This window comes from Janthinobacterium psychrotolerans, assembly GCF_001677885.1.
GTDB classification, from domain to species: domain Bacteria; phylum Pseudomonadota; class Gammaproteobacteria; order Burkholderiales; family Burkholderiaceae_D; genus Janthinobacterium; species Janthinobacterium psychrotolerans.
In genome coordinates this window covers 285,490-342,406 of the sequence record NZ_LOCQ01000060.1, presented here as the reverse complement: position 1 = coordinate 342,406, position 56,917 = coordinate 285,490, and the positions used below count along the sequence as shown (strand labels likewise).

54 protein-coding genes and 1 tRNA gene (2 of these 55 running past the window's edge) are annotated in these 56,917 nt (G+C 62.7%); 12 read left to right on the top strand and 43 right to left on the bottom strand.

Translation table 11 applies throughout. The features are described 5' to 3' along the window. A protein-coding gene (locus tag ASR47_RS21715; RefSeq protein ID WP_150127913.1) for a sulfurtransferase crosses the window boundary here: on the top strand, window positions 1-281 show its 3' end. Its footprint begins 610 nt before the window's first position; 281 of the gene's 891 nt are visible here — the last part of the coding sequence; its start codon lies beyond the left edge, outside the window; it ends in the stop codon at window positions 279-281. A gap of 11 nt (window positions 282-292) precedes the next feature. Here the strand turns inward: ASR47_RS21715 and ASR47_RS21710 are convergent, their stop codons facing one another. The 18 genes from ASR47_RS21710 to ASR47_RS21625 all read right to left on the bottom strand — a co-directional run bounded on the left by ASR47_RS21710 (window position 293) and on the right by ASR47_RS21625 (window position 23,346). Further along, window positions 293-2,227 carry a glycosyltransferase family 2 protein gene (locus ASR47_RS21710; protein WP_065309860.1) on the bottom strand — a complete coding sequence of 645 codons (1,935 nt, stop codon included), beginning with the start codon at window positions 2,225-2,227 and terminating at the stop codon, window positions 293-295. Window positions 2,228-2,258: 31 nt separating this feature from the next. Then, window positions 2,259-2,660 carry a GtrA family protein gene (locus ASR47_RS21705; RefSeq protein ID WP_065309859.1) on the bottom strand — a complete coding sequence of 134 codons (402 nt, stop codon included), beginning with the start codon at window positions 2,658-2,660 and terminating at the stop codon, window positions 2,259-2,261. Continuing rightward, window positions 2,657-3,943, bottom strand: a complete 1,287-nt coding sequence (locus tag ASR47_RS21700) for an NAD(P)/FAD-dependent oxidoreductase (protein ID WP_065309858.1) — start codon at window positions 3,941-3,943, stop codon at window positions 2,657-2,659. Before ASR47_RS21700 ends, ASR47_RS21705 begins: the two co-directional genes overlap by 4 nt. 62 nt (window positions 3,944-4,005) lie before the next feature. Next, the gene (locus ASR47_RS21695) at window positions 4,006-6,117 is read right to left on the bottom strand and encodes a hypothetical protein (RefSeq protein ID WP_065309857.1); all 2,112 of its coding nucleotides are present in this window, start codon (window positions 6,115-6,117) and stop codon (window positions 4,006-4,008) included. Further along, the gene (locus ASR47_RS21690; RefSeq protein WP_065309856.1) at window positions 6,117-7,064 is read right to left on the bottom strand and encodes an NAD-dependent epimerase/dehydratase family protein; all 948 of its coding nucleotides are present in this window, start codon (window positions 7,062-7,064) and stop codon (window positions 6,117-6,119) included. The genes ASR47_RS21695 and ASR47_RS21690 overlap by 1 nt, the downstream gene beginning before the upstream one ends. A gap of 41 nt (window positions 7,065-7,105) precedes the next feature. Continuing rightward, the gene (locus tag ASR47_RS21685; RefSeq protein WP_065309855.1) at window positions 7,106-7,861 is read right to left on the bottom strand and encodes an SDR family NAD(P)-dependent oxidoreductase; all 756 of its coding nucleotides are present in this window, start codon (window positions 7,859-7,861) and stop codon (window positions 7,106-7,108) included. A gap of 75 nt (window positions 7,862-7,936) precedes the next feature. After that, entirely contained in the window at window positions 7,937-9,235 is a 1,299-nt protein-coding gene (locus ASR47_RS21680; RefSeq protein ID WP_065309974.1) for an FAD-binding oxidoreductase, read from the bottom strand. Then, window positions 9,229-10,662: a UbiA family prenyltransferase gene (locus ASR47_RS21675; RefSeq protein WP_065309975.1), complete on the bottom strand. Its 1,434-nt coding sequence runs from the start codon at window positions 10,660-10,662 to the stop codon at window positions 9,229-9,231. The genes ASR47_RS21680 and ASR47_RS21675 overlap by 7 nt, the downstream gene beginning before the upstream one ends. Window positions 10,663-10,794: 132 nt before the next feature. After that, a complete protein-coding gene (locus ASR47_RS28400; RefSeq protein WP_065309973.1) occupies window positions 10,795-12,666 on the bottom strand; it encodes a glycosyltransferase family 2 protein in 1,872 nt (623 codons plus the stop codon). A 1,450-nt stretch (window positions 12,667-14,116) separates the two neighbouring features. After that, complete coding sequence (locus tag ASR47_RS21665) at window positions 14,117-15,454, bottom strand: ABC transporter ATP-binding protein (RefSeq protein ID WP_065309854.1); 1,338 nt, start codon at window positions 15,452-15,454, stop codon at window positions 14,117-14,119. Then, window positions 15,444-16,286 carry an ABC transporter permease gene (locus tag ASR47_RS21660; RefSeq protein WP_425402755.1) on the bottom strand — a complete coding sequence of 281 codons (843 nt, stop codon included), beginning with the start codon at window positions 16,284-16,286 and terminating at the stop codon, window positions 15,444-15,446. The genes ASR47_RS21665 and ASR47_RS21660 overlap by 11 nt, the downstream gene beginning before the upstream one ends. 8 nt (window positions 16,287-16,294) lie before the next feature. Continuing rightward, window positions 16,295-16,840, bottom strand: coding sequence for a dTDP-4-dehydrorhamnose 3,5-epimerase (rfbC, locus tag ASR47_RS21655; protein ID WP_065309853.1), 546 nt, complete (start codon window positions 16,838-16,840; stop codon window positions 16,295-16,297). Further along, a complete protein-coding gene (gene rfbA / locus ASR47_RS21650; RefSeq protein WP_217270611.1) occupies window positions 16,837-17,727 on the bottom strand; it encodes a glucose-1-phosphate thymidylyltransferase RfbA in 891 nt (296 codons plus the stop codon). The genes rfbC and rfbA overlap by 4 nt, the downstream gene beginning before the upstream one ends. After that, window positions 17,727-18,623, bottom strand: coding sequence for a dTDP-4-dehydrorhamnose reductase (gene rfbD, locus ASR47_RS21645; RefSeq protein WP_065309852.1), 897 nt, complete (start codon window positions 18,621-18,623; stop codon window positions 17,727-17,729). The genes rfbA and rfbD overlap by 1 nt, the downstream gene beginning before the upstream one ends. Then, window positions 18,620-19,687, bottom strand: coding sequence for a dTDP-glucose 4,6-dehydratase (gene rfbB, locus ASR47_RS21640; RefSeq protein ID WP_065309851.1), 1,068 nt, complete (start codon window positions 19,685-19,687; stop codon window positions 18,620-18,622). Before rfbB ends, rfbD begins: the two co-directional genes overlap by 4 nt. Window positions 19,688-19,867: 180 nt before the next feature. Then, window positions 19,868-20,650, bottom strand: coding sequence for a glycosyltransferase (locus ASR47_RS21635; RefSeq protein ID WP_065309850.1), 783 nt, complete (start codon window positions 20,648-20,650; stop codon window positions 19,868-19,870). A 90-nt stretch (window positions 20,651-20,740) separates the two neighbouring features. Continuing rightward, the gene (locus ASR47_RS21630) at window positions 20,741-21,655 is read right to left on the bottom strand and encodes a glycosyltransferase family 2 protein (protein ID WP_082989083.1); all 915 of its coding nucleotides are present in this window, start codon (window positions 21,653-21,655) and stop codon (window positions 20,741-20,743) included. A 116-nt stretch (window positions 21,656-21,771) separates the two neighbouring features. Continuing rightward, window positions 21,772-23,346: a DEAD/DEAH box helicase gene (locus ASR47_RS21625; RefSeq protein WP_171899010.1), complete on the bottom strand. Its 1,575-nt coding sequence runs from the start codon at window positions 23,344-23,346 to the stop codon at window positions 21,772-21,774. A 348-nt stretch (window positions 23,347-23,694) separates the two neighbouring features. On the opposite strand from ASR47_RS21625, the gene ASR47_RS26665 reads away from it, so the two are divergent. The 6 genes from ASR47_RS26665 (at window position 23,695) to ASR47_RS21600 (ending at window position 28,371) form a co-directional block, all read left to right on the top strand. Then, entirely contained in the window at window positions 23,695-23,895 is a 201-nt protein-coding gene (locus tag ASR47_RS26665; protein ID WP_082989082.1) for an oxidoreductase-like domain-containing protein, read from the top strand. Between the two features lie 372 nt (window positions 23,896-24,267). After that, window positions 24,268-24,987 (top strand): Crp/Fnr family transcriptional regulator, encoded by a 720-nt coding sequence (locus ASR47_RS21620; RefSeq protein WP_082989101.1) that lies wholly within the window; start codon window positions 24,268-24,270, stop codon window positions 24,985-24,987. Between the two features lie 100 nt (window positions 24,988-25,087). Then, entirely contained in the window at window positions 25,088-25,579 is a 492-nt protein-coding gene (locus tag ASR47_RS21615; protein WP_065309847.1) for a DUF4265 domain-containing protein, read from the top strand. A 52-nt stretch (window positions 25,580-25,631) separates the two neighbouring features. Beyond that, window positions 25,632-26,339, top strand: a complete 708-nt coding sequence (locus ASR47_RS21610; protein WP_065309846.1) for a YjjG family noncanonical pyrimidine nucleotidase — start codon at window positions 25,632-25,634, stop codon at window positions 26,337-26,339. A 172-nt stretch (window positions 26,340-26,511) separates the two neighbouring features. After that, window positions 26,512-27,954: an ATPase domain-containing protein gene (locus tag ASR47_RS21605; RefSeq protein WP_065309845.1), complete on the top strand. Its 1,443-nt coding sequence runs from the start codon at window positions 26,512-26,514 to the stop codon at window positions 27,952-27,954. Window positions 27,955-27,963: 9 nt separating this feature from the next. Beyond that, the gene (locus tag ASR47_RS21600; protein WP_245714440.1) at window positions 27,964-28,371 is read left to right on the top strand and encodes a response regulator; all 408 of its coding nucleotides are present in this window, start codon (window positions 27,964-27,966) and stop codon (window positions 28,369-28,371) included. Window positions 28,372-28,390: 19 nt separating this feature from the next. Here the strand turns inward: ASR47_RS21600 and ASR47_RS21595 are convergent, their stop codons facing one another. The 4 genes from ASR47_RS21595 to ASR47_RS21580 form a co-directional block, all read right to left on the bottom strand. Then, window positions 28,391-28,726 (bottom strand): FKBP-type peptidyl-prolyl cis-trans isomerase, encoded by a 336-nt coding sequence (locus tag ASR47_RS21595; protein WP_065309844.1) that lies wholly within the window; start codon window positions 28,724-28,726, stop codon window positions 28,391-28,393. Between the two features lie 22 nt (window positions 28,727-28,748). Beyond that, on the bottom strand, window positions 28,749-29,132 hold the full coding sequence (locus tag ASR47_RS21590; RefSeq protein ID WP_065309843.1) for a type II toxin-antitoxin system VapC family toxin: 384 nt from the start codon (window positions 29,130-29,132) through the stop codon (window positions 28,749-28,751). Continuing rightward, the gene (locus tag ASR47_RS21585; RefSeq protein WP_065309842.1) at window positions 29,132-29,332 is read right to left on the bottom strand and encodes a type II toxin-antitoxin system VapB family antitoxin; all 201 of its coding nucleotides are present in this window, start codon (window positions 29,330-29,332) and stop codon (window positions 29,132-29,134) included. Before ASR47_RS21585 ends, ASR47_RS21590 begins: the two co-directional genes overlap by 1 nt. 337 nt (window positions 29,333-29,669) lie before the next feature. After that, on the bottom strand, window positions 29,670-30,005 hold the full coding sequence (locus ASR47_RS21580) for a DUF3396 domain-containing protein (protein ID WP_150127912.1): 336 nt from the start codon (window positions 30,003-30,005) through the stop codon (window positions 29,670-29,672). A gap of 246 nt (window positions 30,006-30,251) precedes the next feature. On the opposite strand from ASR47_RS21580, the gene ASR47_RS21575 reads away from it, so the two are divergent. Further along, entirely contained in the window at window positions 30,252-30,761 is a 510-nt protein-coding gene (locus ASR47_RS21575) for a hypothetical protein (RefSeq protein WP_150127911.1), read from the top strand. Window positions 30,762-30,916: 155 nt separating this feature from the next. Here ASR47_RS21575 and ASR47_RS21570 read toward each other — a convergent pair. From ASR47_RS21570 to ybiB, 7 genes are all read right to left on the bottom strand, one after another. Further along, window positions 30,917-30,995 (bottom strand) — tRNA-Ile (locus ASR47_RS21570). Between the two features lie 108 nt (window positions 30,996-31,103). Then, on the bottom strand, window positions 31,104-33,308 hold the full coding sequence (rpoD, locus tag ASR47_RS21565) for an RNA polymerase sigma factor RpoD (RefSeq protein ID WP_425402754.1): 2,205 nt from the start codon (window positions 33,306-33,308) through the stop codon (window positions 31,104-31,106). Window positions 33,309-33,655: 347 nt separating this feature from the next. Continuing rightward, window positions 33,656-35,452: a DNA primase gene (dnaG, locus tag ASR47_RS21560; protein WP_065309838.1), complete on the bottom strand. Its 1,797-nt coding sequence runs from the start codon at window positions 35,450-35,452 to the stop codon at window positions 33,656-33,658. A 127-nt stretch (window positions 35,453-35,579) separates the two neighbouring features. Further along, window positions 35,580-36,032, bottom strand: a complete 453-nt coding sequence (locus ASR47_RS21555) for a GatB/YqeY domain-containing protein (RefSeq protein WP_065309837.1) — start codon at window positions 36,030-36,032, stop codon at window positions 35,580-35,582. Between the two features lie 181 nt (window positions 36,033-36,213). Continuing rightward, window positions 36,214-36,426, bottom strand: coding sequence for a 30S ribosomal protein S21 (rpsU, locus tag ASR47_RS21550; RefSeq protein ID WP_008451879.1), 213 nt, complete (start codon window positions 36,424-36,426; stop codon window positions 36,214-36,216). Window positions 36,427-36,618: 192 nt separating this feature from the next. Continuing rightward, on the bottom strand, window positions 36,619-37,833 hold the full coding sequence (locus ASR47_RS21545) for a BaiN/RdsA family NAD(P)/FAD-dependent oxidoreductase (protein WP_065309836.1): 1,215 nt from the start codon (window positions 37,831-37,833) through the stop codon (window positions 36,619-36,621). Window positions 37,834-37,924: 91 nt separating this feature from the next. Beyond that, window positions 37,925-38,914 (bottom strand): DNA-binding protein YbiB, encoded by a 990-nt coding sequence (ybiB, locus tag ASR47_RS21540; protein ID WP_065309835.1) that lies wholly within the window; start codon window positions 38,912-38,914, stop codon window positions 37,925-37,927. A 156-nt stretch (window positions 38,915-39,070) separates the two neighbouring features. Between ybiB and ASR47_RS21535 the strand changes: the two genes are divergently transcribed. Beyond that, a complete protein-coding gene (locus ASR47_RS21535; protein WP_065309834.1) occupies window positions 39,071-39,745 on the top strand; it encodes a hypothetical protein in 675 nt (224 codons plus the stop codon). A gap of 90 nt (window positions 39,746-39,835) precedes the next feature. Further along, the gene (locus tag ASR47_RS21530) at window positions 39,836-40,897 is read left to right on the top strand and encodes a 3-deoxy-7-phosphoheptulonate synthase (RefSeq protein WP_065309833.1); all 1,062 of its coding nucleotides are present in this window, start codon (window positions 39,836-39,838) and stop codon (window positions 40,895-40,897) included. A gap of 120 nt (window positions 40,898-41,017) precedes the next feature. Here ASR47_RS21530 and ASR47_RS21525 read toward each other — a convergent pair whose 3' ends face one another. Continuing rightward, window positions 41,018-41,425 carry a nitrite reductase (NAD(P)H) small subunit gene (locus ASR47_RS21525; RefSeq protein ID WP_065309968.1) on the bottom strand — a complete coding sequence of 136 codons (408 nt, stop codon included), beginning with the start codon at window positions 41,423-41,425 and terminating at the stop codon, window positions 41,018-41,020. A 210-nt stretch (window positions 41,426-41,635) separates the two neighbouring features. Here ASR47_RS21525 and tsaD point away from each other — a divergent pair, with 210 nt between their 5' ends. Then, complete coding sequence (gene tsaD, locus ASR47_RS21520) at window positions 41,636-42,676, top strand: tRNA (adenosine(37)-N6)-threonylcarbamoyltransferase complex transferase subunit TsaD (protein WP_065309832.1); 1,041 nt, start codon at window positions 41,636-41,638, stop codon at window positions 42,674-42,676. 15 nt (window positions 42,677-42,691) lie between these two features. Here the strand turns inward: tsaD and eutC are convergent, their stop codons facing one another. Continuing rightward, a complete protein-coding gene (gene eutC / locus ASR47_RS21515; protein WP_065309831.1) occupies window positions 42,692-43,471 on the bottom strand; it encodes an ethanolamine ammonia-lyase subunit EutC in 780 nt (259 codons plus the stop codon). A gap of 63 nt (window positions 43,472-43,534) precedes the next feature. Between eutC and ASR47_RS21510 the strand changes: the two genes are divergently transcribed. Then, entirely contained in the window at window positions 43,535-44,467 is a 933-nt protein-coding gene (locus ASR47_RS21510; protein ID WP_065309830.1) for a hypothetical protein, read from the top strand. Here the strand turns inward: ASR47_RS21510 and ASR47_RS21505 are convergent. The 12 genes from ASR47_RS21505 to ASR47_RS21450 all read right to left on the bottom strand — a co-directional run. Continuing rightward, on the bottom strand, window positions 44,464-45,696 hold the full coding sequence (locus tag ASR47_RS21505; protein WP_245714439.1) for an ATP-grasp domain-containing protein: 1,233 nt from the start codon (window positions 45,694-45,696) through the stop codon (window positions 44,464-44,466). The genes ASR47_RS21510 and ASR47_RS21505 overlap by 4 nt on opposite strands. A gap of 15 nt (window positions 45,697-45,711) precedes the next feature. Next, window positions 45,712-47,163 (bottom strand): pyridoxal phosphate-dependent decarboxylase family protein, encoded by a 1,452-nt coding sequence (locus ASR47_RS21500; protein ID WP_065309829.1) that lies wholly within the window; start codon window positions 47,161-47,163, stop codon window positions 45,712-45,714. A 69-nt stretch (window positions 47,164-47,232) separates the two neighbouring features. Then, a complete protein-coding gene (locus ASR47_RS21495; RefSeq protein WP_065309828.1) occupies window positions 47,233-48,621 on the bottom strand; it encodes an ethanolamine ammonia-lyase subunit EutB in 1,389 nt (462 codons plus the stop codon). A gap of 42 nt (window positions 48,622-48,663) precedes the next feature. Further along, window positions 48,664-50,127 carry a TIGR01777 family oxidoreductase gene (locus ASR47_RS21490; RefSeq protein ID WP_065309827.1) on the bottom strand — a complete coding sequence of 488 codons (1,464 nt, stop codon included), beginning with the start codon at window positions 50,125-50,127 and terminating at the stop codon, window positions 48,664-48,666. Next, on the bottom strand, window positions 50,124-50,768 hold the full coding sequence (locus ASR47_RS21485) for a DUF4166 domain-containing protein (protein WP_065309826.1): 645 nt from the start codon (window positions 50,766-50,768) through the stop codon (window positions 50,124-50,126). Before ASR47_RS21485 ends, ASR47_RS21490 begins: the two co-directional genes overlap by 4 nt. Further along, window positions 50,765-51,334 carry a GbsR/MarR family transcriptional regulator gene (locus ASR47_RS21480; RefSeq protein ID WP_065309825.1) on the bottom strand — a complete coding sequence of 190 codons (570 nt, stop codon included), beginning with the start codon at window positions 51,332-51,334 and terminating at the stop codon, window positions 50,765-50,767. The genes ASR47_RS21485 and ASR47_RS21480 overlap by 4 nt, the downstream gene beginning before the upstream one ends. An 80-nt stretch (window positions 51,335-51,414) precedes the next feature. Beyond that, complete coding sequence (locus tag ASR47_RS21475) at window positions 51,415-52,530, bottom strand: acyl-CoA desaturase (protein ID WP_065309824.1); 1,116 nt, start codon at window positions 52,528-52,530, stop codon at window positions 51,415-51,417. Next, window positions 52,527-53,645 (bottom strand): sterol desaturase family protein, encoded by a 1,119-nt coding sequence (locus ASR47_RS21470; RefSeq protein ID WP_065309823.1) that lies wholly within the window; start codon window positions 53,643-53,645, stop codon window positions 52,527-52,529. Before ASR47_RS21470 ends, ASR47_RS21475 begins: the two co-directional genes overlap by 4 nt. Beyond that, window positions 53,642-54,277: a phosphatase PAP2 family protein gene (locus ASR47_RS21465; RefSeq protein WP_065309822.1), complete on the bottom strand. Its 636-nt coding sequence runs from the start codon at window positions 54,275-54,277 to the stop codon at window positions 53,642-53,644. The genes ASR47_RS21470 and ASR47_RS21465 overlap by 4 nt, the downstream gene beginning before the upstream one ends. Before the next feature lie 2 nt (window positions 54,278-54,279). Beyond that, window positions 54,280-55,569, bottom strand: a complete 1,290-nt coding sequence (locus ASR47_RS21460) for a F390 synthetase-related protein (RefSeq protein ID WP_065309821.1) — start codon at window positions 55,567-55,569, stop codon at window positions 54,280-54,282. Beyond that, complete coding sequence (locus ASR47_RS21455; protein WP_065309820.1) at window positions 55,566-56,408, bottom strand: MBL fold metallo-hydrolase; 843 nt, start codon at window positions 56,406-56,408, stop codon at window positions 55,566-55,568. Before ASR47_RS21455 ends, ASR47_RS21460 begins: the two co-directional genes overlap by 4 nt. Next, window positions 56,401-56,917, bottom strand: the 3' portion of a protein-coding gene (locus tag ASR47_RS21450) for an NAD-dependent epimerase/dehydratase family protein (protein WP_065309819.1). It continues 521 nt past the right edge of the window; only the last 517 of its 1,038 coding nucleotides appear in the window; its start codon lies beyond the right edge, outside the window; it ends in the stop codon at window positions 56,401-56,403. The genes ASR47_RS21455 and ASR47_RS21450 overlap by 8 nt, the downstream gene beginning before the upstream one ends.

The window sequence follows — 56,917 nt, the reverse complement described above, 5'->3', positions numbered from 1 at the left end:
GCATCCGCTGCGAAAAAGCCGCCATCCACATGAAGGAAATCGGCTACGACAGCGTGTACCAGTTAGACGGCGGCATTTTGAAGTATTTCGAGGAGGTGGGCGGCGAGCACTACACGGGCGACTGCTTCGTGTTCGACTACCGCACTGCCCTCAACCCGAAGCTCGAACCGACCGAAACGGTGCAGTGTTTCGTGTGCCGCGCCGTCGTCACGCCGCGCCAGCAACTGGCGCCCGAGTATGTGTACGAGGTGTCTTGCCCGCATTGCCACGGCAAGGCCTGAGTCTGTCGGCCTCAGCGCGGCGGCCAGGCGTACGAGAAATCCTCGTCGTAGGCCGTCAGGTTGGGATTGTAGGCGGGATCGTTTTGCAGTTGCGCGCCCCAGCGCTGCTGCATAAAAGCAATTTCCGCTGAAAAACGCGCCAGCTTTTCGGGCGCATGGTCGTCGCCGCGCGTCGCCGATTCGTGATGGACCATCTCGGCGTAGGGGGTCCAGACATTGCGGTAGCCGGCGGCGCGTACCTTCAGGCAGAAATCGATATCATTGAAGGCGACGGCCAATTGCTCCTCCATGCCGCCCACCTGCTCGAACACGTCACGCCGCACGACCAGGCAAGCGGCGGTGACGGCGCTGAACGACTGGTGCAGCAGCGCACGGCCAAAATAGCCGGCATGGCCGCGCTGCACATGGCGGTGCGCATGGCTGGCCACGCCGCCCACGCCCAGGATGCAGCCGGCATGCTGCAGCCGCCCGTCGGGATACCACAGGCGCGCGCCGACGCAGCCGATCTCGTCGCGGATGGCAAATGAGACCATTTCCTCGAGCCAGTCCGGCGTGAGGATTTCAATATCGTTATTCATCAGGCACAAGATGCTGCCGCGCGCCATTGCTGCCGCGCGATTGTTCAGCGCGGAAAAATTGAACGGCCTGTCGTCGCGAAGCACCCGCACACGTTCTGGCGGCAGGCGCGCAAACAGCTGCCGCGTCGCCTCTTCGGTACTGCCGTTATCGACGATGATCACCTCGAAACTGGCGTAGCTGCTGCGCGCAAACAGGGAGTCGAGGCACATGCCCAGCAAATCGGCGCGGTCGCGCGTGGGGATCAGGATGCTGACCAGCGGCAATGGTGACGGCCGCGTAAAGCGCACCCGGTTCATGCTCGGCACTTCCGGCGCCGCCAGCACCTCGGCCGCGACACCCTTGCGCGCCAGATGTTCCCTGACCGCCCGGCGTCCGGCTTCGGCGGCATAATTCTTTTCACCGGCGTCCAGCGCCGTGCTGCCGCTGATGGCACGCCAGTGATACAGCACCTTGGGTATATGCACCACCTGCTGCGGCGCCAGCTGTTCGATCACGCGCAGCGCCAAGTCGTGATCCTGGGCGCCGTTGAAGCCTTCGCGAAAGCCGCCCAGCTCCTGCACCAGCGCAGTACGGTACACGCCCAGATGGCACACCATGTTTTGCGCCAGCAGCAGTTCAGGATTGAGGTCGGGCTTGAAATTCGGATCGAAGCGGCGGTTCGCCGCATCGACCTTGTCCTCGTCGGAATACACCAGGCCCACGTCGGGCTGCCGGTTAATGGCCTCGGCGATCCACCACAGCGCATGTTCGGCCAGCAGGTCGTCGTGATCGAACAGGGCGACAAATTCGCCGCGCGCCAGCGCCAGCGCCGAATTGGTGGACGCGGCGATATGGCCATTGCGCGCGCGATAGACGACCCGGATGCGGCTGTCCTGGCTGCGGTAGCGCTCCAGCAACTCGCGCACGCCGGGATTGGTCGACGCATCGTCGGCGATGCACAGTTCCCAGTGCGGGTAAATCTGGGCCCGCACCGACTCGATTGCCTGCTCCAGAAAGGCCAGCGGCGGATCAAACACCGGCAACACCACCGAGATCAGCGGCTGCAGCGCAAAACCCTGCAGGCCGGCGCGCAAGCGCGTGCGCTGCGCATCATCGAGCGTGCCATAACGGCGCACCCATTCGGCATAGTCATTGCGGCCCGATTGCGCGGCGCTGGCCACCTTGCCAAAGCCGAGCCGCACACCGGCCAGTCCCTCGCGCCGGTACAGCCGATACGCCTTGCGCGCGACACCGGCCACGCCGCCGCCACGCTGCAATGCCAGGCGCAGCACGGCGGCGGCGCGCGCCGGATGGCGCAGCCAGGACAGGAAGCGGCCTGGCTGGCGGCGCGCAGGCGGAACGGTTTGCTGTGGTGTTTTTCTGCACATGATGATGGGTGTAAAAGGAAGGCCAGGCGCGCTAGCGGAACGACCAGCGCTTGTGTCCGAGGTAGCTGGTAAAGACCGGCACGACCACGCCGACCGCATGCGCGATCTCCCTGACCCAGCTTGTCACGCCCATGGCCGGCAGCACGTAGTAGGCCAGCGCCATGCTGATGGCCCAGGTTTGCGCGACCGCCACCAGGTTGACCAGGGCAAAGAACAAGGCGGAGCGCCCCATCGATTGCGCGCTGTCCTTGAACACAAACAGCTTTGCCAGGACAAACGCCGTCACCATGCCCGTCAGGTAGGCCAGGATGACGGCGCCGGAAAACGGCAGCCACTGGTTATAGACGATGCGGGAGCCAAAATTGACGGCCGCGGCGGTGCCGCCGGTCACCAGGAAGACGACAAACTGGCGCGAGACAAAGTGCCGTATCATGCGGCCGCATCTTTCGCCATCTGGCGGCCAAAGCCGATGCTTTCGGAAATGCCGCGGTCTTCCGGATAGTAATACGAGGTGTCGGCCACCCACAGGCCCTTGACCGGCAGGGACACCGGCGGCAGGCGCGACAGGTAGCCAGGCTCGCAGATGGGCTGGGCATGGCGGTAGCGGCTGGCGCGCATGTCGATGAAGTCGGCGTCGCCGAGGGCCGGATTGATCTTCTTGAAGTAGCGGCGCACCTTGTCGAGGAAAGCCTGGTCCGGTTCCGCAAACTTGGGATGCTCTCCCGGCATGTAGAACGGCACATAGACGATATGCTCGTCCATCGGGCGCAGATTGGAATACTCGACCAGCCCGGGAATATCCATCTCGGGATCATTGGTGTTGAGCCAGAAATTGTCGGTCAGGCGCTGGCGCAGCTTGACGATCACACATACCACCGCGATGTTGTTCAATGCGCGAAATTGCGACAGCACCTGCTCCGGCAAATCCGGCATCAGACGCGGCACATACGGCAAGGGTACCGTGCTGATCACCTTGTCAAACGCTTCGAAGCAGCCGGCCACTTCCACGCCGCGCACCTGGCCATTCTCGATCACCACCTTGCCGACCGGCGAACTGAGGCGCACCTCGCCGCCATGGCGTTCGATATCGCCATGCATGCCGTGCAGCAGCGTGGCCGAACCGCCGTCGAGATAGCCGAGCTTTTCCTTGAACAGGCTGTAGCGCGAGCGGCCGATGCGGCGGATGCGGCTCCAGATCCAGGCGGCCGACAGGTTGTCCGAGTAGTCATAGAATTTGTAGTCGAACAGGCGCCGCCACAGCACTTCGTAGGCTTCCTTGCCGACCCAGCGGCGTATCCAGGCCACCGCATCGACGTCGTCCAGCGGCTTCCAGTCGTCGCGCTTGGTCGACAAAAAGGCATGCAGTCCATAGCGGAACTTGGCCACGAAACCGAGTCCCTTGAATTTCAGCAGCGCCACCGGATTGCCCCATTCCTGCAGCCGGTCCTGGTACCAGTAGCCCATCCGGGTGGCGACCCAATGCATCTTGTCCTGCAAGCCCAGTTCATCGAGCACCGTCAGGAAGGCATGGTCCGAGATCGCGTGAAAATGATAATAGCGTTCGATCGACAGGCCGGAAAAATCGAAGGCGGCCGTCATGCCGCCGACCCGGTCGTCCGCCTCGAAGACCACCGGCGTGTGGCCGTCACGCGCCAGCTGATACGCCACGGCCAGCCCCATCGGCCCGGCGCCGAGTACTGCAATACGTTGCCCCATCTTGATACCCCACTATGTAAATTGACTTACGGCGTAGACCGAAGCCGGCACGCCTTCTGCTGCTATTGAGCTTTCAAAGCGATGGCTGACCATTCGCCCCAGCCACTGCCGTTGTCGGTCATGCGCAGCACCAGTTCACCCGAGGGCAAGGCGGCGCTGTCGAGCACGAGTTGCGTCCATTCCGGCAGCGCCGGCATGACTATGCTCAACTGCGGATAACCTTCCACTGTCATGACCTGGCGTCCGGCGGTCGGGCCGGAGCGGTAAAAAAACCGGTCGCCGCGTTTGATTCGCAGGGAAATCGTGCCGGTATCCTGGTCGCCATGGATGGAACTGCCGTAGACCCGCATGCCGTCGATCTTCGATTGATGGAAATCCGCGCCCAGCCATTGATTTCCCGCCAGCACGCTGGCGCTGTCCAGGCTCGCCATCTGCTGCGATGGCGCTATGGGTTGCACGGAAAACAGCGGCGCCGGCACCTGGACAGGCAGGAAACATGCTGGCCGCTCGCCTTGCAGGACCATCTCGCCGCCCAGCGCCGCAGCCCTGGCGTAGCCGGCAAAGCCGGTCTGCGTCGCCAGCGCGCCGGGCGCCGGCGCGCCGGTTACCGCATAACCGACCACTTTGCCTGCGGCGACCAGCTGCACGAAAGCGGGCGCCTGCGCACTGCCGGGCGCATGCAAAACGCCTTCGATACGCACATGCACAGGGTCGCCAATGACAGGCGACACGGCCGACACGCCACCATCGCAGCGCACGCCTGACTGTGGCAAAGGCTGCCCCAGGCGGGCCGCCACGCCCTGCAGCGGATAATGGCCGAAGATCGACACGTCTTTCTGTACCGCCCGCGCGGCCAGCGCCAGCGCCCTTGGCGGTTCCGGATAGACCTGCATGATCTGCGCCTTGTCCTGCACCCCCATCGCCAGCGCCAGTGCGGCCACGCGCTTGCCGAACAGGGCCGTCTCGTTCGCCGGCTTCAAGGCCTGCACCTGCAACAGCAGCATGGCCGCGCCCAGCAGGCCCAGCGCCAGCACCGACACGCCGCGCCAGGCTTTGGCGCGCGCGCGCAGCAGCGGAAAATACAGCACCGCCAAGGCCGCCCAGGCCATCACCGCCGGCGTGGTATACCGGCTCGAGAAGGCTTGTTCAGGCCCCAGCGCCATGCGCCCGCTCGCCGTCAGCACGGCCGTCATGACGATATAGGCGATAAAAAACAGCAGCGCCAGCGCCGGGCCGCGCCGTGGCGATGCCAGCTCGCGCCAGAGCCGGTACAGCGCACCGGCCACCAGCAGCAGGCCGGCCGCCAGCGCGAGCTGGCTGGCCCAGGCAGCGCCGCGCGCCAGGTAAAAAAATGGCCCGCCCAGATAGCGCAAGCTGTAGGACAGCATGCCCAGCGGATGCTCGAGCAGCACCCGGTGGATAGGCGCGCGGCCGCCGATCATATTGTAGTGATAAAAGAAGATCGACAAGCCCAGTACGGTAAAAAAGGCCAGGAAGACGATTTTGAAGCGGCTCAGGCGCACCACGATCGCATACACCAGCATCAATGGCAGGGCAAGAATCCCGTTGGCCATGGCCAGCATGCTGCCCAGTCCAAACGCGGTAGCGGTCATGCAATGACGCCCCGCCAGGGCACCATATTGCGCCCGCGACAGCCAGTACAAGGCGCACAGCGGCAACAACTGGGCCAGGAAAAACTGGCTCTGGAAGCCCCACGTCAGGTTCTCCTGCTGCGACCATAAAAACAGCCATGCCGTCAGGAACAGCATCGCCGCCCATTCGCCGGCAGTGGCGCGGGCGGTGCCGGCGAGCTGGCGCAAGATGCGGCAAAACAGCAGCGCCGCGCAGGCCACCAGCAGGTAATTGCAGATGATCAGGAACACGCTGGTGCCGCCGAACCATTTCAGGTCCAGCCAGAAAAGCACTTTTGCCAGCACGATGCGGTGCTCGTTCTGCTGCATCCACCAAATGCTGCTGTCGCCAGCCTGCTGGAACAGGAAGAAGTCGAGGTAACCGTCCCACATGTCCCAGAATGGCACCGGCGACCAGGCCAGCACGCCGCCCGCGATCGCCAGTCCCACCATGCAGATGGCGAATACGGCGGCCGCCAGCAGCAGCCAGCGGCCGCCCGCCCCGGCCCGGGCTTTGTGCCCGCTGATGGTATCGGTAGCCATCAGAATTCCAGAATTACTTTGTTATAACGCGCATCGTTGAACGTTTCATCGATGGCACGGGCAAATGGCGTGTACGGCACGCCGAACATGCCGGGCCAGTCGATCACTTCGAACTCATCTTTCGCGCTCAGCGCGGCGAGCTGCTGCGTGGTAAACGGCGGATTCTTGTCGAATACCGACCACAGCCAGATCAGGCCATAAAACAGGTGATACGGTATCCTGACGATAGTCGTGCGCGCGCCGGTGGCGCGCTTGATGGTGCGGATGATATCGATGTAGTCGACTTTTTCGTGGCCGGAAATGTTATAGATGCCGGCGCCACGGCGATGCTCGATGCAGCTGATGATGATATTGGAAAAATCGCCGACATACAGCGGCTGGCGCATGTAGCGGCCATGTCCCGGAATCGGGAACACCGGCACCTTTTTCATGAAACGCGACAACCAGCCCAGATGCTTGCGGTCGAACCAGCCGAACATCAATGTCGGCCGCAGCACCGGGCAGGCGATGCCGCTGGCGAGCACCATCTGCTCCTGCTCTTTCTTGCTGCGCGTATAGAAATCGTCAGCCACCGATTCCACCACCGAGGAGCTGATATGCACCAGGTAGGGCTGGCGCGGGCTGGCTTTGATCTGTTCCAGTATCAGCCGCGAGGCGTCGACGTTATTGCGCACGAAATCCTGGTAGTCGATGCCGCCAATTTGCGCCTGCAGCATGACGACCACATCGGCGTCAAGCACATGGCGCTGCCACTCGCCCGGCTCGGCCAGGTCGGCATATTCGCAGACGATATCGGGCTGGACTTTTTGCAAAATCGCCAGATTGCTGCGATGCTTGTCCAGCACCACCAGATTGGTGTAGCCCTTGGCTTTCAGGCGCGCCACCAGGTTTTGCCCGACCAGTCCGGCGCCGCCAGGCAGCACAATTTTTTGATTGCTATGGTTCATAGGTAAATGCTTCCGTTATGATTCTTTGAACAGTGCCGCCGTCAGATATCCATCTTGTTGAACACAAACCGCGGCAGGTGGCGTATCACCATCATGATGACGGCCCATTTTCCCGGCGTATAAACGGTCGGCGCGCCACGCGCGATCCCGGCGACGATGTCGCGCGCCACCTGCTCGACCGGCGCCATCTTGCCCTGTCCCGGCAGATGCGCCGTCATCGGCGTGGCGGTCGGCCCGGGCTTGATCAGCACCACCTTCAGGCCACTCGACGCCAGCCGGTGCTGCAGGCCTTGCGCATAGCGCGTGACCAGGCCCTTGGCGGCGCCATACACATAATTGGACTTGCGGCCGCGGTCGCCGGCGACCGAACCGATGATGGCCAGGGTGCCCCGTTCGCTGCGCTGCATGTGTTCGACAAACGCTTCGGCAAACAGCACCGGCGAGATGGCGTTGACCTCGAGCGCCTCGCGGCACTGCGCCAGGTCAGCCTGGCATAGTGCCTGGTCCGGCAGGGAGCCATGGGCGATCAGCACCACGTCCAGCTGCCCTTCAGAAGCGAGCTCGGCGGCCAGCGCGGCGATGCCGGCGGCATCCATGAAATCGGCCTCGCGCACGCGGATGCGCGATTGCGCGCTGCGCACCTGCAGATCATCGGCCACCTGCTGCGTGCGCTGCGCATTGCGCCCCACCAGTGTCAGCTCGACCGTGGTGCCAGTCACCCACAGCCGGGCGCAATGCTCGGCTATGGCCGAGGTCGCTCCAATAATAACGATACGTTGTGGCTTGTTCGGCGGCATGCGCATTTCCTTGCTTAAAATTAAATCGGTATGAGTGGCGGCGATACGGCTTGCCATCGGTTGATCGTGCAGAAGCTAGCTGCCCATCAGGCGGCGCGACATCGCCGAGCTGATGCCTGGGTCGCGGTAGGCAAGAAACTCGGGCAGGCGCGGATAGCCGGCTTCGAACAAGGCCCGCGGCATGCGCGCATCCTTGGCAGGATACAGCCTGCCGCCGGCTTCAGCCACGATGCGGTCAAGCCGGGAAAACAAGTCCAGCGTACGCGTTCCCTGGTTCGGGAAGTCCAGCGCCAGCGTCACGCCAGGCTGCGGAAAACTCAGCATGCCGGCCGACTGGCGCTCGCCAAACGTCTTGAGCACGGCCAGGAAAGAGCCCTCCCCGGCGCGCGCAATCTCGCCCAGCATCGCCTGCACCGCATCGTGCCCCACCGCGCGCGGCACCACGCTTTGATATTGATAAAAACCGCGCGGGCCATACATGCGGTTCCAGTCGAGCACATTATCGAGCGGATAATTGAACGCTTCGTAATGCACGGTGCGCCGCGGCGCTTTCCATTTATTCAGATGATAGTAGGCTGTGTTCAATACCGGCAACGACCAGCGGTTCATCAGCGACACCGGCGGCACGAAGGGCATCTGATGTTTGCGCCCCGAAGGCGCGGCCGCCAGGCTCGCCGCCCCGAGCTTGCCGCGCATGAACAGGCCGCGCCCGCCGCTGCCGGCCATGCAGTCGATCCAGGAGACCGTATGCTCCCACTGTGCCTCGGACTCGTCCGCCAGCGCGAAAAACTGCGCCAGGTTTTCATAGGGCAGCGTTTCCGTTTCCAGCCAGGGGCCGGCAACGCGGCGCAACTGCAGCTGCGCCCGCAGGATGACGCCGGTCAGGCCCATGCCGCCTATCGTCGCGGCCAGCCATTGCGGCAACAGCTGCGGACCGCAGTCGATCACGCTGCCATCGGTACGCAATAATTTCAGGGCCAGCACATGGTCGCCAAACGAGCCGTGCACATGATGATTTTTTCCATGCACGTCATTGGCGATCGCGCCGCCGACGGTGACGAGCTGCGTGCCTGGCGTGACCGGCAGCATCCAGCCGCGCGGCACCGCCATCTTCTGGATATCGCGCAGCAGCACGCCGCTTTCGCAGCTCAGCCGGCCGGTGGCCGTATCAAAGCCGACGAAACGGTCCATGCCGGTCGTGCGCCACAGCGAACCACCGGGATTGAGGCAGATATCGCCATAGCTGCGCCCCATGCCATGCGCCACACCCGGCAGCGTACCGGGCAAGGCATGCAGGGCGCGCGCGCCATCGGACAAGGCATGGACCTGGTGCTCGTCCGCCGTCAGCCTTCCCCACGATGACACTGTCACCATGACCATCCCAGGGCGCCGCCGGCCAGCACCAGGCCAAACACCAGGCCGGCCACGATGCTGACCTTGTCCTTGACGGCAAAGACCAGCGGGTCGTCATGCATGTCGCCGCGATGTGCGCGCAGCCAGATCCAGCTGACCCAGAACAGCATCACCGGCACTGCGCCCCAGACAAACTCGGGCGTACGGTACAACTGCAACACCGCCGCGCTGTTCAGGTACAAGGCCAGCACGACCACCGACGCGTAACCGGACGTGATACCCAGCATTTGAATCAGCGGCGCATCGGTGGTCAGATAACCGCGGCCGTGTACTTTTTCTTTGCCACTGAGCATCTGTGCCTGCAACTCGGCATAGCGCTTCACAAACGCCAGCGACAGGAACAGGAAGACGGAAAAAGCCAGCAGCCAGAACGACAAGGGCATCTCGGCCGCGGCCGCGCCGGCAATGATGCGCAGCGTGTACAAAATAGCCAGGGTCACGCAGTCGACCAGCACCAGGCGTTTCAGCCCCCACGAATAGATACAGGTGAGCAGGAAGTAGACCACCATGCAGGCCAGGAAACTGCTCCCGACATAGCTGGCAAGCAAGATGCTGGCGGCCAGCAGCAGCGGCGCCAGCAGCACACCCATCCAGGCCGGCACCACGCCGGCGGCAAACGGCCGCGTGCTTTTGCGCGGATGCTGGCGGTCACTCTCCAGGTCCAGCAGATCGTTGGCAATATACACGGATGACGCACACAGGCTGAAGGCGGCAAACGCCAACATCAGGATCAGCCAGGTATCGATTTCGGTCAGCAGATGGGCCGCCAGCAGCGGCACGAACAGCAGCAGGTTCTTCATCCACTGGTGGACCCGCAAGACACGGCGCCATGCGCGCAGGCCGGCGGCAGGCGCTTCAAACACGCGTTCGACCTCGCATTGCGCCGCCGCTTTCGTGGCCAGGTCGGCCGAAGCGTTCACCACCACCGCCCGCCGCGCCCGCGCCCAGACCGCCAGGTCGGCATGCGAATTGCCTGCGTAATCGAACCCGGCGCGCCCGAAACGTTGTTCAAGAGCCTCGGCCTTGTGCGGGCCGGCGAGATTGACGACGCCATCGCTGGCCATCACGGCATCGAAAATATCGAGGTGCGCCGCAATCGCCGTGGCGATCGACAGATCGGACGCGGTGCACAGGACCAGCTGTCGGCCCTCGGCCTTTTGCACCTTCAGCCAGGCCAGCAAGTCTGGCGCATACGGCAGCGAACTGGCATCGAAACTGCCGCCTTGCGCCAGGCGCTGCTTGAGGACGGCCTTGCCCCGGGACAGCCAGTAAGGAATGCGCACGACATCCCATGGCTTGTCGCGCAAGGCGCGCAACGCCGATTCGTGCAGCATGTCGGTACGGATCAACGTCCCGTCGAGATCGACGACCAGTGGCAGCAAACTCAAAATAAAACCCTTCAAAATAATGCATCGAGGACAACCATATTCTTAAAATATGCCCTGTCCGCAGTTGCCGGCACTGATGTGACCGTATTCATGGGCAGGGCCTGCGCATCGGCCACCCTGCCCTGCGCCTGGCTAGGCCGGGTGCGGCGCCGCCAAACGCGGTGGCCACGCCAGGCTGAAGTCACTGTACAGCAGCGACAGATTCGGACTGTAGGCCGGATCATGCTGCAACAATGGCTCCCAACGCTGCTTCATGTACGCCACTTCACGGTTGAAACGCGCGCTCTTCTCCGGCGTGTCATCGAGTCCCCGCGTCGCCGACTCGTAGTGATACAGCTCGGCATACGGCGTGAGCATATTGGTATAGCCAGCCTCGCGCACACGCAGGCAGAGATCGACATCGTTGAAGGCGACTGCCAGATCGGCCTCATTGAGCCCGCCCACTTCTTCAAAGATGCTTTTGCGAATCACCAGGCAGGCTGCTGTCACGGCCGAGAAAGCACTGAGCAGGCTGGTGCGTCCAAAATACCCGGCATGCTGGCGCGCCATGTGGACGTGCGCATGGCCGGCCACGCCACCCAAGCCGACGATGACGCCGCCGTGCTGCAAGGTGTTGTCCGGATACCAAAGACGGGCACCGACGGCGCCAATGCCGGGCTGCAACGCATGGCTGACCATTTCGTCGAGCCAGTCGGGCGTGATGACTTCAAGGTCGTTGTTGAGCAAACCGAGCAGCTCGCCGCGGGCGTGCGGCACCGCGCCGTTGTTGAGCGCCGAATAGTTGAACGGACGATCGTCGCGCAACACGCGCACGCGCCGGTCGTCCTGCACGCCGGCGAGCCACGCCAGGGTAGCCGGATCATCCGATCCGTTGTCGACGATCAGGATTTCATAGTTCGGATAGGTGGTCAGCGCAAGCACGCTCTGCACACAGGTGCGCAGCAGATCGAGGCCGTTGCGGGTCGGAATGATCAGGCTGACCAGTGGCAGCTGGTCCGGCAGTGCATAGCGCACACGGTAACTGTCTTTCACGCGCTCGACAGTGGCGTTCACGCCACGGCGGGCAAAGTGAGCGGTCAGCGCACGCTCGCCGGCCATCTGCGCGTACGGCTTGGCGTCGCTGGACATGGCCGTGCTCTCCTGGTGGACACGCCAGTGGTACAGGACCCGCGCAATGTGGTGGATCTGGTGGTCTTCGATGCGCTCGATGCAGCGCAGCGCCAGGTCATAGTCCTGCGAGCCTTCCATGCCCACCTGGAAACCGCCAACCTCGCGCACCAGGGCCGTGTGGTACACGCCCAGGTGGGAAATCATGTTTTGCGAGTAGAACAGCGGACGGTTCCAGTCGGTCTTGAAGTAGGCACCGAAACGTACGCCATCGGCATCGATCTTGTCTTCATCGGAATAGATCAGGCGTGCCTCGGGCTGCTGGTTGATCGCCTCGGCGACCCAGAACAGGGCTTGCTCGCTGAGCAGGTCGTCATGGTCGAGCAGCGCGATCCAGTCACCGGTGGCGACCTCGATGGCGCTGTTCGATGCCGCCGAAATATGGCCGTTCTTGGGCCGGAACACGACCTTGATGCGGCTGTCCTCGCGCTGGTAACGCTCGAGTATCGTGCGGATCTCCGCATTGCTGGAGCAGTCGTCGGCGATGCACAGTTCCCAGTGCGGATAAATCTGCTGGCGCACCGATTCGATCACCTCGACCAGCCAGGCAGGTTTCGGATTGTAGGTTGGCATGACCACGCTGATCAGCGGCTGGACGGCAAAAAATCCCTGGCGCGTGCGCAGCGCAGCGCGCCGTTCGTCATCCAGCAGGTCATAGCGGAGCAGCCATGCCGCGTAGTCGTTGCGGTCGGGCTCGCCAGCGGCCACCGGGATGCCCGCCGGATTGCCCGACTGCACGGCCTCGACCAGCGCCACGCCACGTTCCAGGCCGGCAATCCCATCGCGGCGGTAGGCGGCGGCGGCTTTGGCGGCGGTCGCCGGCAGCCCCCCACCCATGCGTACTGCCGACCGTGCCAGCCGCACCACGCGCTTGGCGCGCAACACTTGCGTACCAACAAAGCGCAGTCCGGCCGTCGCGCGCCAGCTGCTGGAGCTGCGCAGGGCGGCGATCTCGATATCGCGCTGGGTCAGGGTTTGCTGTACATCGGCAACACGTTCGTCGCGTTGGGCCAGGGTTTGCCGGATCTCGGCAAGCCGTTCTTCGCTGTGCGCCAGCGCTTGCTGCAGAGTGGCGATCTGCTCTTCTTTCTGCGCCTGGACCTGTTGCAAGGCTGCAGCGCGCTCGTCGCGCTGCGCCACTTCCTGCCGCACGGCGCCAGTCTGGGCAATGCTGGCCGACAGTTGCTGGCGCAAGGTCGCGATCTGCTGCCGTTGCGATGCCGCATACTGATGTTGCACAGCGACCTGGTCGGCATGACGTTGCTGCAAGCCGCTGTGACGCTGCTGCAAGTCGGCCTGGCTTTGTTGCAGGTCGGCGTGGCTTTGCTGCAGGTCAGCCTGGCTTTGCTGCAGGTCCGCCTGGCTTTGCTGCAGGTCGGCGTAACTTTGATGCAGTTCGGCGTAAGTCTGCTGCAGGGCGGCGTCACTTTGCTGCAATGCGGACAGTTGCTGTTCTACCGCTGGCAAGGCCTCGTCGGGCGCCTGCAGCCGCAGGGTCCAGGGATTCGCGCTCTGGTCGAACGCCACGCCATGCACATATTCCGTGTTATGCAGCTGCAAAATACCCGGCACGACCCGCTCATCACTGCCGGTAACGATGCGCCGTCCCAGCACGTTTTCTTGTGCCGGCGCCTTGCGCACGATGCACAGCGAATTGACGAACTCGACCGAATGAATACTGGTCAGCACCGATTCGTCGATATCACAGCCGTAATGGCCGAAAATACCCTGCAAAATGGCCTTGCGCTCGCGCGCGATGCCCCAGTGCTGGTGGCTGATCACGTCGGACAGGCGCTTGAAAAACGACAACGACGAATAAGGGTCGTACAGTCCACCCTGGTATTGCTCCCAATAACTGCAGTGCAAATCTTCCGCGACAAACATGCCGCCATCGGCCAGGTGCTGGAAATACAGCGTGAAGGTCTTCACGATATCGCCCGAGGTGTGCGAACCGTCGTCGATGATCAGATCGAATATCGGCGCGCGCTGCAGCACCTGCCCGACCACGGCAGGGTCGTTGGCATCGCCCACAATGAAACTGATGGCCGGATTGTCGTACACCAGCGCCGCGCAGTCCGGGTTGATATCACAACCGACCAGGGTGCTGCCCGGCGCAAAATAATCGGCCCAGATATCGAGCGAGCCGCCGTTCTGGATGCCGATCTCAAGCAGGCGCACCGGTGCTGCCCGGTAAGAGCTGAACAGGCGGTCATACTCTCTCAAATACAGTTCCCATTTATCGGACACTTTGCCCTGGTGACTGGTGAATATTTCAAACAACGTAGGCTTACTCATGAATGACCTCAAGCTCCGCACGGGTGAACGGCAAACCGACCAGGCCGTAACGGATTTTACTAGATGAAATGTTAATGATCAGAGCATCGTGCAACCAGTGATGCTGTACGTGGTTCTGCAAGTCGCCGTCGGCCACCGACGCCATGACGGCATATTGTCCGTTGGGCAGCATCGGCAGGCGGAACTCGAACACCCCCTCGAACAGGGCGCCGGCTGCAACCGGGGTCGGCCGCAAGCCGGTGAAATGCAGGGTATTTTCGCCGAACAGATCCTGCCCCAGGCGGTCGCGCACAAGGAAACCAAGGATCGGCCGCTCAAGCGCCTGATGGGCCCGCGCCCGCACCGTCATGCGGACCCGTTCGTCGCCCTCGAATACCGCGTCGGTCTCGTCGGACAGCTTGGTCAGCGCCACCGAAACGATGTCGGCATGGCCGGTTTTCCAGCCATTGGCGTCACTCAGATTGTCGCGCACCGACGCTTGCGTCCCATAATCGCTGGTCAGCGCCGGTACCGCCGCCTCGTCCGCACCGCCGCCGATCGAGGTCAGCTTCGACTCGGCGCCGTAGATTTCCTGCAGCGTATATTGCAGGTAGGCTTCGGAAACGGCCTTGGCCGTGCCCAGTTGCTCCACCCGCCCATGCTTGAGCCAGATGCCGGAACGGCACAGATTCTGCACCGATGCGGTGTCATGGCTGACAAAAATCAGCGTGCCGCGTTCCTGGAACTTGCGGATAAAGCGCATGCATTTCTGGGTAAACACGGCGTCGCCCACCGCCAGCGCTTCGTCGACGACCAGGATGTCGGCGTCGACGTGGGCGATCACGGCAAAGGCCAGGCGCAGATACATGCCGCTGGAATAGGTCTTGACTGGCTGCTCGACAAATTGCCCGATATCGGCAAAAGCGACAATGTCATCATATCTGGCGTCGATTTCCTCGATCGACAGGCCCAGCACGGACGCATTCATGTAAATGTTCTCACGGCCCGTGAACTCCGGGTTGAAACCCGAACCCAGCTCCAGCAGAGCGGCGATGCGGCCGCTGGTTTCGATGCTGCCGGAAGTCGGCGTGAGGGTACCGCAGATCATTTGCAGCAAGGTCGACTTGCCGCTGCCATTACGGCCGATGACACCCACGGTTTCTCCGCGCCGTATTTCAAACGATACATCGTTCAAGGCCCAGAATTCGCGGAAATACTGGCCGGTTGGACGGCCGAGCAGGCGTTGCGCGCGCGGCAGCATGAACTGCTTCAGGCGGTCGCGCGGCGTATCGTAGATTTCATAACGCTTGCTCAGGTTGCTGACGCGGATGGCGATTTCATCAGAGGACATCGGCAAATCCTTTCCGGGTTTTCTGGAACCAGACAAAACCGGCCCAGGCAAACACCAGCGCCACCAGCGTGTACAGGCCAAGGCCGGACCAGTCCGGCAAATGGCCCCACAGCAGCACGTCGCGCGCTTGTTCGATGATGAAGGTCAGGGGGTTGGCCATGATAAACACCCGCGCCGCTTCCGGTACGGCCGAAACCGGATAAAAGATCGGCGACAGGAACGTCAGCACGGTGGTCAGGATGGTGACAAATTGCCCCACATCGCGCAGGAACACACCGAGCGAGGCGAGTATCCACGCCAGGCCCATGATCAGTATCATCAACGGCAGCAACACCAGCGGCAGCAGCAAGGCGGTCCAGTGCAGATAGCCATTGAGCAGGAAGAATGCACTGAGGAGCACGGCCAGGCTGATCATCGCGTGAAACAGCGCGGCGCCCATCACGATCAAGGGCAATATTTCCAGCGGAAACACCACTTTCTTGACATAGTTGACATTGGCCAGCACCAGCGTGGGCGCGCGATTGACCACCTCGCTGAACAGGCCGAGCACGATCATGCCGACAAACAGCACAATCGCAAACTGGGTTTTACTTTCCTCCATGCCAGCGCCGCCCCAGCGTGACTTGAAAATCTCGGAAAACACGAAGGTGTACACCACCAGCATGAAAACCGGATTGAAAAAGGACCAGGCCAGCCCCAGGATCGAGCCCTTGTAACGGCCGACCACCTCGCGTTTGCTCATTTGCGCAATCAGGCTGCGGTTTTGCCACAAGCTGCGTCCGAGCGCCAGCAGCGAGGTTGGCTGCGCCGCATGCGGATTGATTGCCGCCACATGGCGCCTCACGCAAACGTCTCCGCATCGGCCAGCAGCTTGCCGAGCTGGTCCTTGGCCGACAAGGCCGGCACGCCGTCCAGCGGCCAGGCGATGTTGAGCGTCGGGTCGTTCCAGGCCAGGCTGCGCTCGAACTCCGGATACCAGTAATCGGTGGTTTTGTAGAGGAATTCGGCGCTGTCGGACAGCACCACGAAACCGTGAGCAAAACCGGGGGGCACCCAGAACATCTGCTTGTTGTCGGCCGACAGTTCGACGGCGACGTGCTGGCCAAACGTGGCCGAGCTGCGGCGCAGGTCGACCGCGACATCGAGCACGCGCCCTGCCGTGACGCGCACCAGCTTGCCCTGCGGATGCTGGATCTGGTAGTGCAGGCCGCGCAGCACGTTCTTCGCCGAGCGGCTGTGGTTATCCTGGACAAACCGCACCTGGTGCCCGATAGCCTCTTCGAACTGGCGCTGATTGAAACTCTCGTAGAAAAACCCGCGCTCATCGCCAAACACCTTCGGTTCGATGATCAGCAGATCGGGAATCGCTGTCGCTATCACCTTCATCCGTGTACCTTTTCCTTTAATAAACGCTGCAAGTACTGGCCATAGCCATTCTTTGCCAGCGGTGCGGCCAGCTGTTCGAGCTGCGCTGCGGTAATGAATCCGCGACGGAACGCAATTTCTTCAGGGCAGGCCACTTTCAAGCCCTGGCGATGTTCGATCGTCTGGATGAAATTGCTGGCCTCGTTCAGGCTTTCATGGGTGCCGGTATCGAGCCAGGCATAACCACGGCCAAGAATTTCCACATTTAATTCATTGCGCTCAAGATAAATGCGATTGACATCGGTAATCTCCAGCTCGCCACGTGCCGATGGCTTGAGCGTGCTGGCGATGTCGACCACCTGCGCGTCATAAAAATACAGGCCGGTGACGGCATAATTGCTTTTTGGTACGAGCGGCTTTTCTTCCAGGCTGGTGGCACGTCCGCCATCATCGAAATCGACCACGCCATAACGCTCGGGGTCCTGCACATGATAGGCAAACACGGTAGCGCCTTGCGGCTGGGCACAGGCGCGCTCCAGCTGTATCTGCAGATCGTGTCCGTAGAAAATATTATCGCCAAGCACCAATGCACAGGGATCGTTGCCGATGAATTCCTTGCCGATGATAAAAGCCTGCGCCAGGCCGTCAGGACTGTCCTGTACCGCATACTGCAAATTGAGGCCCCAGGCGCTGCCATCGCCCAGCAGTTGCACGAAGCGGGGCGTATCCTGGGGCGTGGAGATGATGAGAATGTCGCGGATACCGGCCAGCATCAAGGTGCTGAGCGGATAATAGATCATCGGCTTGTCGTAAATCGGCAGCAGTTGCTTGGAAACAGCCTTGGTGACGGGATACAAACGGGTGCCCGAGCCACCGGCGAGGATAATACCTTTACGTTGATTCATCATTATTTTTCCAGAATTTCACTGAGCATGCGTGCAACGCCACGCTGCCACTCGGGCAGCGTGAGAGAAAATGCCGCTTGCAGTTTTGCGGTATCGAGCCTGGAGTTTTTCGGCCGTGCGGCAGGGGCGGGAAACGCCTCGCTGCCAACGGCGGCGATCGCCTCGTTGGCCACCTTGACCGGTACGCCTGCCTGGCGCGCAACATCGATCACATAGCTGGCATAACCATGCCAGGAAGTTTCGCCGGCGGCGGCCAGATGATAGATGCCCGACAGCTCCGGCTGCGCGCGGGTGGAACGGATGGCGTGCGCGGTGACATCGGCAATCAGCTCGGCACCCGTCGGCGCGCCGATCTGATCGGCCACCACGGACAGGCGATCACGCTCGCCGGCCAGGCGCAGCATGGTCTTGGCGAAGTTGCCGCCACGCGCGGCGTAGACCCAGCTGGTACGGAAAATCAGGTACTGGCAGCCGCTGCGGACGATCGCCTGCTCGCCGTCGAGCTTGGTGCTGCCATAGACGCTCAGCGGCCCGGTGGGCGCCGTCTCATCGCGTGGCGCTTCGCCACTGCCGTCAAAGACATAATCAGTCGAGTAATGCACCAGCAAGGCGCCGGTTTCGGCGGCCACTGCGGCCAGCACGCCGGGCGCTTTGGCATTGACGGTCGCACAGGCATCCGCATCGCTCTCGGCCTTGTCGACCGCCGTATAGGCGGCCGCATTGACGATCACATCGGGGGCGATGGCCCGCACGGTGGCGTCGATACCGGCCAGATCCAGGAAATTGCCACACCACTGCACACTGTCGCTGCCCAGCGCAATCACCTCGCCCAAGGGCGCCAGGCTGCGCTGCAGTTCCCAGCCGACCTGGCCGTTCTTGCCCAACAATAAAATTTTCATGCCGTGCGCTCGCTGTAATTTTTTGCTACCCAGTGTTGATAGGCGCCCGATTGCACATTGGCCACCCAGTCCTGGTGATCGAGATACCACTGCACCGTCTTGCGGATGCCGGTATCAAATGTTTCGGCCGGTTTCCAGCCCAGCTCGCGCTGCAGTTTGCTCGCGTCGATGGCGTAGCGGCGATCATGCCCGGGCCGGTCGGTCACGTAGGTAATCTGCGCGCTGTAAGGAGTGCCGTCGGCGCGCGGGCGCAATTCGTCGAGCAGGGCGCAGATTGTGTGCACGATCTCGATATTCGGTTTCTCATTCCAGCCGCCAACGTTATATACCTCGCCCAGGGCGCCCGCTTCCAGCACGCGGCGAATTGCGCTGCAATGATCCTTGACATACAGCCAATCGCGGATCTGCTGGCCATCCCCATATACTGGCAGGGATTTGCCGGCCAGGGCATTGACGATCATCAACGGAATCAGCTTCTCCGGGAAATGATAGGGGCCGTAATTGTTCGAGCAATTGGTGGTAAGCACCGGCAAGCCATACGTGTGGTGGTAGGCGCGCACCAGATGGTCGCTGGCCGCCTTGCTGGCCGAATAAGGGCTGTTCGGCTCGTAGCGGTGGGTTTCGGTAAATGCGGGCTCGTCCCTCGACAGCGAGCCATAGACCTCGTCGGTCGACACATGCAGCATGCGGAACTGCTGGCGCGCCTCGCCTTCGAGCGCGCTCCAGTAGGCGCGCACGGCTTCGAGCAAATGGAAGGTGCCGACGATATTGGTCTGAATGAAGTCGCCTGGACCATGGATGGAGCGGTCGACATGGCTTTCGGCTGCGAAATTGACGACGGCCCGAGGCTGATATTGAGTGAGCAATGTCGTTACCAGCGCCGCATCGCCGATGTCGCCCTGTACAAACACATGGCGCGGATCACCATCGAGCGTGCGCAAGGTATCAAGATTGCCTGCGTAGGTCAGTACATCGAGATTGATAACAGGCTCATCAGATTGAGCAAGCCAGTCCAGAACAAAATTTGCGCCAATAAATCCCGCGCCACCAGTTACCAGTATCATTACAATTCCTTAATATTACTCATATTTCATCCAGCTGACCGTAAAGCGCGGCGATCAACCGCACCAGCCAAAAAAGTTTTTACTTTAGCATCAATAATTTGGTAGATTGTATCGCATCCGCCGTCTTTTAACGACCCTGGCATATTGGCGGCGATAGCAACACAGTAAAGACCGGGATACTCACCGCCTCCCGAAAATGCGCCGCATCAGAATCTTGATATACACAGTGGAAGCAAAAAATTTCATCGCGCTGCCCAGATGCCACAGCATGTACCGCAATTGACGATGGCTGTCGCGCTGGGCTTCATGAATCACGCGTATCTCGGTATTGACCAGGACTTCAAATCCTGCGAGGCGCGCGCGCGCACAAAAATCAACATCTTCAAAATATAAAAAATAACGCTCGCTAAAACCATGCAGCGCCGTATAAATAGCGCGCGGCACCAATAGAAACATCCCGGCAGCCCAGTCGGGCGCCAGCAAGGAGCCCACCTGCGGCACCTTTTCACGCGGCCGCGGCAGATTCAACAGGCGCCCGACGATTCTGCGCACGAGATGATAAGGCGATGGAAAATTACGGGCACTATCCTCGATCGTACCAGTGGCGGTAACGATCAGCGGCGCACAAATAGCCGATGACGACTGCTCCACCATGGCCAGCAGCGCCGGAAAAGGATTGTCAATCAGCCGTATGTCGGGATTTAACACGACGAAATGATCACCATTTGACAACATGAAGGCAGCATTATGGTTGGCGGCAAAACCCTGCGGTGACGGATTTACAATCAGATACACTTTGAAAGGCAGGGCCTCGAGGTCAATCGCCAGCTCTTCAATGATGTTGAGCGTGAGGATGACTTCGAAGTTGTGCACTTCCAGGGCCGCCAGTTGATGCAACAATGGCACGATGTAAGCCTGATGGCCGTGACTGACAATCGACAGCGAAAATTCCTGACAACTCATAAAGCAAAATCCAGTGATAAAAACAGAAGTGAAGCCGGGCGCTCTCGATGCGGTCGAGGCGATGGCGTTGTCAGGCGTGCGGTGCGCCGCTCAGGTTCGCCGCAGCGCGCAAAGACCGTCGCGCACGCCACGCCACAGATATTTCAGCTGCAACTGCCTGTTATTCTGCGTCACGATCAGAATAAACTGATGCACCAGATTCACCACGACTTCGCGCAGCGCGAGCAGTTTCGGCACATGAGGCAGGCGCAGCAATAAAAAACCATTGCGGATGCGGTAATAACGACGCCATTCCGAATGAATCGCCAGGCGCCATTTCAGGAAAGGAATCGACCGGTCACCGATCGAATGCAGCATGCACACCGCCGGAATGGCAAATAAAACATAACCCGCATGCACCGCCCGCAAGCACCATTCAATATCGACATAGTCAATAAAAAAGTCGCTGCGCATGGCGCCGACATCATCCATCACCGCCATGCTGGTAAACGAACCCGATGAAATGGCGATCGACACCGGAATGGGGTTTGTTTCTTTGCCAGTTGGCACCGTTTTTCGGCGTGTGCCGTATCGGTTGAACCATACCAGCGGATAAAAGAAATCCTTTTTTTCATCCTTGAAGACAGGCGCAACCAGGGCAACCCGGCAGGTGCTGGACAAGGAAAGAAACGCCGCTTTCAACGGCGCCACAAACTGCGCCGTGATAACGCTGTCCTGGTCGAAATAAATCAGGTACTGCGCCCCCGCCTTGCGCGCGCAGTCGTTCCCCGCATTTTGCGCGTAGGCGATGCCCATGTTCCGCGTCAGCGCCAGCAGTTCGATCTGCGGCAAGTTTTCGCAGCCGGCGCGCAACTGGGCAATATTGGCGCTGCCGTTGTCGACCACGATGATCTTGTCAACCTGGGCAGCCAGAGCGGCCGTCAGGCGCCAGACATTGGCCAGGAGCGGATTGTAGGTCACTACAATCGCCACCACATCCATTTTGCCAGAGCAAATATTATTCATGAAACCACTCCAAGCGCGAACACCGGCAGCAGGCTATCCACCTGCACCCGATCAGCGCCTGGCTATGATGCGATGAGGAACGTGATTGATGGCCGTCAACGGTGCCGCTGCGATGATTATTTGCTCAAGCCACCGAGCAGGGCTGCCAATTTTGGCTTGGGCTTGCTGACCGGGGCATTGACCGCCGCCGCTGGCGCCGCCTTGGCCGGCTCATACGGCTTGAGGAACCACGGATCGACCTTCTCGCGGCGTGCGCCGGGACCAAAAGAGGGACGGCTGCCGCGCTCCGGCGGACGGCTTGAGGAGCGCACATCGCTGTCGCCGGCGCTGCGCGGTGGGCGTGCGTCGCCTTCGGTGCGGCGCGGCGGACGGCGTTCGCGGTCGCTGTCGGGCGAGCGCGACGGCGCCGGCGAGAAGCCGCCCAGTTCGCCGCGCTTGACGGTCTGCTTGATCAGCTTTTCGATATCGGCCAGCAGGCGCTCGTCCTTGTCGGAATAGATCGAGATGGCGTCGCCCGAAGCGCCGGCGCGGCCGGTGCGGCCGATGCGGTGCACATAGTCTTCGGCGTTATAGGGCAAGTCGAAATTGATCACGCATGGCAGGTCGGAAATGTCGAGGCCGCGCGCGGCCACGTCGGTGGCCACCAGCACGTCGATCTCGCCCTTCTTGAACGCTTCGAGTGCGGCCATGCGCTCCTGCTGGCTCTTGTCGCCATGAATCGCGGTGGCGCTCATGCCTTCCTGTTCCAGCACGCGCGCCAGGCGCGAGGCGCCGATTTTGGTGTTCGAAAACACGATCACCTGTTTCAGGTCGCGCTGGCGCAGCAAGTGCGCCACCAGTGCGTGCTTCTGGTCTTCCGGCACTTTATAGACCACTTGCGTGACCTTGTCGGCGGTCTGGTTGCTGCGCGCCACTTCGATCGTCAGCGGATCGTTGAGGAAAGTCGCTGCCAGCTTCTTGATTTCCGGCGAGAAGGTGGCAGAGAACATCAGGTTCTGGCGCTGTTTCGGCAGCAAGTTGATGATGCGCTGCAAGTCTGGCAAAAAGCCCATGTCCAGCATGCGGTCGGCTTCGTCCATCACCAGCATCTGCACCTGGCCCAGGCTGATGTTCTTCTGCTCGATATGGTCGAGCAGGCGGCCCGGGGTGGCGATGACGATTTCCACGCCGCCGCGCAGGATCACGGTTTGCGGCTTCATGTCCATGCCGCCGAACACCACGGTCGAGCGCAGCGGCGTGTGCTTGGCGTAGGCCTTGACGTTTTCCGCCACCTGCACCGCCAGCTCGCGCGTGGGGGTCAGGATCAGCGCGCGCACCGGGTGGCGCGCCGGCGACATGCTGCCGCTGGCATGAGCCAGCAGCAACTGGATGATCGGCAGCGAGAAGCCGGCCGTCTTGCCGGTACCGGTCTGCGCGGCGCCCATCACGTCGCGCCCTTGCAGCACCACCGGAATGGCCTGTTCCTGGATCGGCGTCGGATGCGTGTAGCCCTGCTCGGTCAGCGCGCGCAGGATATCGGGCGCCAGGCCGAAATCGGCAAAGCTGAAGGCGGGAGCGGCAATCGTGGGAGCGGGAGTGACAGCAGGCGTGGCGGTAACAGCGGGAACGGCAGGAGCTTCGGTGGCGGCGACAGGCGCCGCGGCTGGGATAATCGCCGGATCGGGCGTAGGAGTCGTTTCGGTTTCAGACATAGTTTTCTGGTGTGCCTCCGCACTGCGGAAGCCATGCTTTCTCAATAAACAACATTTCAGGGCGCAGCAGCGTCGTCTTGCACGCCGGACGATTGTTCTTGCGACACCTCTGTGCTCCGAGGCAGGCTGTGCGGCGAGTGCGGGAGCGTCTGGGAGGTGTGCGCACGATGGCGGCGGAGATCGCGCCGGCGGAACATCGCGCGCAGAAGATACAATATCAGTGCTGTAAACGATACCCTAATTCAGTGCAACTGTACACGGAAACCGTGATTTACCGGCAAAAACCGCCGCTGTAACGATGGCGCGCGATGCTGTAGGATGGCGGCCATCGCACCTCTCGCCCCCACCATGTCCAGCCCCTCCACTCCACACGATCCGCCGCCGCCAGCGCCTGTCAGGCCAGGCGACAATGAGTGCTGCCAAAGCGGCTGCACCTATTGCATCCTCGATATGTACCAGGAAGAACTGGCCAGCTACCGGGACCAGCTGCGCGCCTGGGAACAGCGCCAGCCGCCTGCGAAGCGAGCACGCCAGCACCACCCTTCCTGACTGATTACTGCAACGTTCACTCTGGCTGCAGGCCACCGCGGCCTGCGGCTGGCCTTGTCACGCCTGCAATTTGACGACGTAGGAATGGGATGACACGGGGCAATGTTCCTAACCTACATAAGCGCGTCGGCTCATCCGATGCCGCCGGCCGCACCATCGTCCTATAGTGGAGTCATTGCAGAATACAACGCAGTCAACAATACGCAGCAGCACAAACAACAGCAATAACGAACAGCAATAACGCCAATCAACAAGATCAGAAGACGAGGCCATATCATGTACAAAGCTTACAGCAACCTGTCCCCAGCCGTGACCAGCACCACCGCCAACCGCGACTGGAGCGCAGCCCCCGCCAAAGCCCCCGCCTCGCCCATGATCAGCATCACCGGCGCACAGCAGAACGAACTGCTGCGTGCCCTGTCGCGCACCGACCTGGAACGCCTGTTCTGCCAGCTTGAACTGGTGGCCCTGCCTGCCGGCAAGCACCTGTTCGACTTCGGCGACAAGATCGAATACACCTACTTCCCGACCAACGCCATCGTCTCTCTGCTGTATGTGATGGAAGACGGCGCCACCACCGAGATCGCCGTGGTCGGCCGTGAAGGTGTCGCTGGCGTGACCTTGTACGAAGCCGAGCGCGCCACCTGCACCGCTGTCGTGCAAAGCGCGGGCTACGGCTACCGTCTGAAAACGGCCTTCTTGCGTGAAGTCTTCAACGAAGGCGGCGCCCTGGCCCAATTGCTGATGCGCTACACCAGCGCCATGTTTGCCCAGATGGCCCAGAACGTCGTCGGCGGCCGCCACTGCAGCATCGAACAGAAACTGTGCCGCTGGCTGCTCGACCGCCTGGACCGCTCGCTGTCGAATGAATTGAAAGTCACGCAGGACACCATGGCCAACATGCTGGGTGTGCGCCGCGAAAGCATCACCGTTACGGCCCGCAAGCTGCAGGACGAAGGCCTGATCCAGTACCGCCGCGGCACCGTCGAAGTGCTGGACCGCGCCGGCCTGGAAGTGGCCGCCGGCAATTGCTACAAAGCCGCGCGCGCCGGTTTCGAACAGTTCCGCAGCAGCATCAGCGCCTACAACTGATTCTCACGCAGCAGCGCTGTCTCCGCACCTCTCCTTCTCGGCACGCCATGGCGTGCCTTTTTTTCGCCTGTACAATTACGCCTTACTCAAGAAAGGCACCATGGACGACTTCAACTGCGAGGACTTGCCGCATATCCGCGTGCTGGCCGGCGAAAACGAAAACGGCCCCGTCTACGAATCGCTGCCCGCGCGCCAGATCGACGACGACGTCTACGAACTGCTGGCCTCGCCCGGCCTGACCCTGAACCTGGCGCGCGGCGACATCGTCAGCATCAGGGACGCCACCGCCCCCGCCGAAGTGCTCAAACGCGGCGGCAACTTCTGCATCCAGATCTATGCCGACCAGGTAGCGGACGAGGCCGTGGCAAAACTTGAACGCGAAGTCCAGCAACAGCTGGGCGGCACCCTGGACGGCCAGTTCGAGGGCAACCTGACCTTCAGCGTGCCGGGCCGGCATGGCATCTACAACGTCAACGGCCCGTTCGACGCCTTCCGCGAAGCTACCGGCGTGGAATGGTATTTCGCCAATATCTACGCCAACCTCGACGATGACGACGACGAAACCCTGCTGGACTGGTGGTTGACGGCCTGAACACAAAAAGCCTTCATGCTAGGATGCAAGATTGACTTCGCCATGCCTGCCCATGAAACACACTTTGTTCCTGTTCGACCTGGACGACACCCTGCTTGACTTCAAGGCGTCCGAAAACCTGTCCTTTGTCCGCACCATGCATGCGCTGGGCGTGGCCGGCGCCACCGAGGCGCTGTTTGCCCACTACCAGCCGATCAATGTGGCGCTGTGGCGCGCCTTCGAGCAAGGCACCGTCACCCAGCACTTCCTCAAGGTCGAGCGTTTCCGCCAAACCTTCCTGGCAGCCGGCCTGGTGCTGGACGCCGAACTGGCCAGCCGCCTCTACCTCGAATCGCTGTCCGACACCGTGGTGCTGATCGACGGCGCGGTCGAACTGTGCGCGACCCTGGCGGCGATGGGCGAGGTCGGCATCCTCACCAACGGCGTCGACGCGATCCAGAACCGCCGCATTGCCAGCTCGGGCCTGCAGCCGCATATTTCCTTTGTCGCCACCTCGGAAGCGGCCGGCCACGCCAAGCCCGACCTGCGCTTTTTCGAGTATGCCGCCAAGCTGGCCAGGCCGTTTGACAAGGCCCAGGCCATCATGATCGGCGACCGCCTGGACGCCGACATCCTCGGCGCCAACCGCTACGGCATCGACAGCTGCTGGTACAACCCGCAACAGCTTGCCAACACCTCGGCGGCGTCGCCGACCTGCGAAGTGGCCAGCCTGCGCGAGATTGTTGCCGCACTGAAAAGCCTGGACCTGGTGGCGCCATGACAGCGCCAACCCTGCTTTCATCTATGTTGGCAGCCGTACGGTAAGACCGCGCCTGGCTTGCTATAATCGCCAAGGCAAGATTGCAAGACTGCCTGCCTTTTAAAAGCGCCACAGCCCAGCGCTTGGTGCGCGCCAGACCGCTACACGGCCCGTAGCCCATGATGAGATTGACATGACCACCAGAAACAACCCGGTAGCGCGCATTCCCCTGTTAAATACCGGCGTGGCCGGCATGGATCGTATTCTTGGTGGCGGCTTCCCGGCGCACAGCCTGTACCTGATCCAGGGCCTGGCCGGCAGCGGCAAGACCACGCTGGCCTGCCAGATCGGTTTTCACCATGCGCACCAGGGCAAGAAGGTGCTGATACTGACCCTGATCGCGGAAACCCACGACAAGATGCTCAACCACCTGAGCAGCTTTTCCTTCTTCGACGAAAGCCTGGTTGGCGAGCGCATCCTGTTTATCGGCGCCTACCCGGACCTGCTCAAGGGCGGCCTGCGCGAACTGCTCAAGTCCATCGCCGCGACCCTGGCCGAACAGCGGCCCGACATCATGATCATCGACGGTTTTCGCACCGTGCGCGACGCCAAACCGTCCGATGTGGCGCTGTCGGAATTCATGCTCTCGCTGAACTCGCTGGTATCGACCATGCGCTGCACCACCTTTTTGCTGTCGCCGACCGAAGGCAATGTGGCGGACTCGGAAAACACCCTGGTCGACGGTCTGATCGAACTGAGCCAGTTCGAGCATGGCTTGCAGCTGATCCGTGAAATCAAGGTCTTCAAGCTGCGCGGCAGCAAGCATTTGCTGGGCCGCCATGTGTTCGAAGTGGGTGAAGACGGCCTGGTGCTGTACCCGCGTCTCGAAGCGATCAGCTCGACCTCGGGCGCGGCGCCCGGCATTTCGCAGCAACGCATGGGCTTTGGCATCCAGGGCATCGATGAGCTGACCCTGGGCGGCATCGCCAAGGGTTCGACCACGGCGCTGCTGGGCAACCCTGGCGTCGGCAAGACGCTGATGGGATTGCACTTTATCCTCGAAGGCCTGCAGCGCGGCGAGCGCTGCCTGATCGCCGGTTTTTATGAGTCACCCTCGCGGCTGATCGAAAAAGCCGCCAGCGTCGGCATCGACCTGCAGCCCTATCATGACAGTGGCGCCCTGCAAATCATCTGGCATCCGCCGCTGGAAGTGCTGGTCGACAGCCTGGCGCAGCAGGTGCTGCGCAATATCGCAGAACGCGCCGTGACGCGCCTGCTGGTCGACGGCATCGACGGCCTGCGTGACATCATCGTCCACAAGGGCCGCTCGCGCTCTTTCCTGGCGGCCTTTGTCAACGAACTGCGCTGCAGCAATGTGACCACCTTCTTCACGCAGGAACTGCCGTATTTCGGCCAGGACCAGTTGCATGGCGACATGTCGGCATCGATGCTGTTCGAAAACATCATCCTGCTGCGCTTCGTCGATGTCAACGGCATCAACCGGCGCCAGATCGGCGTGCTCAAGCTGCGCGAAAACAGCTACGACGCGGCCAACCACGTGCTGTTCATCAACGATCATGGCATGTCGGTCAAAGCGCCCGTCGCCGGCCCGGTCGTGCCCGACATTGCGCTGTAGCGTACCATCATGAGCGATCACACTGCGATGATGGACGCCCCGCCGGATGCCAAGCTGGTCCTGCTCGTCGACGACGAGTTCGACATCCTGTCGACCTACACCATGCTGTTCGAATACAGCGGCTTTCGCGTGGCCACCGCCGCCAACGGCCGCCTGGCCCTGGCCGCCGCCGCGCTCGAGCAACCGGCCATCGTCGTCTCCGATTTCATGATGCCGTCGATGGACGGCGCCGAGCTGTGCCGCGCCTGGCGCGACGACGAGCAACTGCAGCCCATCCCCTTCATCCTGTGCAGCGCCGGCATCGTGCGCGACCATGCGTCGATTCCCTACGACAGCTTTTTCAGGAAACCCGTGCCGATCGACAAGCTGATCAAGGAAGTAAGGCGCCTGCTGCTCAAGGGCCGCGCGCAGGAATGATGGACACGCTCGGCGACCGCTAATCGCGCGTCAGCACTTCCAGCAATTCAACTTCGAACGTCAAATCGGCGTTTGGCGGTATCAATCCCACCTGCCGCTCGCCATAGGCCAGATGCGCCGGCACCCACAGCTTGCGCCTGCCCCCGGCCTGCATGCCTTTGAGGCCCAGTATCCAGCCCTGTATCACCTTGTTATTGCTCAGCACGCATTTGAACGGCTCGCCCCGTTGATGCGAGGAATCAAACTCTGTGCCATCTTGCAGCCAGCCGCGATAGTGGGCCGTGACCAGCGCGCCGCGTCCGGCGGCCTTGCCGGTGCCGATGATGATGTCTTCGATTTTCAGTTCGGTTGTCATGTTGTTCTTTATCCGGGATGCTTTAATGCACCGGCACGCGATACAACACACCGTAACGGCGTGCCAGTTCGGACAGATGCTTGCCGAGCGTCCATAAGGTTGCCCCAGGCGTCATCAAGGTCGATGCGAGCAGTACCATGTCAATCAACCCGCAGCCCAGGCCATACAACGATTCACGCTCGATAAAAGCCATGGTTTCGCGCAGGCCCGCTTGCTGTACCACCGGCAGCAAGTCAAAATCGCCCAGCGTTTGTGCGCGTGGCGCGGGAGGCGTGCCACAGGCGAGTTCTCCGATGACCATCGGATGCGTCAATGCCTGATCGTGCTGCAGCAATGTTTCAAGCACGACGTTTCGATCACGAAAGTGGCCTATCCATACCGAAGTATCGACCAGTACGCCACTCATCAGACACGCTCCGCCTGGCGCCGCGGCACGTCAGGCATATCCGGCGCTGCCGAACCCAGCGCAGCCAATCGCTTGGCTGCCTGCACGCGCACGAAGGTCTTGATCGCTTCTCGAAAAAGATCAGCCTTGTCCATGGCTGGATCGGCCATTTCCAGGGCCTTGTTATAAAGGTCGTCGTCGATCGTCACGGTGGTTCTCACGGCTGCTCCCTGATTCAATATCTGATGTTATTTTGCATCAAATACCGCATCAATACAAGCACGTGCGTTCGCACTGACCAGGCAACTCGTAAATTGCTTGTTGTTCTGATCGGTCATAGCGCCGACATTCATTCCCGCGCCACAGCCTCGCAGCCGAGATACTCACCATGCGGGCCGAGTTGCAGCCAGCAAGGGGCGATAGCGCCAGGCAGCAAGACCACCTGCGGCGCTGCGTCATCCTCGTCCTGCATGGGGCCGTACCCGGGGTGGCGGTAGCGGCCATGCGCCACGCAGACGTCTTCCGTTTTGACTGGCAGCTTGTTGCCGGCGGGCTTTCCTACAGGGTGCGGGGCAAGTCTGCAAACGCCCTTGGGGGCCAGACATCGGGACTGTCCAGCCGGCGTATCCACAGATCGGAGGTGCAACCATCGAAGCGCAGCTCGCCATTGCCTGAAGCAAAACCCATGGAGGCGAAAGCGCCATTTCTCAGCGGGCGAAGCAGCGCGTTGATGCGATAGCACGCTGCCGTCTCGTCATCGTCCGACGAGGCATACCACTTTACCTGATCGTCTTGCGTCATTGCTTGTACACGTTGCCGTATCGGCGGCATTTTATCGATGGGCACCGCCCGGTGCCGTTCAACATCGAAAGCCCACGCCAGCTCCCACGCCATAAGCCTGTTCATAAGCCTCGACGCATTCCACCAGGGCATCGCGCCTGGCCACGGAGTGCCCCTGCCAGAAATAAAAAGTGGCACGCGGCGCGACGGTCAACACGATGCGGTCGTCGTCCACGTAATGCTAGTCTGGCAAAAGATGGTCGAGTTCCTGTAATGTGCTCATGCTTTCTTGTCGTTAGTTTTCGGTACTGTACCGAGCCCGCACTACCATCGCAGAATTGTCATCCAACAGGATTGAACATGTCAGCAAGAAAAAATAGAACCATGATCGCTTGTGTGGTGTCCATGCTCCTGCTCACGAGCTGTGACAGCCACAAGCAGCCCGAGCCATCGCAGGATGTCACCGCGTTCAATCATCTGATCGTAATGGATTTCCCGGTAAAGCAAGTGACATGGGAAATATTCGGCACGCCGGAATATACAGGCGGAATTCCCGGGCCAACCGATTACCTGACCCTGGTGGCGGAGATTGAGCCGGAAGGATCGAAAACCTTCACCTCATTTCCCCCGTTGACTACAACAGCATGGATTGCACCGGAATCAGCTCGACCATGGCTGGACAGCGATTTCCATGCATTTTTAAATCAATATAAAAACCGGACTATTGACGCGAAGATGGCGCCACGTTGTCGCAGTGTCGAAGCAGTGCTGAGGAAGTCCGGCAGGCCGGTCGCTGGCCTGGCCTGTCAGGGAGCCAGGAACATCCTGATCTATGCCACGGTATCGGACAGTACCGGGCATACTCCGTGAACAGTGATTGAGGAAAACAAGCGTCAGGTCAGCTAGTCGAACACGTGCAACGACAGTTGGCCGGACTTGCGCACGACAAAAGCTGGCGATGCTTGTTCTGCCTATAAAAAACCCCAGCACTTACGCGCCGGGGCTTGATCTGATGCTGCAAATTCTGGTGGGCCTCCCGTGAGTCGAACACGGCACCAACGGATTATGAGTCCGCTGCTCTAACCAAGCATGAGCTAGAGGCCCGGGGTGGTGCTGGCATGGCGGGCGTTGAACCCTGCCTCGCGTGGCCGTTGTGAAACGGACACGCGAGCATAGGGGGAACCGCCGCCTACGTCAAGCCCTGACGGGCCATTAATTGCCTTCCAAGAAGCTTTTCAGCTTGTCGGAGCGCGAGGGGTGGCGCAGCTTGCGCAGCGCCTTGGCTTCAATCTGACGGATGCGCTCGCGCGTGACGTCGAATTGCTTGCCGACTTCTTCCAGGGTGTGGTCGGTGGACATTTCGATGCCGAAACGCATGCGCAGCACTTTTGCTTCGCGCGGCGTCAAGGAATCGAGCACGTCCTTCACCACGCCGCGCATTGAGGCGTGCAGGGCGGCGTCGGCGGGGGCCAGGGTGTTGTTGTCCTCGATGAAATCGCCCAGGTGGGAATCGTCGTCGTCGCCGATCGGCGTTTCCATCGAGATCGGTTCCTTGGCGATCTTCATGATCTTGCGGATCTTGTCCTCGGGCATTTCCATCTTGATCGCCAGGGTGGCCGGATCGGGTTCGGCGCCTGTTTCCTGCAGGATCTGGCGCGAGATGCGGTTCATCTTGTTGATCGTCTCGATCATGTGCACGGGAATACGGATCGTGCGCGCCTGGTCGGCGATCGAGCGGGTAATCGCCTGGCGTATCCACCAGGTGGCGTAGGTCGAGAACTTGTAGCCGCGGCGGTATTCGAACTTGTCGACCGCCTTCATCAGGCCGATATTGCCTTCCTGGATCAGATCGAGGAATTGCAGGCCGCGGTTGGTGTATTTCTTGGCGATCGAGATCACCAGGCGCAAGTTGGCTTCCGTCATTTCACGCTTGGCCTTGCGCGCCTTCATTTCACCGGCCGCCATCTGGCGGTTGATGTTGCGCAGGTCCGGCAGCGGCAGCACCACGCGCGCCTGCAGGTCGATCAGGCGTTGCTGCAGTTCCTTGACGGTCGGAATATTGCGGCCCAGGATGGCGCTGTAGGCATGTCCTGCGTTGACTTCGCCATCGACCCAGTCGAGATTGGTTTCATTGCCCGGGAAGACCTTGATGAAGTGTGCGCGCGGCATGCCGCAGCGGTTGACGGCCACGTCGAGAATCTGTTTCTCGATATGGCGCACTTCATCGACCTGGCCACGCAGGGTGTCGCACAGCTTTTCCACCACCTTGGCGGTAAAGCGGATGCCCAGCAGTTCCTGCGAGATCGCTTCCTGCGCCTTGGCGTAGGGCTTGGAGTTGTAGCCTTCTTTTTCAAAGGCGCGGCGCATCTTGTCGAATTGCTGGGAAATCACGGCGAATTTTTCCAGCGCCGTGCGTTTCAGGGTTTCGAGCTGCTCGGCCGAGAAACCGGCGGCGCCCGACGCGCTCGCTTCTTCCTCTTCGCCCTCTTCCTCTTCTTCCTCTTCGGCCTCTTCCTCGTCTTCTTCGACAGGGGCGGCGACCACCGGTGCGACCACCGGCTCGTTGTCATCGACCAGGCCGTCGACGATCTCGTCGATCTTGGTCTCGTCGCTGGCGATGCGGTCGGCGGCGGCGATGATCTCGGCGATCGTCACCGGGCAGGCCGAGATGGCCTGTATCATGTCTTTCAGGCCGTCTTCGATGCGCTTGGCGATTTCGATTTCGCCTTCGCGCGTCAGCAACTCGACCGAACCCATCTCGCGCATATACATGCGCACCGGGTCGGTGGTGCGGCCAAAGTCGGAGTCGACCGTCGACAGCGCGGCCTCGGCCGCCGCTTCCGCCTCGTCATCGCTGGTGACGACGGCAACATTGTCCGTCAGCAGCAGACTTTCGGCGTCCGGCGCGTGCTCGTAGACGGCGATGCCCATGTCGTTGAAGGTGCCGATAATGCCTTCGATGGCTTCCGGATCGACAATGTTTTCAGGCAGGTGATCGTTGATCTCGGCGTAGGTGAGGAAGCCGCGTTCCTTGCCGAACTTGATCAGGGTCTTGAGTTTCTGGCGCCGGCGCTCGAGCTCTTCCTCGCTCGCTTCGGTGTCCGACGAGAACGCGTCTTTCAGCAGCGCGCGCTCCTTCGCCTTGCGGTCCTTGGCCTTGGCCTTGTCGACAGCTTTCAGTTCGGCCCGCTCGACGGCGTTCAGCGCGGCGACTTCGTCATTTTCTGGCTGGAATTCTTTTGGCTTGCGGCCGCGGCGGCCTGGTACTTTTACCGAGGGCAAGACATAGCCGGATGTATCGATGGCCGCCAGGGTGGCGGCATCGGTGGTCTGGCTCACCACGGGCGCGCTGATGACCCGGGTTTCGGGCCGGTCCAGCGCCTTTTCGGCTTTCGTGGTAACTTTAGTGGGCTTCACAGCCGCTTTGGATTCGGGTTTCTTGATTGGCACAGGCGCTTTCGATTACACAACGACTTGCTTTACGGTGGATTAGGATAAAGTTTGCTGCCAGCTCCCGCGTCTCGACGGAAGCCACCATCTTCGAACCTGCCGACAACCCAGGCTCGACACTGTTACGTTACTTACACCTCATCGGCCACGACCTGCGGGAAACGCAATATTCCTGCGCCGATCAAGAGCCTAACTTACTGAAAACAAACACTATTTACGATCAGAACGAGCTTGCCAAAGCACACAATACTTAGCATTTGATTATAGCACGCGAAAAATGTTTTTCCAGTCCGCACAATGTCCAACGGGAAACATTACCTATTCACCAACTCCGCATCGCGCTGGCGTTCCAGCTCGCCCTGCTCCTGCATGATTTCGCGGTAGCGTACACCAATTTTCTCCGATGGCAAACCCGACGCAAACAATTGCTGCAGTTCCGCCTTCAGGGCGTTCAGCTTGATCTCGCGGATGGTGCTGACCAGCCACGATTGCTCGCTGTCATAATCCGATTCGCTGCCGGCGGCGATTTCACCGATGATCTCGTCGTACTCGCTGCCCAGCTCCTTCAATTGCTGGGCCAGCGCGGCAAAACTGCCGTGCTCGCCCAGCGCCTGCCCCACGCCCACCAGCTGCCCCAGGTTGTGCGCCGCATCGGGCCCCAGATGCTGGAAGGCGGCCAGCGCCGCTTCGTCGATCTGCAGGCTCAAGGGCGGATGGGCCACCAGCATGCGCATGATCTTCAGTTCCAGCCCTACCGGCACCGGGCGGCCCGATTTCGGCGGCGCGCGGCGCGCCACGGCGACCGGCTTGGCCAGCTCGAACAAGGCTTCGATCTCGGCCGGCGTCGACTGCGTCAGTTGCGCCAGGCCACGCACGATCTGCAAACGCAAGGACGACGGCGCCATCAGTTGCAACAGCGGCTTGGCGTCGAATTGGACACGCGCGCGCCCTTCCGGTTCCGACAGATCGTGCTCGCCCGCGACTTCCTTCAACAGGAACTGCGACAGCGGCATCGCTTCATGCACCTGCTGTTCGAAGCCCGCAGCGCCAAATTCCCGGATATAGCTGTCCGGATCATGTTCGGACGGCAGGAACAGGAATTTGATGGTCTTGTTGTCCGACACATGCGGCAAGCTCGCTTCGAGCGCGCGGCGGGCGGCGCGGCGGCCGGCCTTGTCGCCATCGAAGCTGAAAATCACGTTATCGGTCTGGCGCAGCAGTTTTTGCACATGGGTCGGCGTGCACGCCGTGCCCAGCGTGGCCACCGCTTGCGGAAAGCCCATCTGCGCCAGCGCCACCACGTCCATATAGCCTTCCGTCACCAGCACATAGCCGGCGTCGCGGATGGCCTGGCGCGCCTCGAACAAACCATATAGTTCGAAACCCTTGGAAAACAAGGGGGTTTCCGGAGAATTCAGGTATTTCGGTTCGCCATGGTCGAGCACGCGGCCGCCAAAGGCGATCACCTGGCCCTTGGTATTGCGGATCGGGAACATGATGCGTTCGCGGAAACGGTCGTAGCGCTTGCGGTTATTGCCCTCTTCGTCGACCTTGTCGATCACCAGGCCCGCCTCGACCAGGGCCAGCACTTCGTAGTCGGCAAACACGGAACGCAGATTGTCCCAGCCGCCCGGCGCGTAGCCCATGCCGAAGCGAGCGGCCACTTCGCCGGTCAGGCCCCGATTCTTGAGGTAGGCAATGGCGTCGGGCGCGTGGCGCAGCTGGCCGCGGTAATAATCGCAGGCCTGCGTCATGGCGTCGGACAAGGCCAGGCTTTGCGCCTGGATCTGCGCGCGCTGGGCCGGCGGGATTTTATCGTCCGCTTCCGGCACCACCATGCCGACGTTTTGCGCCAGATCCTTGACCGCGTCGACAAAGCCCATGCCCGAATACTCGATCAGGAAGCCGATCGAGGTGCCATGCGCGCCGCAGCCGAAGCAGTGATAAAACTGCTTGGTGGGACTGACGGTAAAGCTGGGCGATTTTTCACTGTGGAACGGGCACAAGCCCATGAAATTCGCGCCGCCTTTTTTCAGCTGCACATAGCGCCCGACGACATCGACGATGTCGACGCGGTTGAGCAAATCGGAAATGAAAGATTGTGGTATCACTGGCGAGGGCGGTCTTGTTATAGGTCAGACTATACTACCGCACGCGGCCGGATGTTGATCCAGGTCAACGTGTGGCGCTGCGGCTGCCAGCATGGACGCCGGCAGCCGTGGTTACTGAAGATGTGGCTTATGCGGCTGGCGACAAGGCTTTTTTCACCAGCGCCGAGACCACGGTCATGTCGGCGCGGCCAGCCAGCTTCGGCTTGACGATGGCCATGACCTTGCCCATGTCCTGCGGACCGGCGGCGCCCGAGGCGGCCACGGCGGCAGTCACTTCGGCGGCCACTTCTTCGTCCGACAGGCCGGCAGGCATATAGCCGGCAAGATGCACCAGTTCGGCTTTTTCGATGTCGGCCAGATCGGCGCGGCCACCGGCTTCGAATTGGGTGATCGAATCCTTGCGCTGCTTGATCATCTTTTCAACGATGGCCGTCACGTGCGCGTCCGTCAGCTCGATGCGTTCGTCGACTTCCTTGCGCTTGATTTCAGCGAGCAGCAGGCGGATCGTGCCCAGCTTGCCCGTTTCCTTGGCGCGCATGGCATTTTTCATGTCTTCGGTAATTTGTTCTTTCAAGCTCATGGCTATCCTCGTTGATTAATGATGGTGGCGGCGCAAGCGTACCGGCCACAAAAGCGAAAACCCGCCGCGGCGAACCGGAGCGGGCATGCGACTCATCTGGAGCGGCGCTCCAGGCGAATCAAAACAAAACCCGTGGCGAACAATGCGCCGTACTACCCGGGTTGGTTCTGACTGGACAGTCTTAGAATAATTTTTTCGGCAGTTGTTGGCTGCGGATGCGTTTGTAATGACGCTTGACAGCAGCTGCCAGCTTGCGCTTGCGCTCAGCTGTTGGCTTTTCGTAGAATTCGCGTGCGCGCAATTCGGTCAGCAGACCCGTTTTTTCGATGGTGCGTTTGAAGCGACGCATTGCGACTTCGAACGGCTCGTTTTCTTTAAGGCGAATAGTGGTCATGTAAAATTCAAACCGTTGAGGTGGTGTATAGGAAGAGGTAGATAGTAGCAGCTTTTATCGGAAAAGGAAAGCCCTTCCCTGCTTGCGCCTGGGATACAGCCTTGGCAGGCCGTGCGGCTGTGGCGTAAACCACGCAAATAAATGGACGCGCTGTGGCGTAGCTTTATTCTACCGCAAGCTGTTTCATCCTGCTTATTGCAGCGCCACCCCAGCGGCCACGCCCGAAGCCCAGGCCCACTGGAAATTGTAGCCGCCCAGCCAGCCCGTGACATCGACCGATTCGCCGATGAAATACAGGCCCGGCACCTTGTTGGCCATCATGGTCTGCTGCGACAGCTCGCGCGTATCGATGCCGCCGCGCGTCACCTCGGCCTTGCGGTAGCCTTCCGAGCCGTTCGGCACGATGGACCAGGCATTGATGGCCAGGCCCAGCTTGCGCAGTTGCGCGTCGGGCATGTCGGCGATGCGGGCGTCGGGCGCCAGCCCATTGACGGCCAGCAGGCAGTCGGCCAGGCGCTCGGGCAGCCATTGCGAGACGATATTGCCCAACTGCTTTTTCAGGCTGCCCTTGCCCTCGATCAGGGTCTGCGCCACGTCCACTTCCGGCAGCAGGTTGATGATAATTGGCGTGCCAGGCTGCCAGAAACTGGAAATTTGCAGAATCGCCGGGCCGGACAGGCCGCGATGGGTGAACAGCAAATCTTCACGGAAACGCGCGCCGGTGGGCTTGCGCCCCTTCAGGCTGCCCGTTTCCACATCCACTTCGAGCGCGATGCCCGACAGTTCGGCAAACGGCGCCCAGCTGGACGGGTCGAACGTCAGCGGCACCAGCGCCGGGCGCGGCTCGACCATTTTCAGGTCGAACTGGCTGGCGATGCGGTAGGCAAAATCGGTGGCGCCGATCTTCGGAATCGACAGGCCGCCGGTGGCGATCACCACATTGGCCGCCTCGATCTCGCCGCTGTCGGTCTGCAGCACGAAGCCGCCGTCATCCCGGCGTTCGACGCTGCCGATCTTGCACGGCATGCGCCAGTGCACGTCGCCGCTAGCGCACTCGTCCTTGAGCATCTCGATGATCTGCTCGGCCGACTCATTGCAGAACTGCTGGCCCTTGTGCTTCTCGTGGTAGCCAATGCGGTGTTTTTTCACCAGCGCCAGGAAATCCTGCGGCGTGTAGCGCGACAGCGCGCTCTTGCAGAAGTGCGGATTGTCCGACAAAAAATGCTGGGGACCGGCATGGATATTTGTGAAATTGCAGCGCCCGCCACCGGAGATGCGGATTTTTTCGGCCAGCTTGCTTGCATGATCGATCACCACCACGCGCTTGCCCTGCTGGGCGGCCACGGCCGCACACATCATGCCGGCCGCGCCCGCGCCGATCACTGCCACATCAAATTGTTTTGCCATAAGAATTCCGGTCACCACTGATTACAAAGCGCCATTGTAAACGGTGGTCGGTGGTGGAGGCTTGTCGGCTTACGGCTTCGCCCAAGCCGACCTACCGGACCTGCGCAAGCTTGCTTGCAGCCATCAGGCAATGCGCCACCTGCTCGGCGATCGATGGCGGCACGGCAATCTCGCCGGCCAGTACCCGCCGGATCCAGGCGGCCGTGGTGGCCGCGTCGCGTTCCACAGGCAAGTCGGGCAACTGTTCGACCAGCAACTGCTTTTCCACCAGCACCGTGCGCTCCTTGCCATGGAACCAGTCGATCTGCTGCGCCTTGTTGGCGTTGGCCACCGTTTCGCCTTCCGTGCCACGCATCAGAAAGGCGTCGCCGCGGCCAGCGGGCGCTGCCGTGATGAAATATTCGCCGAGCATTTCCAGGTATTCCGGGTGCGTGTACGACACCAGGCGCAGTGCCGGGCCGGCAAACGGCTGCATGATTTTGACCAGGGTATGGGTGGAATTGCGCACGCCCAGCACGCGGCGCAGCGACAGCATCCGGGCCAGCTTCGGCGCCAGGGTGGCGACCGGCATGAAGGCGACCTCGCCGCGCGCCATGGCGTCTTGCGCTTGCTCATGGCTGTCGCAGGCCGGCATGCCCAGCGCGGCCAGCACTTCGGCGGTGGTGATGCGGCCCACGTCCAGCGTCACGCCATGCACCAGCACCGGGGCGCCGGCGCGCGCCAGCAGCAGCGCCAGCAAGGCCGTCAAATTGGCCATCTTGCGCGCGCCGTTATAGCTGGGAATCACAATCGGCGCATACGCAGCAGGTGGCGCCTGCAGCGGTGCAAACGACGCTTCGGCAGCCTCAAGGAAACCGGCGATCTCGTCCACCGACTCGCCTTTGATGCGCATTGACAATAAAATGCCGCCCAGTTCCAGGTCGGACACGCGGCCGTCGAGCATGGCGCGGTACAGGGCAAAAGCGTCGTCGCGCGTCATGCTGCGTGCGCCATTCTTGCCGCGGCCGATTTCCTTGATAAAGCGGGCGGCGGGGAATGGCTCGCCGGCCACGTCGGTATGGGGGATGGATACGGTAGTCATGGCGCCAGCTTACACGGATTTGCGCACCTTATCGCAGCCGGCACCGGTGATAACAGCGCTGGCCACGCGGGCTTGCGTTGTAAATCGACAACACCTGCGCCCAGTTGAATCCAGCTGCGCGCTGCCTGCGTATATGGTTGTACTGGAGGAATCATCATGGGATACGCAAACAAACCGGAGCTGGCCGTGGTCGGCATCGAAACGAGCAAGCTGCATCTGAAAGCGGTGCTGCTGCGCGATGGCGCGCTGCTGTGCAAGGTGCTGGAAAACGATATGGCCGGCTACCGCTGGCTGCGCAGCTGGCTGCAGAAGAACGAGGTGGACGTCGCCGGCCTGCGCGTGTGCCTGCGCCTCGATGCGCCGCACAGCGACATCACCGCGCGCAGCCTGGCGCTGATGGGCATGCAGGTGTGCGATGCGCCACCGGCCGCACTGGCACAATTTGCGCGCGACCATGGGTTGGACGTACAGGGCATGGGCGCCGTCCTGCTGGCGCATTATGCGGCCGCCGCGCAGCCGCCGCGCTGGACCCCGCCGCCGCCCGCCTATATGGAATTGCGGCTGTGGCTGCAGCGCCTGCAAGCGGTGCAGGCCGTGCGCCGGCAGGAAGCGACGCGGCTGGACGGCCACTTGCAGGCCGGCCAGCAGGCGCTGCATGCCTTGCTGCAGCAACAGATCGCCTGCCTCGACCAGCAGATCGCCGAGCATGAAGAAGTGATCCTCGCGCATCTCCGCCGCCACCCCAATCTGGACCAGCCGCCGGAACTTGCCGGCCAGCACCAGCGCGTGGCGCGCCTGGCGTTCCCGGCAGAAAAAGCAACTCGGCTGTAAGCGTTTTTGGCCGGCAATCTTTGTCCAGGGCGCATTTCCGCTACACTATTGGCTCTTAAAGCATGCAATAGTGAAAGCCCAGCCAGAATCATGAATACGCCAGACATCGAAAATATCAACGTCACTTCCTTCGCGCCCATGCCCACGCCGGCCGAACTGCACGCCAAACTGCCACTGTCGGCCAGCGCCTTCGACACCGTCAACCGCGGCCGCGAAGCGCTGCGCGACATCATCGACCGCAAGGACCAGCGCCTGTTCGTCGTGGTCGGCCCGTGCTCGATCCACGACCCTGTCGCCGGCCTCGATTACGCGCGCCGCCTGAAAGCGCTGCAAGAGGAAGTCAAGGACACGATGCTGCTGGTGATGCGCGTGTATTTCGAAAAACCGCGCACCACCACCGGCTGGAAAGGCTATATCAACGACCCGTACATGGACGACTCGTTCAAGGTCAACGAAGGCATGGAAAAGGCGCGCCAGTTCCTGCTCGACGTGTGCGAACTGGGCCTGCCCACCGCCACCGAAGCGCTGGACCCGATCTCGCCGCAATACCTGGGCGACCTGATCGCCTGGACCGCGATCGGCGCGCGCACCACCGAATCGCAGACCCACCGCGAGATGTCGTCGGGCCTGTCGACGCCGGTCGGCTTCAAGAACGGCACCGATGGCGACATCAGCATCGCCGTCAACGCGATCCTGTCGTCGGCGCATCCGCACTCCTTCCTGGGCATCAATGGCGAAGGCAATGTGTCGATCGTGCGCACGCGCGGCAACGCCTATGGCCACGTGGTGCTGCGCGGCGGCGACGGCCGTCCGAACTACGATTCGGTGTCGATCGCGATCGCCGAACAGGCGCTGGCCAAGGCCAAGCTGCCGGCCAACCTGGTGGTCGACTGCTCGCACGCGAACAGCTACAAGAAGCCGGAACTGCAGCCGCTGGTGATGGCCGACGTCATCCACCAGATCGTGCAGGGCAACCGCTCGCTGGTGGGCGTGATGATCGAATCGAACATCGTCAGCGGCAACCAGAAGATCCCGCAGGATCTGTCGCAGCTGACCTATGGCTGCTCGGTGACCGACGGCTGCATCGACTGGGACACCACCGCGACGATGCTGCGCGACGCGCATGCGCATTTGTTGAATCGTCCGAAGTAATTCCGGCGAGGTTGTCGGGTTACGGCGCTTTGCGCCTAACCCGACCTACGAATTCATCCGCGTACGTCGGGTAGGTCGGCTTAGCGCGCAGCGCGTAAGCCGACACCTCCACCAGCCATATCACGCCATCTGCACGTGCGGCAGCAGCGCAAACGAGCCGGCCAGCGCCTGTTCGGCCTTGCTGGCCGGCACATTGAGCTCCTTCAGGTCCAGGTAGATGCGCCCGTCGAGCAGGCGCACCGCGTACATGCGCGCCATGGCCTGCACGGGCGCGACCAGCCGGCCCGCATCGAGTTCGATGATCCAGCTGTTCTTCGGGCCGATCAGGTTCTTCTCCCTCAGCACGCCGTGCGCCAGCGGGCCGCCCAGGCCGGGCACCGTGTCGAGCAGTGCATAGACGGTATCGTCGGCCGCGCGAAACAGCGCCACGCCGGGCAGGTCCTGCCAGGCCAGGCCGCGCTGCACCATGCGCGGCCCCGCCACAGGCATGTCCTTCAGGCGGCATATCATCTTCCATTGTTCTGGCATCACAAGCTCCCGTGAGAAAAGCACAGCTGTTCCCTAAGCAAGAGCGGTGCCAGTGCCGAAACGCCGCCCGCACGGGGAAGTCGCGTGGCGCAGCCCTCGTTTGCGCACTGCGCAAGTGCACACTGCCGCCGAAATGGTGCGCCGGCGGCCAGGCTGGCGAGGCCGCTTTCCTTTACAATGGCGGATTACTCCCCCTACTTTGCACCTTCCATGATTGTTCTTGGCGTCGAATCCTCCTGTGACGAAACCGGCCTGGCCCTGTACGACACCGACCGCGGCCTGCTGTCGCATGCTCTCTATTCGCAGGTCGCCATGCACGAACAGTATGGCGGCGTGGTGCCGGAACTGGCCTCGCGCGACCATATCCGCCGCGCCATCCCGCTGCTCGACGAAGCCCTGGCCAGGGCCGGCATTGCCCTGCCCGAGATCGACGCCATCGCCTATACCCAAGGCCCCGGCCTGGCCGGCGCGCTGCTGGTCGGTTCTTCCGTCGCCTGCAGCCTGGGCCTGGCGATCGACAAGCCGGTGCTGGGCATTCACCACCTGGAAGGCCATCTGCTGTCGCCGCTGCTGGCGTCGGAGCCGCCCGAGTTCCCCTTTATCGCCCTGCTGGTGTCGGGCGGCCACACGCAGCTGATGCGTGTCGATGGCGTGGGCCAGTACACCATGCTCGGCGAAACCCTGGACGACGCGGCCGGCGAAGCGTTCGACAAGTCGGCCAAGCTGCTGGGCCTGGGCTACCCCGGTGGACCGGCCATTTCGCGCCTGGCCGAATTCGGCGACCCGCTGGCGTACAAGCTGCCACGCCCGATGATGCATTCGAAGGACTTCAATTTCAGTTTTTCAGGCCTGAAAACGGCCGTGCTGACGGTGGTGAAGAACCACGAAGAAAAAGTCATCGCCAATATCTGCGAACAGGACAAGGCCGATATCGCGCGCGGCTTTGTCGACGCCATCGTCGAGGTGCTGACGGCCAAATGCGTGTCGGCCCTCAAGCATACGGGATTGAAACGGCTGGTGATCGCCGGCGGCGTGGGCGCCAACGCCCAGCTGCGCGCCGCGCTCAACGCGGCGGCGGCAAAAAAACGCTTCAAGGTGTATTACCCGGAACTGGAGTTCTGCACCGATAACGGCGCCATGATCGCCTTTGCCGGCGCCATGCGCCTGCAGATCAACCCCGACGCGGCCAAGCGCGACTATGCGTTCAATGTGCGGCCGCGGTGGGCGCTCGATGAGATTCGCGAGATTTAACTCGCGAGATCGGATTCATTCCAGCAGGAAGTTGCGCGCGTCCGCCAGGGCCGCGCCCTCTTCCGCCACCGTCTCATCCTTCAGCCCCACCCCCGACAACTGGCGCGCAAACGCCTGCGACAGCAGATAGTGCAGCCGGTACGCCGCCTGCGCATACGGCATGCCTTCCGGGCGCACATTCGAGATGCAGTTGCGGCGGTCGTCGAGCAGGCCTACCCTGGGTGCCCAGGTCAGATACAGGCCCAGGCTGTCCGGGGAACTGAGGCCCGGGCGCTCGCCGATCAGCACCAGCACGGCGCGCGCCTGCAATAATTCGCCCACTTCGTCACCGGCCGCCACCCGCCCCTGCTGCACGATGACCAGAGGCGATACGGTCCACGCTTCGAGCGCCAGCCGCTCGCGCAGGGCCGCCAGGAACGGCCCCGCATGGCGTTCGATGGCCAGCGCCGACAGGCCATCGCAGGCCACCAGCGCCAGATCCGTGTTTTGCGGGCACGCACCCAGGCGCTGGCGCGAGGCGTCGTCGAGACGGCGTCCCAGGTCGGGTCGCTGCAGGTAGATGGCGCGGGTGGCGGCGGCGCTGTGCAGGGCGATGCCGCCCGGCTCGCGTGCCGCCAGCGCCTGCGCGTCGAGTTCCAGGTGCACCGCGTCGCGCGCCTGCGCGTGGGCCAGCTGGAAGGCCAGCTGGCGCGACGTTGGCATGCTCACGCCACTGCGCCCCTGCGCGATGCGCGCACGCGTATGGCGGCGCAAGACTTGCCAGGGATCGTCGGTATCGGGGGTATCGCTGGCCATGGCATGCTCCCGGGATGGTGGAATCTTGCTACACTGCCCGTCAGCATAACACCAGGGAACGCCATGATTGTCGCCGCCGATGCCGCGCAGTGGGAACAGTTGTACGATTTGCCGCTGCTGGAGCGCCTGGGGCCGGCGCAGCAGGAAATCGTCACCCATGTCACGCAGGTCAATCTCGCCATGGACGTGCCCCAGCGCCCGTCCTCGACCGAGGTCGATGACGGCTTCCAGGAAGACGTGCGCGCGGCCATCGCCGCCATGCCGGCCTCCGTGCAGGCGCTGCTCGACGGCGTGCTGCTGGGCGTGCGCCATGCGCGCCAGCTCGGCTCTTCCGCCATCAGCGATATCGTCGTCAGCGGCGAGGGCGTGATCCTGGGCGTAGTGGTGGCGCTCGACGTCGATGCGTTCGAATCGCGCACGGCCAATGCCTGGGCCACATGGAAGGAAAATACGCCGTTCGCGCCGGAGGGTGCTTACACGCTGAGCGCGCAGATTGCGCTGCCCGAAGACGACAACCGCCAGGGCGCGCTGCAATACCTGCTGCTGCATGAATTCGGCCATGTGCTGTCGGCCGGCCGCAACCTGCTGCACGACTGGTGGCTCGATGCGCAGTCGCTGCGCGGCGCCGACGATTATCACTACCTGCCGCTGGCCTGGCGGATCGATGCTGAAAAAAAGGTGGTGCCGCTGGCGCAGAACGCGTTTGCCTTACGCGGCGATATCGTCTACTACCATGGCGCGCGCATGCAGGGCAGCCAGATGGCGCAGGCTTACGCACAGCTGCAAGGCGCGAACTTCGCGACGCTGTATGCGGCCACCAGCGTGCACGAGGACTTTGCCGAATCGTTCGCCAGCTATGTGCACGCCGTCATGCTGGGCAAGCCGCAGACGATACGCATCGAGCACGATGGCGCACTGCTGCTGCGGTTCGACGGCTACTGGGAGTCGCCGCGCAGCGCCGCCAAGCGCGCGCTGCTGGAGCGGCTGCTGGGCTAGGCGCCGGTCGCGGCCCTGGCCAGCATGGCGCGAAACGCCGCAAACACCTTGTGCATGGCCGGCCGTTTATACGGATACATGTCCTCGGCATCCATCGCATGCACGATCATGGCGTTGTCGGCCTCGAACACCAGCAGTTCCCCCTCGCGCGTTTCGGCGCAATCGATGCCGAGATAGGGCATGCCCATGCGCGCATCGATGGCGGCGAAAGCCTGCGCATGGCGGCGCGCGAATTGCTCGTCAAAGTGCGCCATGATCTGCGCTTCTTCCTCGCGCTTGACCGCGCTTTCATCCATGCCCGCATTGAGGTAATGGATCATCCAGTGCGACGAGACGGCAAAGTGGCAGATATACGGCCGGCCATCGATCAGGGCGATGCGGTATTTGCGGAATTGACCATCATCGTTGCGGTAGTCGACAAAACGGGCGATATAAAAGCGTTCGGCGTCGACTTTGTGCAAATACGCCTGCAGCTCGGCGGCGCTGTCCATGCGTTCGAGGTCGTGGCCCGCGTGCGAGCCGAGCGGGCGCACGATCAGCGGAAAATCGTCGCCCGGCAGCAGTGCATCGATTTGCAGCGCGCCATCGGCAAGCGCCTGCAGCTGCGCACGATCCAGGCGCGCGGTGCGCGGCATGGCCACGCCGGGCACGCTCTGCAGCCGCGCGCACAGGCCGTCGCGCGAGGTGTGCATGATATGGTCAGGCAGGTTGACCACCGGGCGCGGCCACTCGAACAGAAACGCGGCCAGGCGCGCCAGCAAAGGCTGATTGGCATCCGACTCGGCCACCGCCACCAGCAGCACGTCGTGTTCGGGCACTTCCTCGGGAAACAGGCTGTCGGCGCTCAGGTACAGCAAATCCATGGCCACGTCGGACTGCTCGACGAGAAATTCGACCGGCGTATTGGACATCAAATCGCCCGGCCCCATCACCACCAGCAGCTTGAACCCGGGGCCCGACTGCGGCGCCTGCGCGGGCAGGCTGTACCACTGCTGCAACTCGATCGCCTGCGCCTGTACCGCCAGCGCCAGCTCGCGCTGGCCTTTCAGTTGCAGCACGGTCGAAAAATCGAGCCAGGCGTGGGCGTCGTCGGCATGCGCCTGGGCGCGCGCCAGCAGCGCTTCGCCCAGCGGCGCCAGGTCCTGCTGCAAAAAGGCGATGCGCATCAGGGGCGCGAGGCCAATCAGCGGCGCATGCGGCGTGGCGGCCTGTTGCATCAAATCGTTCATCAATCGTGTTCCAGTTCAGGACATGCGCGCGGCGCCAAAGCGCAGCACGGCGTCGACCAGCGCGTCGATATCGTGCGCGCGCGTACGGTGGTTGACGATGGCGGCGCGGATCGCCAGCTGGCCGCCGATGGTGGTGGTCGACGGCGCGGCGACGCCCGATTCATGCAGGTCGCCGACGATCTCGCGGTTGAAGGAATCGCTGTCGCCGCCGGGCACGCCACGGTGGCGGAAGCACACGATATTCAAGGTCACCGGCGCCAGCAGTTCCAGTTCCGGCGTCGCCTGCACGCGCGCGGCCAGCTGGCGCGCCAGCGCGCAGGTGTGGGCAATCGCCGCGCCCATGCGCTCGGCGCCATGCACCTTGAAGGTAAACCAGGTTTTCAGGGCGCGAAAACCGCGCGACAGGTCGGGGCCGAAGTCGCACGGCCACGGCGAGCCGCCGGCCAGGCCGCGCGCTTCGCGGCGCAGATAGGCCGCCGGCGCCGCGAACGCCGCCATATGGCGGGCACCGTCGCGCACCAGCAGAAAGCCCGCGTCATACGGCACTTGCCCCCATTTGTGAAAGTCAAACGCCAGCGAATCGGCCAGTTCGATGCCGGCCAACAGCGGCGCCACCTCGGGCGTGAGCATGCCCAGCGCGCCATAGGCGCCGTCGACATGAAACCACAGCTGTTCGCGCGCCGCCAGCGCCGCCAGCGCCGTCAGATCGTCGATGGCGCCCGTATCGACCGTGCCGGCCGTGCCGACGACCAGAAACGGGGTCAGGCCGGCCGCGCGGTCCAGCGCGATCGCCTGCGCCAGCGCTTTGACATCGATCTGCTGCCGGTCATTGACGGCGATGCGGCGCAGGGAGCTTGTGCCCAGGCCCGACAAATCCATCGCCTGGGCGATGCAGCCATGGGCGGCGGCCGAGGTATAGGCCACCAGCCTGGCGTCTTTCAGCCCATCCTGGCGCGCGGCCACGCCCAGCGCCTGGGTGCGCGCCACCAAGAGGCCCATCAAATTGGCCATCGAGGTGCCGGTGACGAACACCCCGCTGGCGGACTCGGGAAAGGCAAACAGTTCGCGCATCCAGCGGCAGATCTGGCGCTCGACCTCCACCGGCATCTGGCTGCGCCCGCCCACATTGGCGTTCAGGCCGGCCGCCAGCATCTCGGCCAGCATGCCGACCGGCGTGCCGCCGCCATGCACCCAGCCCATGAAGCCAGGGTGGACATTGCCCACCGCGTAGGGCAGCACGTCGTGCATGAAGGTGGCGTGGGCGTCGGCCAGCTCGCCCGGCGCGCGCGGCAGCGGCTCGGCAAAGCTGGCGCGCGCCGTCGCGGGCGCGCTTTGCCAGACCGGGCGCGTGCGTATCTGCTGCGCATAGTCGAGCATGTCGTCGAGCATGCGGTGGCTTTGCGCGCGGAAGGCATCCCAGTCTTCGGGAGTCTGCGGGTCGAGCGAATCTGGATCGGGTGGCAGCATGATGGCGTCGCTAGGATAGAGGGTTGATTATCGCACCGGCATGGCAAGCCAGGGCGCCATTTACATCTGCTACCCTGGCAGCCGCCGTAAAGCATCCTGGAAAGCGGGCGCCAGCGCGGTGGCCAGCCGGCCATCGCCGTGCGTGATGCCCATGCGCGCCAGCCACGCTTCGAATTCGGGCGCGGCGCCCAGGCCCAGCACGCGGCGCGCATACAGCGCGTCGTGGAACGACGTGCTCTGGTAGCCGAGCATGATGTCGTCGGCGCCCGGCACGCCCATGATGAAGTTGCAGCCAGCCGCGCCCAGCATGGTGAGCAGCACGTCCATGTCGTCCTGGTCGGCCTGCGCATGGTTGGTGTAGCAGACATCGCAGCCCATGGGCAGGCCCAGCAGCTTGGCGCAGAAATGGTCTTCCAGCCCGGCGCGGATGATCTGCTTGCCGTCGTACAGGTATTCGGGGCCGATAAAGCCGACCACCGAATTGACCAGCAGCGGCTCGAACGCGCGCGCCACGGCATAGGCGCGCGCTTCGCAGGTCTGCTGGTCCATGCCGTGATGGGCGAGCGCCGACAGCGCGCTGCCCTGCCCAGTCTCGAAATACATGACGTTGTTGCCCACCGTGCCGCGCCCCAGAGACAGCGCCGCCGCCCGCGCTTCGGCCAGCAGCGCCAGGTCGATGCCAAAGCCGCGGTTGGCCGCCTCGGTGCCGGCCACCGACTGGAACACCAGGTCGACCGGCGCACCACGGCGTATCGCCTCGATGGTGTTGGTCACATGCGTGAGCACGCAGGACTGGGTGGGAATATCGTACTGCTTGATGACGTCGCCCAGCAACTGCAGCAGCGACACCACCTGCGCCAGGTTGTCGGTGGCCGGGTTGATGCCGATCACGGCGTCCCCACTGCCGTACATCAGGCCATCAAGAATGGCTGCGGCAATGCCGGTCGGGTCGTCCGTCGGATGGTTCGGCTGCAAACGCGTCGACAGGCGCCCCGCCAGGCCCAGGGTATTGCGAAAGGCGGTAACGACCGTACATTTGCGCGCCGCCAGCACCAGGTCCTGCAGGCGCATGATCTTGGAGACAGCCGCCGCCATTTCGGGCGTCATGCCGCGCGCCACCGCCGCCAGCGCGGCGCTGTCGGCCGCGTCGGCCAGCAGCCAGTCGCGCAGCTCGCCAACGCAAAGATGGGAGATGGGCGCGAACGCGGCACGATCATGCGTGTCGATGATCAAGCGCGTGACTTCATCGCTTTCGTACGGCGCCAGCGCTTCATTCAAAAACACCGTCAACGGCAGCTCGGCCAGCGCCAGCTGCGCGGCGATGCGCTCCTGCGCGCTGGCCGCCGCCACGCCCGCCAGCACATCGCCCGAGCGCGGCGGCGTCGCCTTGGCCAGCACGTCCTTCAGGTCGCGGAAGCGGTAGACCATGCTTCCCAGGGTATGCGCATAACGAGTCATCAGGTAGTCCTCCCGTGAGCGCCATTCTACGCCTGCGCGGCCTTACTCCAGGCTGCGCAGCGCTGCTTCCACCGCCGGATGGCGAAACACGAAGCCGTCGGCCAGCAGCCGGCGCGGTACCACGCGCTGGCCTTCGAGCAGCAGGTCGGCCTGCTCGCCGAGCAAGGTGCGCATCACAAAGGCGGGCGTGGGCATGAACGAGGGGCGGTGCAGCACCTTGCCGGCCACTTTCGCAAACTGCCCCTGGCGCATCGCGTCGGGAGCGCAGAAGTTGTACGCACCCGTGACCATGCTTTCTTCGCTGCGGCGCGCCAGGTGGGCGATGCCGCGTATCACATCGTGCACATGCACCCACGACAGCCACTGCCGGCCGCTGCCCAGCGGCCCGCCCACGCCCAGGCGTATCGGCAGCAGCATCTGCGGCAGGGAGCCCTGGTGGCCGAATACCAGGCCAAAGCGCATGCGGCCCACCTGCACGCCATATTGTTCGGCGCCACACGCGGCCGCCTCCCATTCGCTGCACAGCTGCGACATGAAGATCGCTTGCGGCGCACTGTCTTCACCAAGTTCCGTATCGTCACCCTGCGGCTGCACGCCGTAGTAGCCGATGGCCGACGCCGACAGCAGCACGCGCGGCTTGTGGCTGGCGCGTGCGATCCAGCCGATCACCTCCTGCGTCAGGCCGATGCGGCTGCGGCGCAGGGCCGCCTTGCGCGCCTGCGTCCAGCGCGCGCCAACAATGCGCGCGCCGGCCAGGTTGACCACCATGTCGATATGGGCGCTATCAAGCAGGTCGTTCATGCTGGTAATGCAACGCACCTTGCCGTCAAACGTCCACGCCGCCTGTTTGGCCTGGCGCGTCAGCACCGTCACCTGGTGGCCATCGGCCAGCAAGGCGTGCACCAGCTGCTGGCCGATAAAGCCGGTGGCGCCGGTCACCAGCACCTGCTGCGGCGCGCTGGCAAAATGGATGGCCTCCACCGTGCGCTCGTCCTTTTCTACCCGTTTGCCCAGCTGCCAGGCCGCATAGCCATCGCGCAGACCCGACAAGCCCACACCCACGCCGCACAGGGCCAAAAAGACGCTGAGCCAGCCGTATGGCTGCCACACCAGGGCCGTAAGCAAGCTGGCCCAGTCGGCGCTGTTCAGGGCCAGCAGTGCGATAAAGGCGCCGGCATTGATGGCCAGTACCGTGTGCGTGACGCGCTCGGTGGCCGGCAGCAGGCGGGTGCGGTCTTCGACCACGAAGTCCCACAGGGTCAGCACGATCTCCACGCTGAAGACAATCACCAGCACCCAGGCCCAGGCGCCATGCCATTCCCAGGACGACAGGCCGGCAAACAGCAGGCTGTAGATCAGCGCGCGGATCGAGTGAATCGTCAGTTCCAGCCGCGCCGATTTCTTTTGCGGCAGCGCTTCGGTGATCTCGTGGTGATAGATGGTGTCAAAGGCGCCCAGGCACCCCTGAAAAGCCATCAGTTGCAGGGCCAGCAGATGCGTATTCATGGTGTGTCCTTGTGGGTATCGGGGGCAGCCGCTTCGCGAAATACGCCGACCTGGGTAAAGGTGGTGCCGAACAGGGCGTGGCGGATCTCGATGCGGATATTGAATTGCTGCGGGTTGTCGTTGCGGTGGCACAGATAGGTCTTGCCGGGCGTGAGCAGGTGGTGCAGCGGCATGCGCCAGCCGAACAGGTCGATGAAATAGCCGTCGCTGGTGAAGTACAGATTGCCTTCGCGGATATCGAGCACCAGCTTCATGCCCAGGCCCATGCCGACGTATTCGAGCACCTCGCCTTTTTCGCTTTCGGCCATATAGGACGTGAAACGGATCGGCTTGCGCCCGTGCAGGCGATAGGTGCGCTGCTTGAAGATATGCGGGCAGCCGGGGCGCGAATAGACCTCGATATCGACCGGAAAATTGTAGTCGTCATGCGGAATCAGGGCGCCGTTGATAAACGGGCGCGTGATCCAGCCCAGCAATTTTCCCAGGCGCGAACTGCTCAATTCACTGAGTTCGCCGCGGTAATACAAGGGCTGGCCGGACGCCGGATTTTTTTCGAAGCGGCGGCGGATATCGGGGTGCAGGTTCAGCCAGGTGTCGCCCATCACCTTCTTGAACAGCTCTCCTTCGGATGGTCCGTTCATGGTTTGGCTTTCTTCGCTTTGGCAGATTTGACGGCTTTGTCTTCAGGGCTCAAGAACTTGGCGACCTTGCCGCCCATGGACAGCATGCGCTGCAAGGTGGCCGGCGGCAGGTTCTTGTAGTCGCTGTAGGTGGCACTCAGCATTTCCAGGAAGGCCAGCACTTCGCCCATGCGCGCCAACGTCGCCGGAGCAATTGCCGCATCATGCTCGCCTTCGATCGCGCATTCGCGCAAGACGGTGAGGGTGGGGTCGATCTCGCGCCGCTTGCGCTCTTCCATGATGACGCGGAAGATCTCCCACACATCCTGCAGCGCCACGAAATGGTCGCGCCGGTCTCCCATCACATGGGTCACGCGCGCCAGGCCCCAGCTTTGCAGTTCCTTGAGGCTGTTGCTGACGTTCGAGCGCGCCACGTTCAGGCTGGCCGCAATATCTTCCGCCGTCAGCGGCTCATTGGCCAGGAACAACAGCGCATGGATCTGCGCCACCGTGCGGTTGACGCCCCAGCGCGTGCCCATCTCGCCCCAGTGCAGGATATATTTCTGTGTGGTCGGGGTCAGCTCCATGACTTCAGCTCCATTATTTCTCTTATTTCTGTCGTTACAGAAATGTAAGGCGCAATGGAAGCCGAGTCAAGCGCGATTCGCTACAAAGGTGCCGGCCGCTGGCCCATGGCTTTCAAGAACTGCTGCTGCGAGGCGTGCAGCTGCAAATAGCCGATCTCGCGGTAGGTCAGGCCATGGCGCGGCGCCAGTTCGGCGATGATGCGCGCCAGCGCCGGGTAGTGGCGGTGGTTCCAGGTCGGGAACAGATGGTGCGTCAGGTGCAGGTTCAGGCCGCCGAGCCAGTAGCCGAGCCAGCGCAGGCCGCGCGGCTTCGGCGTCCAGTCGCAGGTGGTATAAAAGGTGTGCTGGTACCAGTCGTGCGGCAAGCTGCCGTCTTCGCCGGGCTGGAAAAAATCGACTTCGGCCCAGTGCGTGCCGAGGATCAGCGCCACCAGCACGCAGGAGGCGATCATCTGCCCCAGCAAGTATGCCCCCAGCACCGTGCCCCAGCCTATGCCTTGATGCTGCATGAACCAGATCGGCAGCACCAGCACCAGCGCCACGTGACCGAGCTTCCAGCCCAGGAAGACGGCCCAGCCGCGCCAGCCCTGCAGGCGGCTGTGGGCCGCCACCGGCGTCTTGCCGAAGCGGTCCAGCCAGTCGCCATACCAGTTCAGGTACGGTAGCGACAGCGCGGCGATCACCGGCCAGTACAGGTATTGATAGCGGTACTGCGGCGACCAGCGCTGGAACGGCGTCTGGCGCAAAAACGGGTTCGGCTCCGTGTCGAGGTCATAGCCTTCGACGTTGGCATAGGTGTGATGGAAGTGCACATGGCGGATGGTCCAGAAATCCATGTCCACGCCCACCGGCAGGCTGACCAGGCGCGTGAGCAGCCGGTTCAGCGGGCCGCGGCGGAACATGGCGCTGTGGGCGCCGTCGTGCAGGCTGTTCATGGCCAGTACCATGGCGGTGACCACGCAGGCGACATAGCTGGCGACAAAGCCGAAGGTGGTCCCGGCGCGCAGCGCGACCAGATACAGCAAGGCCGCGAGGAGAGCAAGGGCGACCGCCTTGAGATGGATGCGCCAGTCGGCAAAGCGGTGCGTGGACGCCGCCGCCAGGTAGGCGTCGGCCCGCTCGCGCAGTTCGCGCCGGAAGGCCGAATCGCGCGCCGGCGCAAAGCGCAGCTGGGGCAAGGACTTCGGCGCCGTCATGCGCGCCTGCCTTCCTGCGCCGGCCACCACAGGCGGCGTGCGCCATCGAGGCCGTGCAGCAGCAGCAGGCCGAAGAACACCACGCCCCAGGCGTCGCGCGCGCCCTGCCAGAACAGGAACAGCAAGGGCGTGGCCAGGCAGATGCCGACCCAGGCAATGGCGCCCCAGCGGCGCGCGTCCGACAGCCCACCCAGCGCCAGGGTGCCGGTAAAGATCAGCACAAACAGTGCCACCTGCTGCCAGGCGACGAGCGCCGCTTCGTGGTTGACGTAATAGATCACCAGGCCAAACAGGATCACGCCACCGGCGCCGATATACAGCTCGGGCACGTGGAACACGCCGCGCGACTGCCAGTGCGGAAAGCGCGCGCGCAGCCACTTGAACAATTTGCCATTGCTGGCCAGGAGCGGATTGTGGGTCGGGGTCGTGCCTTTTACCCCATAGCGCATTTCCACGCCCTCGAGTTCGGGCTGGAAGCTGCCGAACAATTTATCCCACAGCAGCAGGGTGCCGCCGAAATTGCGGTTGATATAGCGCTTGTCGGTGCCGTGGTGAACCCGGTGGTGCGACGGCGTGACCATGAATTTGTCGAGAATGCCCGATTTGTTGACCAGCGCATTGTGGTTGTAGAACTGCACCGAGTAATGGACCGACGAGACGACCAGGAATACTTCCAGCGGCACGCCCAGCACGGCCAGGATGGCGATGAACGGAAAATTGGTCAGCGACGAGTACCAGGAATTGCGCACGCCCAGCGACAGGTTGAAATGCTCGCCCTGGTGGTGCACCACGTGCACCGCCCACAGCAGCGGGATTTTATGGTGCAGGCGGTGCATCCAGTAAAAGCACAGGTCCCAGGCGACAAAGGCGAACAGCCATTGCGCGGCCACCGGCCACTGGTCGACGATATGCAGGTTGGCATGGCGCAGCAGCAGCGCAAAGGCCGCCACTTCGACGCCGCGAAACACCCACATCAGGATATGGCCTGAATTGAGGTTGAAGATCACGTCCTTCCATGGCACCGGTGTCTTGCGTACCCATTTGAGTATCAAGAGTTCGACCAGCACGAAGGCGAGCATGACCACGAAGGTCAGGGCAAAAGGATTGAGAGTCATGGTGCGGCTTCCGGAAAAATATCACGGCGATCTGCCGAGGATACGCGCATTTTCGCCAACGCGCCGCCCGCCAGGCCCACCAGCAGGCCGGCGCCCAGGTCGATGCTGACATGGCGGCGCAGCGCGATGATGGCGTAGCAGATGCCCAGCGTGAGCAGTACGGCCAGCGCGGAGCGTATCGGCCGGTCTCGCTCGAACAGCGCCCAGGCGCACAGCAGGGTCAAGGCGCCATGCAGCGAGGGCAGGCAGTTTTGCGTGGAGTCCACCGCCTGCAGCATGCGCAGCATCCGCGTGCTCCAGCCCATGCCGTCACCGACCGGCGGATACGCGAGCGTGGTCGGATACAGCAGGAACACCACGCCGCAGACCAGGGCCGAGACGGCCATGGCGCGCGCCAGCCAGCGCACGCGCGCCGGACTGGCGACCAGGTAGGTGTAGGGAATCAGGATAAAGAACGACAGATACAGCCAGATGGCCGTGTCGCTGTAGGCGATCGAATGGTCGATCATGGTCTCGGGCAGTATGTGAGGCAAAAGCGCGCCCTGCCCCTGTACCCAGTCGCTGGAAAAGTAGACCAGGCCCACGCTGCCCCAGCCGGCCAGCAGATGCAGCAAACGTACAATCAATGTCATCGTCAAGGTAGACGCCGGATACGGCGCCGTTTCATGGTGGGATCAAAGGCGGGCAACTCACGGCTGACGCTCCAGTGCAGGCGTTCGACCGCCACGCCCAGCCCCGCCAGCACGCTTTCCAGATGCGCTTGCAAGGCGGCCAGGCCGGCATCGTCCTGCGCCGCATGCAGCCGCAAGGTGGTATCTCCCTGCTGCACCAGGCGATAGTCGCAAGCGGCCGGCAGGGCCTGCGCAAAGGCGCGCGTGAGCACGTCGGCAAAGACCGATACCGCCTGGCCTTCGACGCTGGCCGGCAGCACCAGCATGTCGTCGCAGCGCCCTTCGATGCCGTCGATGGCGCGCGTGGCCCGGCCACACGGGCAAGGCGTGGCGCGCGCCAGCAAAATATCGTCGAGCCGGTAGCGCACGATGGGTTGCGTAATACGGGTAAAGTCGGTAATCACGGGCACGAAGCGGCGCTGCTCCCGGTCCAGCCACTGCGGCTCGACATGCACGTATTCCTCGTTCAGGTGCAGCACGCCGTGTTCGCAGGTGCTGGCCAGGAAACCCTCGGTGGCCTGGTAGATTTCATGCACGGCGCCAAACGCCTGCACGATCAGCGCGCGGTCCTGCGCTTCGAGCACTTCGGCCACCGAAATGACTTTTTTCGGCGCCAGCGCCAATCGCCCCGCGATCACGCCCAGCGCCAGCTGGCGCAGCACCTGGGCTGGCGCCACGATCACGGATGGCTTGTAGGCCACCAGTTCGGCGCACAGCGCGTCGAACGGCTGGAACAGGTCGTAAAACGCAAAGGTAAGCCAGGGCGAGCGCACGGCCGTGTACAGATTGCTGTTGGCGCGCAGGAACAGCGCCACCCGTTCGCCGGAAAACAGGCCGTCGGGCAGCGCCTTGGCCAGCATCACGCCGGCCCACTGGGCTTTTTCGCGCGGGCTGACGGTAAATACGGCGCGCTGCGACGAGGTGCCCGACGACAGGCCGACCGTGATGTCGCCCACGGCGGGGGTGAAGTCGCGGCTGCGCTCGGCCGCCATGGCCGCTGCCATCGCCGGCGCCAGTGTCACTCCTGCCGTGTTCATGACATCGAAATGCTCCAGCATCAGCGCCTTGTTCATGCTTGGCCACTGCGCCAGCGGCAGCGCGCGGAACGGCGCAAAGTAGCTGCTGCGCGCACACAGGGTGTCGATAAAGCTGGCCAGCTGGCGCGCTTGATACGCGTCCAGCTGCGCGCGGCTTGCAAAGCGCAGGCGGCGCGTGCGCCAGTAGGCCAGCAACAGCCAGAAAATGCGCTTCAAGGCCGGCCCGCCACGGGCGAAGTCAAAGGCGCATAATCGTCCGTGTCTTCATGCGTGATGCGGATGCGCGCATTGCCGCCCTGGTGCAGCTGGTGCAGGCGGTTCAGGGTCTCGTAATATGGCGCGCGCTTGTGCTGGATGATGAAGGACAGCTCGGACGGGCCGCGCAGCTGCTGGAAGCTTTCCGGCACCCAGGCCGCGTCCGACGCCAGCAAGGTCCAGCCGCCGTCCTGCAACACGAATGCGCCCAGGTGGCCGATGGCGTGGCCGGGCAGTTCGACGATATAGAGCTCGCCGGTGCCGCTGACATCGCGTCCCGTCGTAAACGGATGCAGGGCCGCCGGCAAGGCCGTTTCGGGCACGCTTTCGACGAACGCCAGGCGATCCGCAATATCAGCGGGCAGCAGCTCGGGCACGAAGGCCTGGCGCACCGCCGGTATGCCGCTCAGGCCGCGCACGGCGTCCCAGCCGGTTTTCGAGGCCATCAGCCGCGCCTGCGGAAAGTCGCGCATGCCGGCGATATGGTCGGCATGGAAGTGCGACAGCAGCAGGGTATGGATATCGCCGGGCGAGACGCCGTGGGCGCGCAGCTGGCTCGGCAAGGACTCGTTTTCATCGAAAAAGATCGGCGTGACCCAGGCATACATGCGATACACGCCCTTCGACGTGGCGGTGCGGAAGTGTTCGGCGTAACCGGTATCCCACAGGTACAGGCCGGCGCGCGTCTCGATCAGGTAGGCGCGCGAGGGGAAGCAGCGGCTGGCGAAACCGCTGCCTTTCAGGACCATGCAGGAGGGGTGGGTGCAGTGACCGACGCGAAAGGCGGTGATGCTAGCCATTGCGCTCCTTCGCCATCTTGTGCGCGGCCGCTTCCTGGCGCATCCACTGCGCGGTGCGGGCGATGCCGTCCTGCAGGCTGACGATGGGGCGGTAGCCGAGCACCTTGCGCGCCTTGGCGTTATCGAGCGTCATGTCGAAGCTGAGCGCGCCGATGCTGTAGGGCGTGAGCGGCGGTTCGCGGCGTGTAAAGCGGGCGCCGAACTGCATCAGGCGGGCGACCGCCGCCAGCAGCCGGTACGGCATGCTGACGATTTCGAAAGGCTGGCGCAGGTGGTCGCAAAACAGGCTGCGCAGAATGTCGCACAGGCGCGCCGGTTCGCAGTTGGTGATATTGAAGGCGGTGCCGGACGCCAGCGTCTTGTGCAAGGTGGCCAGCCACATCGCGTGCACCACGTTGTCGACATAGGTGATGTCGATGGTGGCCGCGCCGCCGTTGGGCAGCGGCAGCTTGCCGCCGCGCTCGTGCAGCACGCGCGCCAGGCGCGGAATCAGCACCTGGTCGTGCGGG

Coding starts and splice junctions, on each gene's coding strand:
- ASR47_RS21710 (WP_065309860.1), bottom strand. CDS start 2,227: ATGTGCAGAAAAACACCACAGCAAACCGTTCCGCCTGCGCGCCGCCAG.
- ASR47_RS21705 (WP_065309859.1), bottom strand. CDS start 2,660: ATGATACGGCACTTTGTCTCGCGCCAGTTTGTCGTCTTCCTGGTGACC.
- ASR47_RS21700 (WP_065309858.1), bottom strand. CDS start 3,943: ATGGGGCAACGTATTGCAGTACTCGGCGCCGGGCCGATGGGGCTGGCC.
- ASR47_RS21695 (WP_065309857.1), bottom strand. CDS start 6,117: ATGGCTACCGATACCATCAGCGGGCACAAAGCCCGGGCCGGGGCGGGC.
- ASR47_RS21690 (WP_065309856.1), bottom strand. CDS start 7,064: ATGAACCATAGCAATCAAAAAATTGTGCTGCCTGGCGGCGCCGGACTG.
- ASR47_RS21685 (WP_065309855.1), bottom strand. CDS start 7,861: ATGCCGCCGAACAAGCCACAACGTATCGTTATTATTGGAGCGACCTCG.
- ASR47_RS21680 (WP_065309974.1), bottom strand. CDS start 9,235: ATGGTGACAGTGTCATCGTGGGGAAGGCTGACGGCGGACGAGCACCAG.
- ASR47_RS28400 (WP_065309973.1), bottom strand. CDS start 12,666: ATGGGTGGGGGGCTGCCGGCGACCGCCGCCAAAGCCGCCGCCGCCTAC.
- ASR47_RS21665 (WP_065309854.1), bottom strand. CDS start 15,454: ATGTCCTCTGATGAAATCGCCATCCGCGTCAGCAACCTGAGCAAGCGT.
- rfbC (WP_065309853.1), bottom strand. CDS start 16,840: ATGAAGGTGATAGCGACAGCGATTCCCGATCTGCTGATCATCGAACCG.
- rfbA (WP_217270611.1), bottom strand. CDS start 17,727: ATGATGAATCAACGTAAAGGTATTATCCTCGCCGGTGGCTCGGGCACC.
- rfbD (WP_065309852.1), bottom strand. CDS start 18,623: ATGAAAATTTTATTGTTGGGCAAGAACGGCCAGGTCGGCTGGGAACTG.
- rfbB (WP_065309851.1), bottom strand. CDS start 19,687: ATGATACTGGTAACTGGTGGCGCGGGATTTATTGGCGCAAATTTTGTT.
- ASR47_RS21635 (WP_065309850.1), bottom strand. CDS start 20,650: ATGAGTTGTCAGGAATTTTCGCTGTCGATTGTCAGTCACGGCCATCAG.
- ASR47_RS21630 (WP_082989083.1), bottom strand. CDS start 21,655: ATGAATAATATTTGCTCTGGCAAAATGGATGTGGTGGCGATTGTAGTG.
- ASR47_RS21625 (WP_171899010.1), bottom strand. CDS start 23,346: ATGTCTGAAACCGAAACGACTCCTACGCCCGATCCGGCGATTATCCCA.
- ASR47_RS26665 (WP_082989082.1), top strand. CDS start 23,695: ATGTCCAGCCCCTCCACTCCACACGATCCGCCGCCGCCAGCGCCTGTC.
- ASR47_RS21620 (WP_082989101.1), top strand. CDS start 24,268: ATGATCAGCATCACCGGCGCACAGCAGAACGAACTGCTGCGTGCCCTG.
- ASR47_RS21615 (WP_065309847.1), top strand. CDS start 25,088: ATGGACGACTTCAACTGCGAGGACTTGCCGCATATCCGCGTGCTGGCC.
- ASR47_RS21610 (WP_065309846.1), top strand. CDS start 25,632: ATGAAACACACTTTGTTCCTGTTCGACCTGGACGACACCCTGCTTGAC.
- ASR47_RS21605 (WP_065309845.1), top strand. CDS start 26,512: ATGACCACCAGAAACAACCCGGTAGCGCGCATTCCCCTGTTAAATACC.
- ASR47_RS21600 (WP_245714440.1), top strand. CDS start 27,964: ATGAGCGATCACACTGCGATGATGGACGCCCCGCCGGATGCCAAGCTG.
- ASR47_RS21595 (WP_065309844.1), bottom strand. CDS start 28,726: ATGACAACCGAACTGAAAATCGAAGACATCATCATCGGCACCGGCAAG.
- ASR47_RS21590 (WP_065309843.1), bottom strand. CDS start 29,132: ATGAGTGGCGTACTGGTCGATACTTCGGTATGGATAGGCCACTTTCGT.
- ASR47_RS21580 (WP_150127912.1), bottom strand. CDS start 30,005: ATGGCGTGGGAGCTGGCGTGGGCTTTCGATGTTGAACGGCACCGGGCG.
- ASR47_RS21575 (WP_150127911.1), top strand. CDS start 30,252: ATGTCAGCAAGAAAAAATAGAACCATGATCGCTTGTGTGGTGTCCATG.
- ASR47_RS21555 (WP_065309837.1), bottom strand. CDS start 36,032: ATGAGCTTGAAAGAACAAATTACCGAAGACATGAAAAATGCCATGCGC.
- rpsU (WP_008451879.1), bottom strand. CDS start 36,426: ATGACCACTATTCGCCTTAAAGAAAACGAGCCGTTCGAAGTCGCAATG.
- ASR47_RS21545 (WP_065309836.1), bottom strand. CDS start 37,833: ATGGCAAAACAATTTGATGTGGCAGTGATCGGCGCGGGCGCGGCCGGC.
- ybiB (WP_065309835.1), bottom strand. CDS start 38,914: ATGACTACCGTATCCATCCCCCATACCGACGTGGCCGGCGAGCCATTC.
- ASR47_RS21535 (WP_065309834.1), top strand. CDS start 39,071: ATGGGATACGCAAACAAACCGGAGCTGGCCGTGGTCGGCATCGAAACG.
- ASR47_RS21530 (WP_065309833.1), top strand. CDS start 39,836: ATGAATACGCCAGACATCGAAAATATCAACGTCACTTCCTTCGCGCCC.
- ASR47_RS21525 (WP_065309968.1), bottom strand. CDS start 41,425: ATGCCAGAACAATGGAAGATGATATGCCGCCTGAAGGACATGCCTGTG.
- tsaD (WP_065309832.1), top strand. CDS start 41,636: ATGATTGTTCTTGGCGTCGAATCCTCCTGTGACGAAACCGGCCTGGCC.
- eutC (WP_065309831.1), bottom strand. CDS start 43,471: ATGGCCAGCGATACCCCCGATACCGACGATCCCTGGCAAGTCTTGCGC.
- ASR47_RS21510 (WP_065309830.1), top strand. CDS start 43,535: ATGATTGTCGCCGCCGATGCCGCGCAGTGGGAACAGTTGTACGATTTG.
- ASR47_RS21505 (WP_245714439.1), bottom strand. CDS start 45,696: ATGAACGATTTGATGCAACAGGCCGCCACGCCGCATGCGCCGCTGATT.
- ASR47_RS21500 (WP_065309829.1), bottom strand. CDS start 47,163: ATGCTGCCACCCGATCCAGATTCGCTCGACCCGCAGACTCCCGAAGAC.
- ASR47_RS21495 (WP_065309828.1), bottom strand. CDS start 48,621: ATGACTCGTTATGCGCATACCCTGGGAAGCATGGTCTACCGCTTCCGC.
- ASR47_RS21490 (WP_065309827.1), bottom strand. CDS start 50,127: ATGAATACGCATCTGCTGGCCCTGCAACTGATGGCTTTTCAGGGGTGC.
- ASR47_RS21485 (WP_065309826.1), bottom strand. CDS start 50,768: ATGAACGGACCATCCGAAGGAGAGCTGTTCAAGAAGGTGATGGGCGAC.
- ASR47_RS21480 (WP_065309825.1), bottom strand. CDS start 51,334: ATGGAGCTGACCCCGACCACACAGAAATATATCCTGCACTGGGGCGAG.
- ASR47_RS21475 (WP_065309824.1), bottom strand. CDS start 52,530: ATGACGGCGCCGAAGTCCTTGCCCCAGCTGCGCTTTGCGCCGGCGCGC.
- ASR47_RS21470 (WP_065309823.1), bottom strand. CDS start 53,645: ATGACTCTCAATCCTTTTGCCCTGACCTTCGTGGTCATGCTCGCCTTC.
- ASR47_RS21465 (WP_065309822.1), bottom strand. CDS start 54,277: ATGACATTGATTGTACGTTTGCTGCATCTGCTGGCCGGCTGGGGCAGC.
- ASR47_RS21455 (WP_065309820.1), bottom strand. CDS start 56,408: ATGGCTAGCATCACCGCCTTTCGCGTCGGTCACTGCACCCACCCCTCC.